This is a genomic window from Pseudomonas sp. SMN5, assembly GCF_052041925.1.
Classification (GTDB): domain Bacteria; phylum Pseudomonadota; class Gammaproteobacteria; order Pseudomonadales; family Pseudomonadaceae; genus Aquipseudomonas.
The window spans coordinates 111,039-152,764 of sequence record NZ_JBKGGX010000015.1; the positions used below are offsets into that span (position 1 = coordinate 111,039).

62 protein-coding genes and 1 pseudogene (1 of these 63 only partly in view) are annotated in these 41,726 nt (G+C 58.2%); 9 read left to right on the forward strand and 54 right to left on the reverse strand.

Going from position 1 to position 41,726, the window contains the following annotated elements; genetic code table 11:
* Positions 1-199 carry the final stretch of a hypothetical protein gene (locus ACLEJR_RS16810; RefSeq protein ID WP_440815179.1) on the forward strand. The gene continues 2,129 nt to the left of window position 1, outside the view, so only the last 199 of its 2,328 coding nucleotides appear in the window; the start codon falls outside the window, past its left edge; it ends in the stop codon at positions 197-199.
* Between the two features lie 153 nt (positions 200-352).
* On the forward strand, positions 353-529 hold the full coding sequence (locus ACLEJR_RS16815; RefSeq protein ID WP_440792727.1) for a DUF3606 domain-containing protein: 177 nt from the start codon (positions 353-355) through the stop codon (positions 527-529).
* Between the two features lie 333 nt (positions 530-862).
* Here ACLEJR_RS16815 and ACLEJR_RS16820 read toward each other — a convergent pair whose 3' ends face one another.
* Complete coding sequence (locus ACLEJR_RS16820) at positions 863-1,072, reverse strand: hypothetical protein (RefSeq protein WP_440792725.1); 210 nt, start codon at positions 1,070-1,072, stop codon at positions 863-865.
* Between the two features lie 192 nt (positions 1,073-1,264).
* Here ACLEJR_RS16820 and ACLEJR_RS16825 point away from each other — a divergent pair, with 192 nt between their 5' ends.
* Entirely contained in the window at positions 1,265-1,726 is a 462-nt protein-coding gene (locus tag ACLEJR_RS16825; RefSeq protein WP_440792723.1) for an HD domain-containing protein, read from the forward strand.
* On the opposite strand, the gene ACLEJR_RS16830 is transcribed toward ACLEJR_RS16825, so the two are convergent.
* The 6 genes and pseudogenes from ACLEJR_RS16830 to ACLEJR_RS16855 all read right to left on the reverse strand — a co-directional run bounded on the left by ACLEJR_RS16830 (position 1,696) and on the right by ACLEJR_RS16855 (position 4,019).
* A complete protein-coding gene (locus ACLEJR_RS16830; RefSeq protein ID WP_440792722.1) occupies positions 1,696-2,031 on the reverse strand; it encodes a hypothetical protein in 336 nt (111 codons plus the stop codon). The two genes, ACLEJR_RS16825 and ACLEJR_RS16830, sit on opposite strands and share 31 nt — an antisense overlap.
* 60 nt (positions 2,032-2,091) lie before the next feature.
* Positions 2,092-2,361: a YceK/YidQ family lipoprotein gene (locus ACLEJR_RS16835; protein WP_440792720.1), complete on the reverse strand. Its 270-nt coding sequence runs from the start codon at positions 2,359-2,361 to the stop codon at positions 2,092-2,094.
* A gap of 51 nt (positions 2,362-2,412) precedes the next feature.
* The gene (locus ACLEJR_RS16840; protein ID WP_440792718.1) at positions 2,413-3,156 is read right to left on the reverse strand and encodes a zeta toxin family protein; all 744 of its coding nucleotides are present in this window, start codon (positions 3,154-3,156) and stop codon (positions 2,413-2,415) included.
* Positions 3,143-3,406 (reverse strand): hypothetical protein, encoded by a 264-nt coding sequence (locus ACLEJR_RS16845; RefSeq protein ID WP_440792716.1) that lies wholly within the window; start codon positions 3,404-3,406, stop codon positions 3,143-3,145. Before ACLEJR_RS16845 ends, ACLEJR_RS16840 begins: the two co-directional genes overlap by 14 nt.
* 192 nt (positions 3,407-3,598) lie before the next feature.
* Positions 3,599-3,811: pseudogene (locus ACLEJR_RS16850) on the reverse strand (hypothetical protein).
* 7 nt (positions 3,812-3,818) lie between these two features.
* Positions 3,819-4,019, reverse strand: a complete 201-nt coding sequence (locus ACLEJR_RS16855; RefSeq protein WP_440792714.1) for a hypothetical protein — start codon at positions 4,017-4,019, stop codon at positions 3,819-3,821.
* A 634-nt stretch (positions 4,020-4,653) separates the two neighbouring features.
* On the opposite strand from ACLEJR_RS16855, the gene ACLEJR_RS16860 reads away from it, so the two are divergent.
* The 3 genes from ACLEJR_RS16860 to ACLEJR_RS16870 all read left to right on the forward strand — a co-directional run bounded on the left by ACLEJR_RS16860 (position 4,654) and on the right by ACLEJR_RS16870 (position 6,392).
* A complete protein-coding gene (locus tag ACLEJR_RS16860) occupies positions 4,654-4,863 on the forward strand; it encodes a hypothetical protein (RefSeq protein ID WP_440815182.1) in 210 nt (69 codons plus the stop codon).
* Between the two features lie 90 nt (positions 4,864-4,953).
* The gene (locus ACLEJR_RS16865; RefSeq protein ID WP_440798590.1) at positions 4,954-5,694 is read left to right on the forward strand and encodes a hypothetical protein; all 741 of its coding nucleotides are present in this window, start codon (positions 4,954-4,956) and stop codon (positions 5,692-5,694) included.
* Between the two features lie 2 nt (positions 5,695-5,696).
* The gene (locus ACLEJR_RS16870) at positions 5,697-6,392 is read left to right on the forward strand and encodes an SOS response-associated peptidase (protein WP_440815183.1); all 696 of its coding nucleotides are present in this window, start codon (positions 5,697-5,699) and stop codon (positions 6,390-6,392) included.
* Here the strand turns inward: ACLEJR_RS16870 and ACLEJR_RS16875 are convergent.
* The 9 genes from ACLEJR_RS16875 to ACLEJR_RS16915 all read right to left on the reverse strand — a co-directional run bounded on the left by ACLEJR_RS16875 (position 6,370) and on the right by ACLEJR_RS16915 (position 14,610).
* Positions 6,370-6,882: a lysis protein gene (locus ACLEJR_RS16875; RefSeq protein ID WP_440815186.1), complete on the reverse strand. Its 513-nt coding sequence runs from the start codon at positions 6,880-6,882 to the stop codon at positions 6,370-6,372. The two genes, ACLEJR_RS16870 and ACLEJR_RS16875, sit on opposite strands and share 23 nt — an antisense overlap.
* A complete protein-coding gene (locus ACLEJR_RS16880) occupies positions 6,879-7,304 on the reverse strand; it encodes a cell wall hydrolase (RefSeq protein WP_440815189.1) in 426 nt (141 codons plus the stop codon). Before ACLEJR_RS16880 ends, ACLEJR_RS16875 begins: the two co-directional genes overlap by 4 nt.
* On the reverse strand, positions 7,304-7,849 hold the full coding sequence (locus tag ACLEJR_RS16885; RefSeq protein ID WP_440815190.1) for an HNH endonuclease: 546 nt from the start codon (positions 7,847-7,849) through the stop codon (positions 7,304-7,306). Before ACLEJR_RS16885 ends, ACLEJR_RS16880 begins: the two co-directional genes overlap by 1 nt.
* A 115-nt stretch (positions 7,850-7,964) precedes the next feature.
* Positions 7,965-8,330 carry a phage tail protein gene (locus tag ACLEJR_RS16890; protein ID WP_440815191.1) on the reverse strand — a complete coding sequence of 122 codons (366 nt, stop codon included), beginning with the start codon at positions 8,328-8,330 and terminating at the stop codon, positions 7,965-7,967.
* Positions 8,320-8,661, reverse strand: coding sequence for a hypothetical protein (locus ACLEJR_RS16895; protein ID WP_440815194.1), 342 nt, complete (start codon positions 8,659-8,661; stop codon positions 8,320-8,322). The genes ACLEJR_RS16890 and ACLEJR_RS16895 overlap by 11 nt, the downstream gene beginning before the upstream one ends.
* On the reverse strand, positions 8,661-9,929 hold the full coding sequence (locus ACLEJR_RS16900; RefSeq protein ID WP_440815196.1) for a hypothetical protein: 1,269 nt from the start codon (positions 9,927-9,929) through the stop codon (positions 8,661-8,663). Before ACLEJR_RS16900 ends, ACLEJR_RS16895 begins: the two co-directional genes overlap by 1 nt.
* Before the next feature lie 14 nt (positions 9,930-9,943).
* Entirely contained in the window at positions 9,944-10,669 is a 726-nt protein-coding gene (locus ACLEJR_RS16905) for a hypothetical protein (protein ID WP_440815198.1), read from the reverse strand.
* Complete coding sequence (locus ACLEJR_RS16910) at positions 10,670-11,056, reverse strand: hypothetical protein (protein WP_440815200.1); 387 nt, start codon at positions 11,054-11,056, stop codon at positions 10,670-10,672.
* Positions 11,053-14,610: a host specificity protein J gene (locus ACLEJR_RS16915; RefSeq protein ID WP_440815201.1), complete on the reverse strand. Its 3,558-nt coding sequence runs from the start codon at positions 14,608-14,610 to the stop codon at positions 11,053-11,055. Before ACLEJR_RS16915 ends, ACLEJR_RS16910 begins: the two co-directional genes overlap by 4 nt.
* A 130-nt stretch (positions 14,611-14,740) precedes the next feature.
* On the opposite strand from ACLEJR_RS16915, the gene ACLEJR_RS16920 reads away from it, so the two are divergent.
* The gene (locus ACLEJR_RS16920; protein WP_440815204.1) at positions 14,741-14,986 is read left to right on the forward strand and encodes a hypothetical protein; all 246 of its coding nucleotides are present in this window, start codon (positions 14,741-14,743) and stop codon (positions 14,984-14,986) included.
* A gap of 219 nt (positions 14,987-15,205) precedes the next feature.
* On the opposite strand, the gene ACLEJR_RS16925 is transcribed toward ACLEJR_RS16920, so the two are convergent.
* The 7 genes from ACLEJR_RS16925 to ACLEJR_RS16955 all read right to left on the reverse strand — a co-directional run bounded on the left by ACLEJR_RS16925 (position 15,206) and on the right by ACLEJR_RS16955 (position 18,759).
* Complete coding sequence (locus ACLEJR_RS16925; RefSeq protein ID WP_440815206.1) at positions 15,206-15,793, reverse strand: tail assembly protein; 588 nt, start codon at positions 15,791-15,793, stop codon at positions 15,206-15,208.
* Between the two features lie 56 nt (positions 15,794-15,849).
* Positions 15,850-16,200 (reverse strand): hypothetical protein, encoded by a 351-nt coding sequence (locus ACLEJR_RS16930; RefSeq protein ID WP_440815209.1) that lies wholly within the window; start codon positions 16,198-16,200, stop codon positions 15,850-15,852.
* A gap of 51 nt (positions 16,201-16,251) precedes the next feature.
* On the reverse strand, positions 16,252-16,572 hold the full coding sequence (locus ACLEJR_RS16935) for a hypothetical protein (RefSeq protein ID WP_440815212.1): 321 nt from the start codon (positions 16,570-16,572) through the stop codon (positions 16,252-16,254).
* A 70-nt stretch (positions 16,573-16,642) separates the two neighbouring features.
* Positions 16,643-16,837, reverse strand: a complete 195-nt coding sequence (locus ACLEJR_RS16940; protein WP_440815214.1) for a hypothetical protein — start codon at positions 16,835-16,837, stop codon at positions 16,643-16,645.
* A gap of 23 nt (positions 16,838-16,860) precedes the next feature.
* Positions 16,861-17,598 (reverse strand): phage antirepressor N-terminal domain-containing protein, encoded by a 738-nt coding sequence (locus ACLEJR_RS16945; protein WP_440815216.1) that lies wholly within the window; start codon positions 17,596-17,598, stop codon positions 16,861-16,863.
* Positions 17,595-18,608, reverse strand: a complete 1,014-nt coding sequence (locus tag ACLEJR_RS16950) for a BRO-N domain-containing protein (protein WP_440815219.1) — start codon at positions 18,606-18,608, stop codon at positions 17,595-17,597. The genes ACLEJR_RS16945 and ACLEJR_RS16950 overlap by 4 nt, the downstream gene beginning before the upstream one ends.
* Positions 18,589-18,759 (reverse strand): Arc family DNA-binding protein, encoded by a 171-nt coding sequence (locus ACLEJR_RS16955; protein WP_440815221.1) that lies wholly within the window; start codon positions 18,757-18,759, stop codon positions 18,589-18,591. Before ACLEJR_RS16955 ends, ACLEJR_RS16950 begins: the two co-directional genes overlap by 20 nt.
* Positions 18,760-18,909: 150 nt before the next feature.
* Here ACLEJR_RS16955 and ACLEJR_RS16960 point away from each other — a divergent pair, with 150 nt between their 5' ends.
* Positions 18,910-19,590: a helix-turn-helix domain-containing protein gene (locus ACLEJR_RS16960; protein ID WP_440815224.1), complete on the forward strand. Its 681-nt coding sequence runs from the start codon at positions 18,910-18,912 to the stop codon at positions 19,588-19,590.
* A gap of 314 nt (positions 19,591-19,904) precedes the next feature.
* Positions 19,905-20,153 (forward strand): hypothetical protein, encoded by a 249-nt coding sequence (locus ACLEJR_RS16965; protein WP_440815227.1) that lies wholly within the window; start codon positions 19,905-19,907, stop codon positions 20,151-20,153.
* Between the two features lie 101 nt (positions 20,154-20,254).
* Here the strand turns inward: ACLEJR_RS16965 and ACLEJR_RS16970 are convergent, their stop codons facing one another.
* From ACLEJR_RS16970 to ACLEJR_RS17120, 31 genes are all read right to left on the reverse strand, one after another.
* Complete coding sequence (locus tag ACLEJR_RS16970) at positions 20,255-21,061, reverse strand: C40 family peptidase (RefSeq protein ID WP_440815230.1); 807 nt, start codon at positions 21,059-21,061, stop codon at positions 20,255-20,257.
* Between the two features lie 2 nt (positions 21,062-21,063).
* Positions 21,064-21,816, reverse strand: a complete 753-nt coding sequence (locus tag ACLEJR_RS16975; protein ID WP_440815232.1) for a phage minor tail protein L — start codon at positions 21,814-21,816, stop codon at positions 21,064-21,066.
* Positions 21,817-21,827: 11 nt separating this feature from the next.
* Positions 21,828-22,166 (reverse strand): phage tail protein, encoded by a 339-nt coding sequence (locus ACLEJR_RS16980; protein WP_440815234.1) that lies wholly within the window; start codon positions 22,164-22,166, stop codon positions 21,828-21,830.
* Positions 22,166-25,141 (reverse strand): phage tail tape measure protein, encoded by a 2,976-nt coding sequence (locus ACLEJR_RS16985; protein ID WP_440815237.1) that lies wholly within the window; start codon positions 25,139-25,141, stop codon positions 22,166-22,168. Before ACLEJR_RS16985 ends, ACLEJR_RS16980 begins: the two co-directional genes overlap by 1 nt.
* A gap of 10 nt (positions 25,142-25,151) precedes the next feature.
* Positions 25,152-25,400: a DUF1799 domain-containing protein gene (locus ACLEJR_RS16990; RefSeq protein WP_440798564.1), complete on the reverse strand. Its 249-nt coding sequence runs from the start codon at positions 25,398-25,400 to the stop codon at positions 25,152-25,154.
* A 62-nt stretch (positions 25,401-25,462) separates the two neighbouring features.
* Positions 25,463-25,846 (reverse strand): phage tail assembly chaperone, encoded by a 384-nt coding sequence (locus tag ACLEJR_RS16995; RefSeq protein ID WP_440815239.1) that lies wholly within the window; start codon positions 25,844-25,846, stop codon positions 25,463-25,465.
* A gap of 3 nt (positions 25,847-25,849) precedes the next feature.
* The gene (locus tag ACLEJR_RS17000) at positions 25,850-26,503 is read right to left on the reverse strand and encodes a phage tail protein (protein WP_440815241.1); all 654 of its coding nucleotides are present in this window, start codon (positions 26,501-26,503) and stop codon (positions 25,850-25,852) included.
* A 70-nt stretch (positions 26,504-26,573) separates the two neighbouring features.
* Positions 26,574-26,990 carry a DUF4128 domain-containing protein gene (locus ACLEJR_RS17005; protein ID WP_440815242.1) on the reverse strand — a complete coding sequence of 139 codons (417 nt, stop codon included), beginning with the start codon at positions 26,988-26,990 and terminating at the stop codon, positions 26,574-26,576.
* A 190-nt stretch (positions 26,991-27,180) separates the two neighbouring features.
* Positions 27,181-27,837 carry a hypothetical protein gene (locus ACLEJR_RS17010; protein WP_440815244.1) on the reverse strand — a complete coding sequence of 219 codons (657 nt, stop codon included), beginning with the start codon at positions 27,835-27,837 and terminating at the stop codon, positions 27,181-27,183.
* 1 nt (position 27,838) lies between these two features.
* A complete protein-coding gene (locus ACLEJR_RS17015) occupies positions 27,839-28,228 on the reverse strand; it encodes a hypothetical protein (RefSeq protein WP_440815245.1) in 390 nt (129 codons plus the stop codon).
* 2 nt (positions 28,229-28,230) lie between these two features.
* Positions 28,231-28,608, reverse strand: coding sequence for a hypothetical protein (locus ACLEJR_RS17020; RefSeq protein WP_440815247.1), 378 nt, complete (start codon positions 28,606-28,608; stop codon positions 28,231-28,233).
* A 10-nt stretch (positions 28,609-28,618) separates the two neighbouring features.
* Positions 28,619-29,056 (reverse strand): HeH/LEM domain-containing protein, encoded by a 438-nt coding sequence (locus tag ACLEJR_RS17025; protein ID WP_440815250.1) that lies wholly within the window; start codon positions 29,054-29,056, stop codon positions 28,619-28,621.
* Positions 29,057-29,107: 51 nt separating this feature from the next.
* The gene (locus tag ACLEJR_RS17030; RefSeq protein ID WP_440815252.1) at positions 29,108-30,085 is read right to left on the reverse strand and encodes a major capsid protein; all 978 of its coding nucleotides are present in this window, start codon (positions 30,083-30,085) and stop codon (positions 29,108-29,110) included.
* A gap of 3 nt (positions 30,086-30,088) precedes the next feature.
* A complete protein-coding gene (locus tag ACLEJR_RS17035; RefSeq protein WP_440815254.1) occupies positions 30,089-30,826 on the reverse strand; it encodes a hypothetical protein in 738 nt (245 codons plus the stop codon).
* 84 nt (positions 30,827-30,910) lie between these two features.
* A complete protein-coding gene (locus ACLEJR_RS17040) occupies positions 30,911-31,396 on the reverse strand; it encodes a DnaT-like ssDNA-binding protein (protein ID WP_440815256.1) in 486 nt (161 codons plus the stop codon).
* Positions 31,397-31,404: 8 nt separating this feature from the next.
* A complete protein-coding gene (locus ACLEJR_RS17045; RefSeq protein ID WP_440815257.1) occupies positions 31,405-32,517 on the reverse strand; it encodes a minor capsid protein in 1,113 nt (370 codons plus the stop codon).
* Positions 32,435-33,895 (reverse strand): DUF4055 domain-containing protein, encoded by a 1,461-nt coding sequence (locus tag ACLEJR_RS17050; RefSeq protein ID WP_440815260.1) that lies wholly within the window; start codon positions 33,893-33,895, stop codon positions 32,435-32,437. Before ACLEJR_RS17050 ends, ACLEJR_RS17045 begins: the two co-directional genes overlap by 83 nt.
* Complete coding sequence (locus tag ACLEJR_RS17055) at positions 33,895-35,214, reverse strand: terminase large subunit domain-containing protein (protein ID WP_440815262.1); 1,320 nt, start codon at positions 35,212-35,214, stop codon at positions 33,895-33,897. Before ACLEJR_RS17055 ends, ACLEJR_RS17050 begins: the two co-directional genes overlap by 1 nt.
* Positions 35,189-35,665: a DUF2280 domain-containing protein gene (locus ACLEJR_RS17060; protein ID WP_440815264.1), complete on the reverse strand. Its 477-nt coding sequence runs from the start codon at positions 35,663-35,665 to the stop codon at positions 35,189-35,191. Before ACLEJR_RS17060 ends, ACLEJR_RS17055 begins: the two co-directional genes overlap by 26 nt.
* 32 nt (positions 35,666-35,697) lie before the next feature.
* Positions 35,698-36,321: a putative metallopeptidase gene (locus tag ACLEJR_RS17065; protein WP_440815266.1), complete on the reverse strand. Its 624-nt coding sequence runs from the start codon at positions 36,319-36,321 to the stop codon at positions 35,698-35,700.
* Between the two features lie 59 nt (positions 36,322-36,380).
* Positions 36,381-36,845 carry a hypothetical protein gene (locus ACLEJR_RS17070; RefSeq protein WP_440815269.1) on the reverse strand — a complete coding sequence of 155 codons (465 nt, stop codon included), beginning with the start codon at positions 36,843-36,845 and terminating at the stop codon, positions 36,381-36,383.
* Between the two features lie 43 nt (positions 36,846-36,888).
* Positions 36,889-37,143 carry a hypothetical protein gene (locus ACLEJR_RS17075; RefSeq protein WP_440815271.1) on the reverse strand — a complete coding sequence of 85 codons (255 nt, stop codon included), beginning with the start codon at positions 37,141-37,143 and terminating at the stop codon, positions 36,889-36,891.
* Positions 37,140-37,328: a hypothetical protein gene (locus ACLEJR_RS17080; RefSeq protein ID WP_440815274.1), complete on the reverse strand. Its 189-nt coding sequence runs from the start codon at positions 37,326-37,328 to the stop codon at positions 37,140-37,142. Before ACLEJR_RS17080 ends, ACLEJR_RS17075 begins: the two co-directional genes overlap by 4 nt.
* Positions 37,329-37,538 carry a hypothetical protein gene (locus ACLEJR_RS17085; protein WP_440815277.1) on the reverse strand — a complete coding sequence of 70 codons (210 nt, stop codon included), beginning with the start codon at positions 37,536-37,538 and terminating at the stop codon, positions 37,329-37,331.
* A gap of 54 nt (positions 37,539-37,592) precedes the next feature.
* The gene (locus ACLEJR_RS17090; RefSeq protein ID WP_440815279.1) at positions 37,593-37,910 is read right to left on the reverse strand and encodes a hypothetical protein; all 318 of its coding nucleotides are present in this window, start codon (positions 37,908-37,910) and stop codon (positions 37,593-37,595) included.
* Positions 37,910-38,281 (reverse strand): chemotaxis protein, encoded by a 372-nt coding sequence (locus tag ACLEJR_RS17095; protein WP_072410762.1) that lies wholly within the window; start codon positions 38,279-38,281, stop codon positions 37,910-37,912. The genes ACLEJR_RS17090 and ACLEJR_RS17095 overlap by 1 nt, the downstream gene beginning before the upstream one ends.
* A 391-nt stretch (positions 38,282-38,672) precedes the next feature.
* A complete protein-coding gene (locus ACLEJR_RS17100) occupies positions 38,673-38,912 on the reverse strand; it encodes a hypothetical protein (protein ID WP_157284026.1) in 240 nt (79 codons plus the stop codon).
* A gap of 171 nt (positions 38,913-39,083) precedes the next feature.
* Positions 39,084-39,755, reverse strand: coding sequence for a hypothetical protein (locus ACLEJR_RS17105; RefSeq protein ID WP_440815282.1), 672 nt, complete (start codon positions 39,753-39,755; stop codon positions 39,084-39,086).
* Complete coding sequence (locus ACLEJR_RS17110) at positions 39,752-40,354, reverse strand: recombination protein NinG (protein WP_440815283.1); 603 nt, start codon at positions 40,352-40,354, stop codon at positions 39,752-39,754. The genes ACLEJR_RS17105 and ACLEJR_RS17110 overlap by 4 nt, the downstream gene beginning before the upstream one ends.
* Before the next feature lie 301 nt (positions 40,355-40,655).
* Positions 40,656-41,126, reverse strand: a complete 471-nt coding sequence (locus ACLEJR_RS17115) for a hypothetical protein (RefSeq protein WP_440815285.1) — start codon at positions 41,124-41,126, stop codon at positions 40,656-40,658.
* 64 nt (positions 41,127-41,190) lie between these two features.
* Positions 41,191-41,616, reverse strand: a complete 426-nt coding sequence (locus tag ACLEJR_RS17120; RefSeq protein WP_440815287.1) for a hypothetical protein — start codon at positions 41,614-41,616, stop codon at positions 41,191-41,193.
* Positions 41,617-41,726: the final 110 nt, after the last annotated feature.

Genomic DNA, 41,726 nt, shown 5'->3' on the forward strand with positions numbered 1-41,726 from the left:
AGTCAGGCTGGTCATGGGGTACACCAGTAACTCGACTGTAACCGAAGTGGAGTTGCTCATACCCGCCGTAGGGGGACGTACGGTCTTTGCCGGCTTTCATGAGGACGATGAACCAGGCCTGGGCATCCTGCATCGCATCACCGAGACCACTCTCGCCGTTTCCGGCGATGTCTGGTTCAGGTACTTGCGTCTTGGATGACAGCAAACTCGGCGCTGCCAGGCGGCGAGCGACCTGCGGACTGATCGCGATGAACCGAAGAACCTTCGGCAATGATCTGGCACAAATCGTTAAGCCCAGCGGTCTACCTTGTTGTCGCCTGGCGATCCCAGGCCTTATGCAAGGAACGAAGCAATGACTGATAACTTGAGCAACCGCGGCCCCCAGGACCGGAACCGCATCAATACTTCCGAAGAATGGGAATTGAAGTACTGGACGAAGGAGCTCGGGGTCAATGAAGACCAGTTAAAGGCTGCCGTAAAGGCGGTTGGACCGATGGTGGTAGATGTTCGCAAGCACCTGGGTCAATGAGCACCTCGAGCCCTACGCATGACGTGGGGCTCCTTGATAAACCGCTGGAATCCGCCAAATAGAAAAAATGAATTATTGCTGAAGGCCCTCGGTCAAGAATTATGAATGCAGTCAACGCAGTGACGCAGTATCTGACGAGGTAACAGCAATGACTATCGAAGCAGAAACACTCGTACAACTGACCGAGGCACTTCAGGACCGTGGGATGGTGATGGTTTGCGATGTAGCTTTCACACGAGCCCCGTACAGACAGAATCATCGCTGGGTTTGCATCGTAGAGTAGACGCCGCGCCGGTGGCCAGGATCCGGTTATCCAAAGCGCTTTGAGGGCGGCTATGAACCGTCCTCCTGAACCTCACCAATCCTGAGCTCGCGCACGCCACCTGGGGCGGCGAAACGAACCACCGCTGCCTTTCCCTGGGCCAAGGCATGGAGATGGTCGATCAGCGCTCGGTGAGTCTCGGCGCGCATGATGATCTTGTAGCCGTGCGCTTTATAGAGCGTCCACCTCCCCTCTTCGAATTCGATCCTGTAGACATCCATACCGGGTGCTCCGAACGTGTTAAAGATAGATGACCGGCCGACCGTCGCGTTCCACGTTTATGCCGGGCGGAAGAAACCAGTGTCGGAAAGTTGCACCAGCACCCCATCAAGACATTCGCTACGATGTCCCGTGAAGCGGTCACACTGAAGAGCGTGGCGCGCTGAGAAAATGAGAATTAGGCGAGACAGCTCATGAGTACGCTTGAAAAGGCCATATCCATTGCAGCACAGGCCCACGAAGGGCAAATCGATAAAGGTGGCTCACCCTATATCTTGCATCCGCTGAAAGTCATGCTGCGCCTGAGGGGTGACGAAGAGCAAATGGTGGCGGTGCTGCATGACGTGATCGAAGACACCGAGGTAACGCTCGCCGACCTGCGCAATGCAGGCTTCAGCGAAGCCGTCCTGGTCGCCATTGAATCCCTGACCAAACGCGAAGACGAGACTTACCAGGCCTTTATCCAGCGTGCGGCACATAATCCGCTGGCCCGCCGGGTGAAGTTGGCTGACCTTGCGGAGAATAGTGATTTGTCTCGGATCGAGCACCCAGGTCCGAAAGACCTGGAGCGGGTGGAAAAATATCGCAAGGCCAGCGAATACCTGGCCCGGTTGGAGCAGGCCAACTACAACGGACAAGTCCCGATAACCGAATAGTCTGGACTGGAAGATGAGATTTGCACCGCCCAACCCTTGGCGAAAACCAATTCGTTCTGCTCGACAAGTGCGCTGATTTGCGGACAGAGTTTTTGGGCGTCTTCGGCAGAGCCGTCTATGACAATGTTGACCGTCCGGCTCTTGGCCGAGAACTCCGAAGCCTGGGTCAAGGCGTCGAGGCCATCGAGTATTCTGCAGAGCGTTGATGCGCTCTCTTCAGACTCATCCACCGCGCTGCTGTAAGCAGTCTGAACAGTTAACACACTCAGCAGACATAACGCGCACGCCACTAACTTGCTTGTCACTTACGTGCTCCTTGTTCTACTCAGGAAATCGGCTCATGGATCGCCGGCATAGCTGACGGCTCAGTCCCGAGCAGGGTCACTGGCAAAAGCGGTATACGGCAGGAACAACGTATCGACGACGATGCTGAACGGCAGGTCGATCACCGCCAGCGGTACCAGGGCCCGTAGGATCCCGGCATCTTCGTCCGTCGCGGCCTTGATCAGCTCGATATCACTGGCGGATCCGCAATAGGGATGAGGCCCGCAGCGGGGGCGATCGTCGAAGGTTTCGGAGAGTGTGGAGCAGCCTGCGAGTGATACAACGGCCAGGGTGGCCAGGAAGAACTTCATGCGGTGGCTCCGAAATCGCTACGCACGGACTTACCGTCGCACAATTGATATTTAATAGTCGCCAGAGTTCGTAACCTTGTCCACGTACCCGTGCACGAACCAATCCGGTATTTCCTCTTCATGGAACTGGAGTTCCGTCCCATCGGTTACTTCAGCCAGCAGAACGGACTGCTCCCCGGAGTTATCGAAAATATAAGCACGATTCGAAGCAGCGATGGCGGCAGGAAGAAGCTCAACCGAACGGTAGTAACGTTCAATAATCTTGTCTTGCGCCACGTCGTGACCACCATCGTCGACACGGTTCGCAACCCGGTTGATATTGATTTCTGGGGACTCGGTCGCGACAAAATATAGATATGTTCTGTAGCCATTGGCCCGTGCCAGCTGCATGAACTCAACTTTGTCCTTAAAAGACATTACGGTTTCAAATGTAAAGCTGACCTTCTGGGCAAGCAGATTGTGCCTAATGAAGTCAGACATTACAGAAGCATAATAGGAGTTCATCTGGACGCCGCGAAAGTCCACGCGCTGATCGTTTAGAGTTATCAGGTCTGCATGATCTTGCTGTCCTGCTTTTTGAAGCAGTGGGTGATCCGCGAAGAACGTTTGCAAAGCTTCTAGAGTCGTTGTGATATCAAATTTTGCAAGATCAACAAAACCAGAAGCGTTGGCCTCCTTCTCTATCTCGTCAGCGTTTACATACGTGCCGATGAGATTAGCGGGGATCTGCTCTTTGATCGTGCTCTTGCCGGATCCGTTAGGGCCTGCAAATACTCGCAATCTAGGCACTGGCATTGATACAACGAACTTTGACGACTTCTCCTACAGTCACCTTGCGACGAGGCTTGGCTTCGCCAACCACCCGTACACTGCCGTCAGCCTTCGACTCAACTATCTGGTTACCTTCAACCTTGAGCACCGCATGTCCAGCCGCGAGGGCGCGGAAAAACGCCGCATGAGTGGCTCCTGCTGCCACATCAGGGATCTGAAGCTCCAGATTCCGAATAGCTTGCTCTGAAAGAGGTTTTTTTACAGTTTCAGTCATGAATTTCCCCTCCAAGATTCCATCGTACTATTGACACGAATGAGCTTTTAAAGGGCTACCGCGTTCCTCCCCTTGCTCAGAAAAAAGACCTGAGAGTATCGCCGCAACGACAGCATGATACAGGCTAACGAGACCACTGTAGTGCTTTTGCAGCTCCCTGGGAACGTGCGCCCCAGAAGCCGCCCGTTTCAGTTATTCCGCCGCCTCCGCCCGCAGCCGTCTTCCAATCACGTCACACCACGTCACACCGCCACACAGCGACGTTGTTTGTCATTTACGAAAAACGGCATCTGAACTGATATCCGAACGAAACGCGATATTTTCCAGCACCTGAGTGACGGTGCGGATGCGGTAAACGGCGATTTCGAAAACGACATCGAGGGGCGCTTCGGTGTCGATGAGCAGTCAAACATCAATGAAGAACCCTGCGGCTCTGACCTATCCTGATCCTGTCGAGCGCTCTGTTTAAAGCATCCAAGGCGCTCAGCAAGGCTTTCGCCTCCGCTTCCCGACCGTCCCCCCAGAGGCGTTCAGCCATTTTGTTGAGTGCCTGGATAGAGCGCTCAATGTCGGCAGCAGTCACCGCTGTGCTTTCCTCAAGCTTACTTGTCATTGGTTAACCCTTCTTCGAGGTCAAAAGCACAAAAGCCGAGTAATGCGTGGTCTTGCGGCGCTTCTATTGGAAGTGGATATTGTCGGTTCGACGAGCCCAGCCCTATGCTGGGCTTCTTTGCCTTTTACACCGTCCAGATTATTTTCTGCGGCGTATTCTCGTTGACACGGATGATACCAACACCCTCCTTGTCCTGGGGGCTCGGTATCCTGGTTTCGACAAGGTTGTAATCGGCACGGGTTGCTTCCGCTCGCAGAGCGTCACTCCATTCCTGCTTCAAACGAGCTCTGAAGTAGGATTTGCAAAAGTTTTGCAAATGGCAGAAAACAAAAAGGGGTTACCGTTTCCGGTAACCCCTTCTAGACCGCCCAGCAGAGCGGATTTTGTTTGGTAGGCGCGATTGGACTCGAACCAACGACCCCCACCATGTCAAGGTGACCGGTAGGCTACCGTAACCCCTTGATATGTAAGTAAAATACTTATTTTTTCGTCACGCGCAAATTCTGCATATGCCCCTATAAGAATCAATAAGTTAGCGTTGGATATTCCTACAGTAGTCCCCCCTCCTCCGGCGTCCTGCCGACCAAAAAACATTCCCCCTGCTACGCTGATTCCAATGAAGCAGGAGTCACCCATGCCGAACCTCGATTTACTACCCTCCCTGCTCACAAAAATCACTGAAAACCAGCACGCCTTAGAAGCTGCGCTCATGGAACTCGCGACCTGGGCGAAAAAAAGCGGATCGCCCGAAGTCGCTGAAAACGTCCGGGGCGCTCTGGCTACGCTCGATCTCAACGAAGAGTTCATAAAGATGAGCCTGGCCGTCATGAGTTCGCCCGACTGAAGGGCGGCAGCTCGTCGGCTCCTTCTCGCCCTGATCCGCTCGCCTCGATTACTGTATATCCAAACAGTATTCGACAAGCGAACCCGCACCATGAACTTTGAAGAAGCCAAGGCAATGAGGATTGCCGCCTGGCGATCCACGCTCGATGACCACGAATTCAGAATGAGTAACCCGGAGGCGTACAGGCTATCTCTTCACAGATGCAGCGCCAGGCTTGCCGAAGAGGGACTGATCGACAGTCTTGATCAGTACGACATGGACGAAATGGCAAATGCTGCCTACTGGCTAGAGATTGAAGAGCGTGATGCGCACCCTGTGTGGCGGAACCCTGCTTCGAACTACGACGTCATACCGGTAAGTGGCGGGCCAAAAATCGCGACAATCATGAATGCGGTTTTTCGCTTAGAAGCAAACAAGGGTGATCGAATTCGTCCGTATGACGGTTTGATCCGCCGCTCTGAGCAAGGACTGAAGCTCGAAGGTCGCTACGGCTCTTTCGGAGGCCGCATCGACGGTTTGGTCCTGACGGTGGAGGATGGCAGTCAATTCGACTTGGTCGAAACCGAGCGCAGGGTGAACGGGGTTATCTATCCCGCAATTGAAGATCCTGAGGTGTACCGGTGGATGTCCGATGTTGTCCAGGTGGCGCTGGAAAATAGGCACTTGGACCTCATGAGACAGGTTCGCCCCTTTTTCGAGCTGGCGAAGTTTGTTCGATGCGACGTCTGCGAGGATAACTTTTGCTTGCGGGAAGAGTGCGAGAACTGCGATGGCTGGGGCTTCGTGCCGAAAACGATCGAGCACCAGCGCGAGCTGAGCATGAAGGGGTAGGTATGTGCGGACGACTGTCGCAGTACACCGGAATCCACGACTTCGTAGCGGTGTTGGGTATGCACCCTGGAGCCTTTGTCGAAACCGTGGGTGGTCAGCCGTTGGAGCGATACAACGCGGCTCCCTCGCAACAGCTCGCCCTCTTCCATCAGGAAGGCGACGAGTTGCACGCCGACCTGGTGCGCTGGGGTTGGCGGCCGCACTGGGCCAAGGACCGCGCCGCCCCAATCAACGCCCGGGTCGAGAAAGTTGCCCACGGTCCCTTCTACCGTTCGATCTGGCCCAACCGCGCCATCACCCCGATCGACAACTGGTTCGAGTGGGTCGATGAAGGCGGGCCAAAGAAACAGCCCTACCTGATCCGCAGGCGCGACCGGGCGCCGATCTTCTGCGCGGCCATAGGCCAATTCCCCACGGCAGGCCGCGAGCCGAAGGAACACGACGGCTTCGTCATCATCACCGCCGACAGCCAGGGCGGCATGATCGATGTCCACGACAGGCGGCCCGTGGTGCTGAATGCCGAACTTGCCCGGGAGTGGCTTGACCCGGCGACGCCGACGGAGCGCGCCGAACAGATGGTCCTTCACCAGGGCGAGCCGGCCGAGGCTTTCGAGTGGTTCAAGGTGGACCGTGCTGTGGGCAACGTGAGGAACCAAGGCCCGGAGCTGATCAGGCCTATCGCTGATTCAATCCCCTGACATACGCCTGGCAAGCAGCCAGCGCGATCAACCCCCGGTCGCCGTCGTCGGTGATGCCGATAATTCGTTGAGCATGCGCTGGGTCAAGTTGGGCTCGCGCTCTTCCATGAACCACGCCGCCGGCGCCGGCGGTGGCAGACACTGGGCTGCAACTGGCTGGATCCTCGATGAGGACTGACAGCCGCAGATCAGCAGTGGCAAGGCGATCGCGCAGGCGATCCTGATCACGTTGGGCATCGCTCAATTTCCTGAAGTGGGTTTGTTCGCTGGCTGACAGTTGCTGTTCCAGGACGAGGCGCTTGTCCTGCTCGGCCTTGGCCTGGGTGGCGGCTGCGCTGCTGATATTGTCCAGGTCGGACTGGTGCAGGCGCGCCTGGTCAGCCAGCCGCCCACCGTAGCGCCAGTCCTGGACCCTCCAGGTGACACCGACGGCCAGCAGCACGACCGCTAGCACACCGACAGCCCAGGCCTTCAGGCCCAGCGGGTTCATGGCACGTCCTTGAAGAAGACGTGGTTGCCCAGGCGCAGGGTCTGGGTTGCTTTGGCTGCCCAGGCGGGAGGCTTCGGCATCGTGGTTGCGTAGTAGTGGGTCGCGCCCTTCGTCAGGTCCGGTTCTGCGCCGGAAATCACCAGATCGGCCGCCCGCTGGGCCTGTTCGAACTGCTTCGGCGGGATGGGCTTCGCGCCACTCAGGAATGGATAGTTCGGGTCGTTCTGGTTCCAGCAGCTGAACTGGTACGGCTTCAGGCACACGCCGGCATAGCCCTCACCCCACCAGGACTTGTCCCGGCCGTCCTCTACTCGGTTGCGGATGGTCCAGGCCACGGCGATCTGGCCGGCCAGGCCCTCGCCGCGAGCTTCTCCGTATAATGTCCGCGCCAAAATGTCGCGGTCTTTTTCGGTCGCGTTCATCAGATATGACTCCAGGATTTTCGGTTGACGATTTTGGAAATGGTTTGGAAGGCGACGCCGAACTCTCGGCCGATAGCGCTCAAGCTTGCGCCGGTCGTCCGCCGCTCCCTGATCTTCAGCACCAAGTCGTCTGTGAGCTTTGCACAACCATTCTTCGCACCCGCCGGGGCTGTGCCGTGAGATATCTTGTCGCTCTCGTTCTCGGCGTGAGTTTTCCAGGAGAGGTTCGAATAATGCGTGTTGCTCGGGTCGCCATCGCCGTGGGCTACTTCGTTTCGTTCCCCTGACGGGGCCCCAAGGAAAGCCAGTGCCACCAGTCGATGCGCTTCGAAGTGCGCATGCTTGCCGTTGATCGTGAGCTTGAATCTTGGGTAGCCGGCGTGATGCCAGCAAAAAGAAAGCATCTTTCCGGGAAAGGTGCGGCGGCCAGGGGTACGCCGGCGGACGTGGCCATATTCACTCACTTCATAATCGTCAGAAGCGTGACACCTACGCCATTCGATAGCCTCCAGGCTCACCCCAGCGGGCATCGGGATATCTCTCATGTCCACCCCCACAACGTGCGGGCCAGGATGTCTCGGTCCTTCTCGGAAACAGTCATAACTTTTCTCCAGGCAAAAAAAATCCCGCTCGGTGGCGGGTTGCGGTGGCAGCTTCGTATCAGATGGTTTCGTCGGCTCGCAGCATCGGGGCAGCGATGATCTGGGGAACGGGCGGCTCTACCGGCCACACCGGCGACTGGTACCAAGTCGGCTGGACCGTGACCTTGCCCAGGTCATACTTGTACTTCTTCCAGGCCTTCAGTGTGGTCAGTAGCGCGGCCTGCTCGGCCTCGTCCTCCTCAGTGGCCTCGCCGATGTCGATGCCGAAACCGATCGTGTCGATGCGGTCCTGAATGCGGGCGATTTGCGCAACCGCCCTGGTGTTGCGGGCCAGCAGCTCCGCCTTGGCTGCGGCGAGCTGCGCGGCCTGTTCAGCGGCGTCCTTCATGGCTTTTGTGATGAGCTGTGACCAATCAATGTTCATCTTCGCCCTCCGGCGTTGTTTCAGCATCAGGAACAGGGAGAGGCAGCGGAAACTCAACAGGGCCGTCCTGAATGTTATCCAGCGGCACTGGGAATGCCTGCTCCTGGCTGTAGTTCCAAGGAAGCGGCAATAGGATCGTGAAGACCAGCTCGCCGCCGACTCTGTCCACCTTGTCCAGAAACCACTGAGAGGAAATGGCAGAGGCCGGCAAGGTGTCACCCTCACCCATTTGCGAGAAATCAAACGACTCGCCGTTTACTGACAGGACGTCGCCGGTCTTAACTATTTCCAGCGTGTCATCACGCCGCTGTGGGGAAAGAAACATTTTCATCAGAACCACCGTCCCATAGCGAACCATTTGCGGGTGACTGAAGCCCCCGAAACCGATACGAAGTCAATGATATAGAGAGTTGCCGCACTCACAGAGGACGCCCCGCCACCCGTGGCAAAAACACCGGATGTGCGGTTGGCCTGCAACGAAACAGTTGGCGAGGCGGCGAACTGGAGAGGGAACGTCCAGGCTGCGGCTCTATAAAAGATCGAGGCGTAGCCGATGTCGATGTTCATTGTTACGACATCTGTGAAGCTCGCCAGCATCGTCCCGTCGGCGAATTTCACATACTCGCCGTTGGCATTGCTTCCACGCTCTATGATAGCCCCCGTCGGGACACCTGAGCTTTGGCTGACCGTGCCCACCATTGCGCCGGGCGCTATGCGTTGTGCGATACCTGCGTTATTGCCCGTGCCACCAAACGCCACGCTAAGGGGCGTGGTTAAGCCAGTCAGAGAGGTGATATCACTATTGGCACCGGCCTTGGCTCGAAAGTCCCAGGCTGACCATGTTCCAGCCACCTGATACCGGGTGTATTCCGGTCCGCCAGTTACCGCTCGGCAAGTCTGGTACGCATATCCGTTGCTCGGGTTGTTCCAATGGAACACGTAGCTGTTGATGTTGGCCGGAAGAATTCCAAGCCCGGCGGCTGACACGATGTTCAGCTGTGTCTGCCGAGTGCTGTTGAGGCTGGCTTCAGCGATAGAGACGCCAGTGCCGCCCCAGCCGAAAGCGCCAGGTGTTAGCAAACGACCAGCCGTCACATCGCCCGTATTCTGTTGTGGGACGAGCCCCAGGCCCGACTGCGCGGCTGCCTGGGTTGTTCCACCTGTGCCACCCTTTATTACCGGCAGCACGTCGTAGTTGCCTGTGGTCCCCAGGCCTAGCCCTGCTCGAGCGGTAGCCTGATCAGTGCCTCCGGTTCCGCCTTTGTTGACCGGCAAGATGTCGTAGTTGCCCGTCGTACCGAGTGCGGCAAGCTGCGCTCCGTAGGTATTGACCAGCGCTCGCAGTGCATCAGCCGAATCCTTGACGTAACCCTGCATCGGCGCAAGCGCGTAGCTGCCCCCAGATACAGTAGCCCCCAGGTACGGTGGATCGATTGACAGGGAAGTGTTGCTGGGTGCGTTGGTTACCTCGTACCAGCGGCCATCCGGACCACGGAATGCATCACCGACCCTACAGTTCGCGATGAAAGATGTTCCAACACCTGTTACAGCATTGGAATTCAGGACGACAGAGACCGTCCCGGTTTTATACCAGGGCATGCGCAACCCCTCAGTTAAGTGTTGAAATATCTGGACGCGGGAAACTTGCACACAGGAATGGCAAGGCAAGTGCCATTAGTTCCTTGATAGTACCAGTCAGCCGTGATTTTTTGATTGTGTATTTGAAGCGTGCGAACGCCACCCGACAACAAAGTTAAACCTGCGTACTGAGAATGACCTGTAAACCAGTTGACACCTTTATCTATTGAGGAAATAGAAACAAAATCATCTTCATCTATAACAAGACCACTGGCATAGACATCCACTATATCGCCCTGTATAAAAGTCCAGCTTTTTGTGAACTTTCCATATCTAACTACGTTATCACTTGAGGAGTAGATAACTCCACCCAGGGAATCATACAGCTCTAGTCCGTAGTTAGAAGCGCTCCTCAAATTTGAATACATGCATGAAACATATTCCATGTTATAGTTTTGTAGATTTGGGTTCCCCCTTACCGCAGAAACAACTTGGAATCCAGTCCAGGAACCAGGACCTCCGAGAATGGTGGTGAACAGACCAAGGTCAGCATGCACCCCGTTCACGACCCTGACGAAGACCTGCGGCGGCTCCTGGGTAGTGATCGGCTTTGCAAACGTAACCGCACCAAAGCCTTCAGCGTCGGTATACTGGGAAAGTATTTTAAAAGTACCCCTTTCCGAAAACACCATGATCTTGTATTCGCTGGATATCACCACTGACCCAAAGTCATTAACAGCAGACAAACCGAAATCAGCCATCTAGATCACCCTAACCACCTCGATAACACATTCAACAGTGCTTTCCACCCAGGACTCCAGCCAGCCACCGGTACCATTTGGCCGCCTGTAATTGACATAGGAATAGATCGCAATCTGCGTCCCCCCCAAGTCTTTATAGGTTGGAATTACCGACCTTCCAAATAGCGCTCCGGTGTTGTAATAGCGCGGCGTTATAGTCACAAAACAAGTTTCCGGGCTGTATCCCGCAACATCCATCAAGATATAGTCACTGCGCGGCGCGGGACGCACTATGCCACCTGAAGGATTCGCAGGCAGTATCATCACGGCCAGTTTCTGAAGAGTGAAGTCGTCCATGCCAAGAGCTAACGCGCCACTCTCATTCCAAACATTGATACCAAAACTCATGCGCTTAGATCTCCCAACTGCACGCGCTTGACTCCATTAGCATCAAAGACCTTGATGGCGCGATTGGTTATTGCCAGCCGGCCTCCGCCTGGCGCTGGGCCGTTGAACTCGAGATTTCCGGCTTTATCCAGGCGCCATCCTTGAACACCTGCAACGTAGTTGTCCGATTGCAGGTACTGGCCGATTTTCAGCATCGTGATGCTGCCGTCCTGGATGAAGGCCGAGTTCATGAACACCTGGCCGCCCTGGACCGCGAACGGCACCGAGACAGCCCCGCCCGCGATGGTGTTGACGATGGCGAACCGGTCGGCGCTCACCAGGAACTGGCTTTGCAGTCCAGCGGGCCCATTTTCAATGCCCAGCCCGAAGCCCGCGACGATGTACTGCCCGGTCCCGGAGTTGTACTGCATCTTCACCGACCAGCTCGCCGCGATCCTGCCGTCCACATCGTTGATGATCGACGCGTTCTGCTCGATAGCAGTTTGCTGGTCGCCGACCGTGGTGCTGAGCTGGGTAATTTGCTGCGCGGTCGCCTGCTGATTGGTGACCACCACCTGTTCCAGCTGGGTCACGTTGGCGGCGTTGTCGGCTACCTGCGCATCCAGCGTGGTCAGGCGCTTGGCTGAAGCCTCCGTCTCTGAAGCCCTAACCTTCTGCTCAGTTGCGATTGCCGCCGTGCTAGTCCATCCCTTGAGCGCGTCGGCAAGGTCGCCCTCCCCGTTGTCGTCCCGCCACGAAGCTTTCAGCGCGTCGAAGGAAGTTGCCGTCGCTTCAAGCTCGGTGATGTTGACGGTGTTGGTGGCCACCTGCTGCGCCAAGCCATTGGCAGCGGACACCGACTGGCCGACGTCAATCCAATAGGTCGCGTCCGGCGGCGGCGTGTTGACCGGCACCTGAATCTTCGCCTGGAAGATCCGACCGTCCTGCACCACCATCTTGTCCTTGGCGTACACCTCGCCCGGCTTGTAGGCCGACAGACCGTCAAGTGCGTCGATCTGATCTTGAAGGCCGGGAATCAGGTTGATCTTGTCGACGATGTCCTGGCCGAGCTCCGTTTCGCCGATCTGCCCTGCGATTAGGTCAAGGATCGGCCCCGCATTCGAACTGGCCTGACCCATCACTCCGTTGCCAACCGGGTGCAACGGCCCGATATTGCCGGTCCGATCCACCAGGCGCGCCCAGAAGAAGAACGTCGTGCCCGCCAGAAGGCTCTGCAACGCATAGTCGCTTTGGGGATACGCCAAGTCGGCCAGCTTCGTGGCGTTCTCCAGCACGTTCGTAGGCCCGTACCAGATCTCGGTCCGCTGAGTGTCCTCGGCGCCAGCAGGGAAACCCCACTTGAGGCCGATGCCGAACAACAGTGAAGTGGCAGTCAGGAACGACACTGCCGGCGGGAGGCCTTCCTTGCCCTTGAGTTCCGTCAGTGCCGAGTTGCGCCAGATCGACGAGATGTCGAAAGCGCTCACGGCACGCACGCGAGCCACGTAGGCGCCCGCATAGATGCCGACCACATCCACGTTGGTCGAGCCGGTGCGCTGCACCTTGATCCAGTTACCGCTGTCCTTGCGCCATTCCACGTCATAGGCCACGGCCCCAGATACAGCGGGCCAGGTGATCGTCATGGTGGCGACAGCGAGGCCCTGAGATACAGCCGATGTTGCCGACAGGGTCACGCTGGCCGGCGCCGGAACGACGGTGATCGGGATGACGCTGATTGGCCGCTCTTCCAGCCGGGCGCCTGTGTCGATGTGAGCAAATTTGCTCGGGTCGTACTGGACAGCCGATATCTCGAACACGCCAGGCTCTGGGCGGGCGACTGTGACCACCCGATACAGCGGGATAGCCAGGTCATCGGCATCAAGCGCCCACACCAGTTCAGGCTCCGGAACCACGGAATAGGCAAGTGTCACGGTGACCTGTCGACCGCTGACCAACTGCACAGTGCGCCCTTCACATTTGCCGTCTGGCAGGTTGAGGATCAGTCGATCACCAGGCTTGACCTGGGTGTCGCGGTCCAGTGTGATAACCCTGCCCGCAACAGCCGAGATCCGGCCCCCGACCGGCCTGCCTGCCAGCAGCTCGTCAGCAATTGGAATCACATAGCCGGGCAACGGAATTCTGCCGTCCAGGCCAACCTTGAAGGTGACGGCCCGGTCCTTGGAGTTGGTGAGCAACGCCCACTTGCCCCGGCGCTGCGCCTCGGACTCGCGGGTGCAACCAATGGCGCTGATCTCCAGCGGATTGTCGCCATAGCGTCTCTGGAGCTTCTGGTCGGTTACCGCCGTGACGTCGGTGTCGTAGTTGTTCAGCGGATTGTCGTAGCTGATCAGCGCACGGGTGTACCGGGTGCGCTCCGAGGCGCTGGAATAGGTGAACTTGCCGTCGATGACGTTCGCCCTGGTGTAGGCAAAGTCAAAGTCGGTTGCCCGAGGCATATCTGCCAGGGTGAACACTTGGCCCTGGGCCCAGTAGGTCATTCCCCGGTAGATCGTGGAAATGTCGCGCAGCAACGACCAGGCGTCGGCTTTACTCTGCAGGTTCAGGTTGCAGATGAAGCGAGGCTCCTGTCCACCTTTCCCATCCGGCACCAGTTGGTCGCAATACTGCGAGATGCGGTAGAGTTCCCACTTGTCCACCATCCAGGGCTTGATACGACGGCCAAGGCCGAAACGATCGTTGGTCGTGATGCCGTATGTGTGCCAGACAGGATTATCGGTCCACGCCTCTTTGAAGGTGCCGTCCCAGATACCGCTATAGCTGCGGGATACCGGGTCATAATTGCTCGGTACCTGCCACTTGCGGCCATCGCAGTCAATCGTCACCGCCGGGATGCTGCGGAACTGCTCGGCCGAAAACTCAATGTAAAGGAGTGCGGTGTTCGGGTAGCGCAGTTTGGCGTCGATCACCTCAGTGAAGCCAGCGATCTGCATCGTGTCCGATATTTTGTTGTTGTTTTGGTTGGGCGTGATTCGGGTGATGCGCATCAGCCAGCCGGACGTTGCCTTCGGCAAGTCAATGCGGCGGGTTCGCTCGTAAATGCTGGTGGTTTTCCCATCCACGGCCTCGCTCAAGACCTGCTGATAGGCACCGCCATCGGTGGCTAGCTCAACCTTGTACTCGATGCGATACCCATTGATATTGCCTTTGGCGTCCACTGACTGGAGCGCCGGCCACGCGAAACGCACACGAACGGCCGATAGCTGGGTGTTGCTGATCGCCCGAACCCACGGCGTACCACTGCGCAGCTCGGTACTGATCGTGGTCTCGTTCTCGACCGACGGGATTCCCTGGATATAGCTCTGATCAACCGAGCCGCTGCGCCATTCCCACTTCACGTTCGGGAAGTTCATGTTCCCCTGAGGATCTTGCAGCGGAGTGTTGTCGAGGTATATGTCCTTGGCAGTCGGCGTGCCTGCAAACTCACCTTCACCGACAGCAATCAGCATCTTGGCAATGGCGACAGAGCGCAGGCTATCTGGCGCCTCGGTTGGAGTCTTAGGTTTATCGGATCCGCCCTTAGCGCCATAGATGTCGTGCTTAAGTGCTGCGCCCATGCTTTCCTCCAGGCATTAAAAAACCGCCTCACTGGGCGGCCTGTGTATCTATACAGAGTGGATGAAATGCCACTATCGCCAGAACGATCCGTGGTAGTAGCGTTACGCCTTCCAAAACCAAGGAGCGGTCATGTCAATCAGAAGCCTTGCTAAAAACCTTCCGAAGGATCCAGATAACGCAGGCTGGGTATTGGGCTGGGCTGTCGTGCAAAGCTCACCGTGGCGCTTCATCGACATTTACGCCTCGAAGGATGTGGCCGAGACTGCGGCTGAAGCTCGCGGCCCCGGATATCGCGTCGTCTACGGCTCTCACCGAGTGGGCTCTGACGATTTTATGGGTGGCGGGGAGCCGCCTTTGGCTGGCTATTCAAGCTGAAAACCAGTCGGCAGTTGCCAGAGATCAGAGCGGCAGTAAGGCCTGTCTTCCCGCGGTACTTTCGTGTGTAGCCGCCTGGCGATGTGCATTTCCCGATAAAGCGCTCACGATAGATTTCGCGCCCATCGTCCAGAACAGCAACCACTGCCTCGTCGGCGCAAATCAATCCGCCTTCGAGTCGGTGGAGATCGTGGATCGTGATGCTGTAGGTGGCGTCGGTCACATCTGATCCTCCGCATAGATCGCTGCGCTGACGACTGCTCCGCCCCACCGCCGGCGGCCCGCGCACAGCGGTGCTGGGTTGCCGGATGCAGTTGTGTTTCGGGCGCTCCCGAACGCGTATCCAGGCTGGTTTTCCGGGGCTGCACTGGTTTTCAGTCCGCCAGCTTGAGGGCTGAGCATCTGGATGACGCCGCCGGCAACGAGACCGATACCGGAGGCCATCAGGCCAGGCCCGGCTGGTCCTGCAAAAAATGAGGCAACGATCAGGACAGCGCCGAGGATGGTCTGAAGAATCCCAGCCCGCTTGGAGCCCGTAATTACTGGGACTATGCGAATCACGCCTCGACCCTGGTAGCCAATCTCCGCCTCGCTAATGTTCCGCTTGCCACGGAAAACTGCGAATTCAAGACCTCGCGCTTTAGCAGAGCTAATAAATCGTTCAAGCCCAGGGATTTGGACGCACAAAGCCTTAATAGCCTCTGCTGGACTGCGAACCGCCAGCCTGTACTCTTTTCCGAATTGGCGTAGCTGCCCGCCGAGTTGAACAGTTTCTATCGGTGCATATTCAATAGCGAGTACTGCCATTGCTTTTCTCCATGTGTAAAAAAACCGCCGTTAGGCGGTTTGTCTGCATGAGCGTTTTAAAGGCAACTACGAACCGCATCCTCTATCGCGCCTCGTCCCAGCATTTTTGCCCAAGGCATACGCTGATATAGCGCGACCTTGCTTCCACTTCCAGATCTTCCGATTTCAAGGACTTCATCTGCCATCATGTCTGTCGCTACAATAAGGCGATAGCCATATTCCGTCTCGGACATGGTCGAAGCTGAGCGCTCCTCCTGCCACTTCGGAAAAACGCAAAGCGCGTATTGTTTTGGCGATTTTTTGCTGATCGAACTGATTGTTGGGGCATTTTTTTTGAGATCGCCTGGCGTCGAGCACGCCGCCAGCAACGCGGAAAAAGCGATGACCGAAGCCAATAAAATACGCATGACATCCCTCCCTGTTAAAGGAGGGAGCGTATCACTACAGGGCAAGCCTTCCTATGCGGAGAGCGCGCCTTCGACAAAGCCGAGTGCGCTCAACACATCCTTCCTGATGTTGAACGTTCTGCACATGAAGAGCATGTGATTTCCGCTCTTAGCCTCGTCGAGCATCTCGCGAACCTCTTTTGAGACCGCTCCGCGATCCACAATCATATTGATCTGCATCTCAGCACCGTCAGGGATTCTGGTGTTATCCATGTCCTCTTGCTTGGCGCCAAGCATTACGAACGCTCGCATCGTCTTTCCCATGTATTCGACTTTCAATGTCTCGTTACCTTTCACATTTCGCGGCTTTTCTCTATGGCTGACCGGGCTCATTTCTGGTGATCCTTGGGTGGTTTTGGTACGCCGAAAGCCCCGCATGGGCGGGGTTGGGTGGTTGACTGATTCAGTTTTCCTGCAACAGTTTGAAATGTGTAGCGAGCGTTCTCGAAAATCCAATCAGCCAAGCGGCGATCATGTCGTCAGTGGGGTGTGGGTTAAACCCAGCCATCCAGTCTTGAAGGTAATCCTGCATTTCGTCAGCCAACGAAGTCTCGCGCTCGCCAAAGCAAGACTGCGCCGCGCAAATGCCATCACCCATGCATTGCTCGATAATACTCCCCATTAGATCATCCCTCCGTCAGATAACAGATCGCGAAACCGGTCAATGGCAGCTTGGTTGTAGTGAAACGTTTCGACTTGCTTACTGCTGTATCGAGACTTGTCCAGCCGGAACTCGCCGTACTGGTCGGTCTTCATTCCGTGCTGGTTGGCCAACTTGCCAATACGATTTCCAGTGACGCCGAACAACTCGCCTACCTGCCCGGCCAACAAAAGGTGTTCCTCCACCTTTGGCAGAGGGATTAGCCGCTGACCATAGGCAAGCTCCGAAATATGGCTGAGCAGTGCCTGCTTGCTGGTGTCACCCAGGTTCGGCAGGTGCTCCAACGCCAGCTTGGCAAACTCGACTGCAGAGTCATTGGCCGCAGGCTGCTGAGTACGTGGGTTCACCGCATGACCATCGTTCCAGTACTGCCATAGGGCGTCGTCGCACTCGTCTTGGAACTCTTCGATCTTCTTGCGAGCTTCAAGATTCTTAACCCTGGCGGGTTCCAGCGTCCCAAGCCAGCCAGGAAGCTTTCTAAGAGGTATGCAAATCGACTCCTGCTCACCACCCGCTGAAGGGGTTGCTATGACAGCAACACCATACCGACGCTTCGAAGCGTTCAGCTTTCTGGATTGGTAGGACCAGTCAATACCCATGCCCTCCACCATAGGACGCATCGGCACATATGGCTGGCCTTCATGCTCGACCAAGTAGAGCTGAACACCGTGAAACGGAACAGCCATCAGCGCACTCATGCTGCTTCCTCCTCGCTGATTGCGTAGCGATGAGGCTCTTCTATAGCTACTCCAAGACCCTTCACGAAAGATTCAAGCTGGCGCAGCTTATTGCGGTAAGTGCGAAGCTCCCACCATGCACCATCAACGTTATAGCCTGCCTCTCGCAACGCATAGAGGACGGATTCGCACGGGGTGTTTTCGCCTTTCAAATCTCGCAGGTCATGAATTGTTACGTCGAGCCACGCTTGGTTGCCTCCACGACGCTTAACCATTTCAGGTCGACGCTTCGCAAGAGCCTGGACCGGAACGTGGATTTCCAGGGCAGGCTTGTCGCCCTGCTCCTCCTTTCTGAGGTACTCGCCCTCAATCGCATAACTCGCAACAAAGTTGGCTGCAGCATCGAACTGGGCGCTCGGGATCAGCTCAATCCTAGGAACGCCGAAGCAAGCGTGAACCGCGGACGCGAGTTTGGCGGTGGCGCTACGCTGATGCTCTGCATCCAGCTTGGCGACTCGGCACCGCATCACGTTGCTCAGCCGAAGAGCACCCGACTTGCCGAGAAGATCATCAACCATCGGCGCCATCACGCCTTTGGAGTCCTCGTAGCGACCATGCTTGCGGATCGCTGGCAGAACCTCAGCGGTGACCCACTTTTTGAAGCGCTTGGCTTCCGCCTTGCGGCTGGTGAGGATCAATGAATAGAGGCCGGACTCGTTAACCACGCTGAGATTCTGCGCGCCTCCAAGGGTGTTCATACTATGAATACCCCTTTCATCCTCATCCAACCGACTGAGCGCCCGAGCAGTGTTGACGATCGCGAGAGACTCGCAGACGTCGGTTGCTACGAACCACGGCTGATCATTAACCAGCAGCGTGCGTACCTGCTGCTTTCCGAAATTGAACGGGATGACATTCGAAACTGTTGTGCTAATATCGCTCATGACGATTTCTTCCTCGAAGTTGATCTCGTTACCCAGAACCCCATCGCCCGCCAGCGTTGGGGTTTTTTTATGCCTGCTGTTTTTCATGCTCCATCTCCTGCTCAAGCGACTTCCTCAGGCGATAAACGATCTCCCCGCTCAAGCTCCGACCGTTCTGCTCGGCCTTGCTACTCAGCGTTTCCCGCATCAGGTCAACCAGCCGAACCCCAACAACCCTCTTCTCTTTTGCTGCGCTCATGGCAATCTCCGTGCCGCTGTTTAGTTTGTGTAGTTTTGTTCCGTTTGTGTCATCTGTCAACAACAATGTTTAGTTTGTTGCGTTGAGCCAGGGTGGGACGTACGCTTTGTCCGAGGACAAAATGTCCGCGTACAAACGCTTAAGGCCGTCATGAAAGAAAATTTTGCTGAAAAACTCGCGACCCTGAGAGCCCAAAAAGGGTTCACTCAGCGAGAGCTTGGCGCCATGGCAGGCGTTGCATGGTCGATGATTTCTAAGTACGAGGCAGGTCAGTCTATGCCTCGCCTAAAGGTACTCATGCGCCTAGCTGAAGCCCTTGGCGTAACGATCGAAGAGCTTCGTGGCGGGGATCCTAAAAACGCTTCTGGCCTGAAGATTTATGAAGGCTTCTCTGCACGATTGGTGAACGAGCGACATAAAGCTAACGTCAGCAGGCAGAAACTCTCCGAGCTCACCGGAATGGCCAGGAAAGAAATTACGGATTTAGAGCTTGGAGTTTTACTGCCATCTGAGGATGACGTTCACAAAATTACCAATGCTCTCGGCATAGATGTTCTAACGTTGGCCGGCACAAAAGATGAAGAAGGGGTTGTGCGCCTCCACTTTATAGAGCCAGGAGAGGAGAAAGAGCCAAGCTCTCCTGAAGATCTTGTGGCCGTTCCTGCTGACGTCTACCGAAATTTCCTCTCTACCGCCGAGCGACTTGGTGCAACTCCAGGAGAGCTGATGATGGCTGTAATTTCCAGAGAGGCGGCGTTCATCAATGCGCCAGAGAACGAAGTCCCTTCTCTTGCTGATTTTGTCGAAAAAGTGAAGTCTGGAGCCATCTAAGATATACAAGATCCGAACCGCAGCTGTGGTGATCATCACCACAATTGAACCGAATGACCAAGCCCGGCCCCGCCCGGGCTTTTTCTTGCCTATACGAATCCCCAACCGCACCTACAAAAAATCTCATGGGGTCACTCCTGTGGTAGATGCGCCCAAGATATCACCCTTCCAGGCTGTACGAATCCTCAGTAACGCCACGCCTCGCTCCGATAGTAGCCTCTTGCCCTCACGCAACGGATTCCCCAGTCCTTCGCTTGCAAGCCCAAGGACTGGGATTGCGCCAATTTCGGCGCGGATAACGCAAGGAGAGTGCAATGAGCGAGATACCAGACAAATTTGGCCCCCAGGAAGCCATGCTTCTTGGATTGATCAAGGCCGTCCAAGCGCTGACCGCTGTCACATACCACACATCGCCAAAACGCGATGCTCTGGAAGAACAATTCAAGATATATCTTGATAAAGAGACTGGTTTCGACGGCGAGCGACTGAGAAGCTATCGAGCGCCTTTGGAAGGAATGCTAAAAATAATCAACGACATAAAAGAAGCCCAAACAAAGGGCTGAGGTCGGTTTCATTTATCTTTGAAACAACGAAGGCCAACAGTGCGTGCGCATCCTCCTGAGATTGATCCTCTGGGATGCGCACTTCACTGTAGTGCGCTATTTCAACTATCTGGCTCATAACGATCTCCCGCGGCCACGCCGCGTCTTGTTGTTGGTTTTGCATTTTTGTGTCGAAGAATCAGGCGCGTCCGGTCAAGCCATGGCCCGCCGAACACGATAATTTCGCTCGGCCGGCCGTACAGGTGGTGCAGCAGGAACGGCCCGGGGCCGAAGGTCTCGCCATCCTCGCCAGGCAATGACGGGTCGGCGCCGAGGAAGATCCCGGCATGGTTCGGGTGAACCGTCCGCCCCACTTCCATGACGATCATGTCACCGCGCTGCGGATGGTCGACGCGGTAGAAGCCCGCGGCCTCGTAGTTCGCCTCGTACAGGCTGGTGTTGTCCTTGCTTTCCCACCAGCCGTCGGCGCGCTTGAAGGCTTCGAATTCCAGCCCCCACTCGCGCTTATACCAGTCTGCGCAAACCTGCCAGCAGTCCCAGGCACCGTGGACAAAGGGCCGCTTGAGCAACGGCGTCTCGCCGGTGGGCACCACGGTCCGCAGGTCGCCCTCCGGCCAGCTCAAGATGTGCCAAGGCAGTTCGGTTGCTTCGCACATGGCCAGGTCCCGGGGCGAAGGCCGGCTCGTGGCGTCAGGGTGGGAGTGAACAATGCCGATCACCTCGCCCAGGTCCTCCGCCGCCGCGTATTCCTCGGGATTGATTCGAAACTCTTCGTTTGGCTCGGTTGCGGTGTTGGTGCACGGGAAGTACTGCTGCTTCCGCCCAACGGCCAGCAGAAGCCCGCAGCACTCGGCTGGGTAGGTTTCCGCAGCATGCGCCTGGATCGCGCTCAAGATGTGTTTGCGCATGGTCAGCTCCGGGCGATCAGGGAAACTGCAGGGAAACCGCCGAAGGACAGTTCATTGTTTTCGCCGAAGCGCAATTTGCAGGACGAGAGACAGCCCTTGCACTGGTCTAGGGCCGGATCTTCCGTTGGGTTGTCCTCGTCATCGAACATAGCCGCGCCGGTGTAGTTACAGTCAGGCCCCCTGTACCCACCGGTCATAGCCCAGTGGCAGAAGGTCGTCATCTGGCGGCCGGGAAGTCCGTGGTTGTCGATCTCGCCCGGGGAAGACAGCTCCCAAACCACAGCCTCCCCGTCCTCGCTGGTCTTTTGGTCGATGTACCAGATTTCCAGCGCTTCCTGGGTCGGGTCCGCAGTCGGGTTGCCGTCTGGGAAGTTCGCTGCATCCAAGTACTGGGCCAGCGTTTCGCGGACCGTCAGCTTGAACTTCAGCATGTCCTCAAAGGCCAGACAAAGTGCAGTGACCCGTCCGTTGATATTTCCCGCAGCGAAAGTAGGCCGAGAAGCCGAGCCGTCGCTGCTGGAGGAGATACCTTCGATTTGGACGGGCCACGCTGCGTATTCCTGGCCCTGCCAGATGATCGATTTGGCCGGAAGATCGTCTACGGAGCCCTCATAGGCAAGCAACTCCTCAGGCGTGTGCGGTATGGCGTGCCCGTGGAAGCGCAGGTAGTCAGCGCCATATTCGGTCCCGTCAATTTCGAACAGGCGAATCTCGCCGCCGGGCTCCAGTTTCTGGATGTCCGTGATCAGTGCCATGGGCAGTTATCTCAGGGGTGAAAAGTTTGTTCAAAGGTAGCGGTGATGGCATAGACCTGGCCCCCGCGGTGCGCAGACTTGTAGCCGTTGCACCTGTAGAGGCCAAGCTCGCCAAGGGGCGGCTCCCAGAGGAATCCCTTTGCCCCTTTATGCCGATCGATGAAGTCCATGATTTCCTTTATGCGCGGCTTCAGCCCAGTAAAGGTCACCGGCCAAGATTGCGACCGGTTGTTTAGGCCATCCTCAACCGACTGCTCATATCCATCGCCGAACTGCTTGGAGCGAACGCGCTGGGCAATATCGCCCTCCGCGCCTTTATCAATCGTCCATGTGAATCGTTCGATTGCCATCATCGCCCCTTGATTGCGTTGTTAATAACGCCGCCTTGGCGCATGTCTCTGGTACGCAGCTCCTGGTACTTCTGCTCCACGAACGCCGCCAGTTCCTTGCCGAACAGATCGTAGCCGGGGGCGTCTGCCGAGGAAGATGCGTTGCCGTCACCGTCTATATGCACTTCGACATTGATCTGAGTCGCACCAGCGCCGCCGCCCAGAGCCATGACGCCCAGCTTGCCGCTGGAGGTTCGGGTTAGAGGCATAATTGCCTCGGGGCCAGCCTCACCCGCCAATCCGGTCCTGCCTCCGGCCATAGCAAATGGTGTCGGCTTATTCAGAATGGAGTTGGTAAATGCGCCGCCGTTGGCAAACATCTGCACGCCGCCTGACCAGGCGCCGCCGTTGGCCTGAACGCTGCCTGGCGTAAAGCCGGAAAGGTCGCCCGAGTAGCCTGCCTGGGTAGAGCCTGCTGATGTTGTGCCACCCCCTCCGCCAAGCCAAGCGCCCAAAGCGCTACCGGCTATACCGGACAATAGCCCTGAGGCTGCTTGCCTGGTGGCGATCCGAGCCATGTCCGCAAGGATCGACTTTGTGAAGTCTGAGAAAGAGAACTTCCCGGAAATCGCGAAGTTGGCGACGGCGTCTTCCATGGAACTGAAAGCATTAGTGAACAGGGTTTTGGTCTGCCCGGCCACATCCTTGGCTGAGTCCAGATAATTCTGGAATGCAGACCTGGCGCCATTCGTCCAGTCGCCCTGGGCCTTTTCGATATCGGCATAGTTTTGCCGGATCTGCTCAGTGGCTTCCTGGTTCTGCTTGGCGAGCGCAGCAACCCGAGGGCCGAACTCCTTGTCGAGGTCGTCCTTAGAGGCACCCTGGAGCGCTGCGGCGCTACGCTGATTCGCTAGTTCTCGTGACGCATTCGCGAAACGATCATCCTGGGCGTTCAGCTCTCCCGATAAGGCGTTTTCCCTGTCGCCCCGGCCAACGCCGAGCACGGCGCGCTGCCCAGAACGGCGCAGCGCCTCAGTTTGCAGGTCCAGCGCATCGGTGTAGGTCTTGAGGCTGGCCGCTTGCTTCTTGACCCGACCCTCCTCATTTGCGGCCAGAACCCTAAGCTCGCTGTCGGCCTCTTTCTGCGCCTTGACCATGTTGGCCTTGGCGTCGGCGATCTTCTTGTCTAGCTGGATGCGCTGGGTTGCCGATGTGCTGGCCTTTCCCTTCGCGGCTTCAAGGGCATCGATCTCAGTCTTGTAGGCCGCCGTTACCTCATCCCGCTCATTGCCGATCAGCGCCTGGCGCTTGAGCAGGTAGTCTTCCTGGGTGACCAAGCCGGCCTTCTGCGCAGCCTCCAGTTCCTTCTGGGCGTTTTTGTACTCGCTCAGGATCAGTGAAAGCTGGTTTTTCGAGTCGTTGAACTCGGTCAGATTCAGTGCGCCGGCCGGGCCTGCGGCCTTTTTATTGGCATCTGCAATCTGCTTTCTGACGCCAGCTACTGCGGTCTCGTACTGCTTTTGCAGGTCAGGTGAGTATGTGTTGTTAGCGATGTTCTTCTGGCGGGCTTTGTCCAGGTCAGCGAGCTTTTTCTCAAGTTTCTGTACCTGTGTCTGCGCTGAATCTGCCTCGCGAGCGATAAGCTGCATGCCGCTGACAGCCGCTTCCTGGCGCTGCTGGTCTTGTTGCTTGGCTTGAGCACGGTTACGGCGCTCCTGCTCTTCAAGCATCAGCGAGGCGCGATCAGCCTCGATCTGGGCCACACCGCGACCACCGCCGCCTCTCGGACCGGCACCGAGGCGCGCTGCGTTCTGAGCCTGTAGCTCTAGATCGGCCAGCTTTTCCTCGTATGTCGCCTCCCGACCAACATCCAAGGCCGAATCCCACGCCCACTTGGCAGCTTTGGCGACCTTGTTCCAGGCGCCCTCGATCAAGCCAAGGCGCTGGGTGATTTGATCCCCTCGCGACTGGATTGCATCGGCGAACGCATCGGTCGCCAGCCTGACAGCGGCTGCCTGCTCGCCCTGCTTTTCCAGGGCAACGATTTGCTCGTAAACCGAGGCAGTCAGGTAGTGATACTGCTCGTTGAGCTTTATCGAGGCGGCCACAGGCTCCTTGGCGATCGAGGCGAACTGGGCAACCGTCTCCTCAACGGCTTTGCCCGTGGCCTCCTCCATGGTCAGGGCAGCCTTGGTGATCTCCTCGAAGCTGTAGGCTGCGATGTTGCCACTGCCTGCCAGTTGCGCAAGAACAGCCGCTGCTGCGCCAGTAGTGCCTACAGTTGAGCTGACCTGCTTTGCCAGCGAGGCCAGCCCATCAGCCGTGGTACCTGCATAGTTACCGGTCAGGATCAGTGATTTGTTATACGCGTCTGCTTCCTGGCTGCCCTTGTAGTAGGCCAGCCCCAACGCCGCTGCCGCAGCTGCCGCCAAAGTAAACGGATTCACCAGGCCGAGCACATAACCGCCCAGGGCCTTTGCTGCTGGACCGATGCCCCCGAACATGTCCCGTAATTGGCCGCCTTGTTGCAAAAGAACTGTCAGCGGAGCCTGTCCGCCCTGCAGCGATACGGCGATGTCAGTGAACTGCGCGGGCACTCCGCGCAGCGCAGCAGCGGTCTGCTTGGCGGTGTTGCCTGTGCGGGTCAGGGAGTCATCGAAGCGGCCCAGATTCGTCCGGGACTGGTCGATCTTCGCTTGGTATTCGCTGAAGGTCGAAGCATCCAGCGCACCGAGCTTCTTCTGCTTCGCCAGCTTGCTTTCGAGCTCATCCAGACGACCCAGGGCCTTGACGGTCGGGTCGATCTCGCCGAGCAGGTCGGCAAGCTCGTCCTTCTGCTTCTTGATCGATACCGAAGCCTTGTCAGCGCTCCGGGAAACTCCCTCGGCAGCTTTCTCGGCGCGGCCACCCGCCGCGGTCAGCTTGTCGAGGTCGGAGCTCGCTTGCGCAGCATCGGTCGAATCGACCTTGATGCCGAGTTCAGCAATAGAAGTCATGCGGGCTCCGTTATTTCGATTCGCTCATCACGAGCATGGCTTCTGCTTCCATGACGCGGATGTCGTGGAAGGCTTGGGTGAGTTCGCGCCGCTTCATGCCCAGCATGCTGGCGACCGGTGGGAGCGCGTTGTAATCCAGGCCAGAGGCCCCGCCCATGCCGGTGCGCCACTGGGTAGACATGGCCTCGAAGAGCAGGAAGGCGGACCAGTTGTCCGGCCAGACGTCGTACTCAACTGGAGGGATGTCCGCCAGAGTCATGCCGAAAGCCGCCAAATCTGCTTCGGATGGCCCCGGCTCGTACAGAACACGGGCGGCGCCGGTCAGTTTCCCAGGCGAGCCGGTTGATACGCGTTCTGGTAGGCCTCAAGCACGGCCTGGGGTGCACCGACACAGGTGGTCACCAGGGCGGTCATCGATTCATCCGACAGTTTGTCGTCGAAGGCCCAGCCCGCAACGATGTCCTTGAGCTGGCCCACCTGAATCGCAATCTCGGCGACCGTGGCTTCCTGCCAGGACAGGCCATCCTCTTGGACGCGCTTCTGGTGTTCCTCCCGGGCGGCGTTCCATTTGTCGAAGTGCGCGGCCAGGGCCAGGCGGTCCAGGTACTTGAATTCGAACTCCACGTCTTCGGGCTTGCCTCCCACGCGTGGAATGGCGACCTTCGCCTTGAAGGTCGGGTTCTGGGAGATCTTGATCTTCGCCATGGGTTACACCACCGCCGAATAACGGGTTGGGCGGCCGGCCAGCGACAGACTGATAACGCGGGTCATCAGGTTGTTGCGGGACAGAGCCGGAGTCGAGGTGATGGTGACGTAGGCGTTGTAGAGGATGCTGTCGCCGTTCGGCAGGTTCAGGCGCAGCACGCGGGTCACCTTGTCCTCGTCGGCAGCCTCAACCACTGCCACGTACGGAAGGCCAGGATCATCAGCGACCGTTACCGACATGCTGATCGGATTCTTGGTGGTTGGGATCTGGCGGTCATCGTCGTCCGCCAGGAAGCCGAAGGTCAGGAACTGCTGATCGCCGCCGCTGGTGGCGACGTCCGTGATCTGTGAGATCTCGACGAAACCGGTCACCTCACGCACCGAACCCAAGCCCGAGCCGGCCGGGTATGGCTGGAGGTTGGTGGTGTTGATGTTTTCCAGGGCGAAGGATCCGGTCAAGCTGTCCGAAACTCGTGCCGCACGGTCATTCAGGCGCGTCCAGCCAGAAGTCACGGCAATGATGTCGCCATCGGTCAAGCCGTGGGCCGCAGCAGTCGCCACGGCTGGATTGGCATTGCTCAGCGCGGTGACCGGGATCGCCGGACCGTAGGTCGAAGCGATTTGCAGGGTCGCGCCGTTGGGGAGTCGAAAGCCCATGTGTTTTTCCTCTTTGCAGAAATGACAAAACCCGCTCAATGGCGGGTTCTGGGTTTGCCCAACGGGCGAGTTAGTTGGTGTCGGCTCGGTACTGGAAGGACACCGGCAGGGTGAAGGCTGTGTCCTCAGTCTGCTCTGGCCCTGGCTCAACCGGGGTCATCACCAAAGCAGTAAAACCGTTTCGGGTCAGGCGATCATTCAGGGGATACAGCGCGGCAAGCTCATCGGCAATCGTCTCGGCGCCGGCAGGGCCATTGCCGGTCGGCGTCACAATGGTGATTTGAAACAGCCCGGTGTAGAGCCGGTGCGCGCCGGCTAAGTCATTGCTGTCGGTTCCGGCTGGCAGAAGGACCGCCCTGAGGTAGGTTTCACCGCTGTTCGGGGTGAATGGCACGTTCTGGTAGGCGATGCGCAGCGCAGGCGTCCGGGCCGCCGCCCAGGCCTTCAGGCGCGACTCCAGCAGGGAGCGGATTATCTTGTGGCTCATGACACCACCCTCAAAACGAGGGTCGGCGATAATTCCTGCAATGGTTTATCCGCGCCGCATGCTTGGCACTTATGCAAGTACCATGGCGGCAAGCTCAGCGCCACAACGGATCCATCAACGTACTCCAGGCGCCCGCCACAATCGCAAAGCGCGTATCGCTGGAAGGTCTGCACCGGAACCTCTTCGTATTTCATACCTGATTGTTCCTGATGGCCTCCAGCACAATCTGCTGGAAGCGGGCCACAGTGATACGGACCATGCCGCCCGGGGCCTGGGTCGAATGCCCGAACTCAAGCGGGATGGCGTACGGCAGGTTGTTCACGATGAACGCAGTCTGCCCCGCCTTGAATTCAAGTGCACCGCTGACCAGCCGTGCGGTGGCGGCCTCGCCCGTTGGGTCCGGTTTAATTCGAAAGCTGTTGTCCGGGGAGCCGATCGAGAAATTCCAGTTACCGCGGAACCGCCCGCCCACATAATCCTGGCCGGCAACCAGCCCGTTCACGTTGAAGTTTTGGTCCCGCTCGGTCTTTGTCAGCGGCTTGGCATACTTCACGCCGCGCTTGAGGTTGCCGGCCTTGGTGAAGTTGCTGTCGGTCAGGTTGATGACGGTGTTTCGGACAGCAACCTTGAAGTCATAGTCATCCGCTGCCCGCGTATTGGCCTGACGATAAGCTACGTTTGCCGCCCAGATTTCGGGATTGCCCACTGGCGACATGCGGATAACGCTGCTGCCGATCTCGATGATGATCTCGCGAAGGCTTGCGTCGATGGCTTCAGTAGCTTGTTGAGCAAACTCGGCGAGACTCAGGGCGAAGCTGCCGGACTGGCCCGTTCCGCGATTTGCCATATCAAAGCCTCAACTGAACGGTCCAGATTGCTCCAGCGGGATCTTGGCTTACGCTCAGAGCCCGCTTGCCACCGATGACATCGCCGATCTCTGGCGCCGCTACGGTAGCGGTCGGAACGTCCAGCAGCGTGATGAACAATTCGTTCTGCAGGATGGTGAGTTTCTCGTCGGTCGTTTGGATCAACGTGCCGTCGATTTCTTTGCCAAGGTAGCTGCCGAAAATGCCACGCCCTGCATAGTTTGTGATGACTTCAGGGGTGGTTCCGGTATCAGGGTCGTACTCACCCTGCACTTTCCGAACCCCTACTACAGGCTTCACGGCATCGGCGAGCCCATCAGGATCATCGAACGCTTCGGCCAGTTCGGCCTGGATCTCTTCGCGCATGCCCATGATCAGGTCCTTTTAAGCATCGTCACGCTGGAGCGTTTGATCCAAGGCGCCAGCAAGGCCAAGGCGAAGTTCACACCCGCCGACTGATCGGTAGAGCCTGCCACGTAGGTCTTGCTCACGGACGTGCCAGATTGAGCTGATACCGTTTTGCTCTGCACTTCCTTCTGCGTGGCCGTGTACAGCTTGCCCGCCGCCGCCTCCTTGGCGACCTGGGCGCCGGCTGTTTTGATCTCGGTCGGAACCGGATCGGGAACAACCCGCTTAATCTTGGTCGTGAGCCAGGCGTTTGCCATGGTCACAGCAAGGACCGGATCACCGGTGCCGGCCCAGTCAGGACCGAGCTGGGCGTCAACATCGGCAACGGTGATGAAGTCGGTCATGTGCTTGTCCTTATTCCTTCGGCACCAGGGCTTGGAGGTCTTCTTTCAGCGCGGAAGCCTCGAAGGCGATGCCTTTTTTGGTCAGCCACTCTTTCAGCTCAGGGACCTTCATTTTCAGAGGGTCAGTTTCGGTGTTTTCCTGCTCGGTGCGCAGCGCTTCCGCAATTTCCTGGTCAGTGCTGCGGGAAACGTAACCTTCTGGCGGGTAGTTGCTGGCCTTGTAGCCGGCAGCGATGTATTCAGCCACGGTCGGGCCGTCAGTGCGCAGGCCGTCGGCATCCGCTCCTGTGACCTTGATGCCAGCACGCTTGTACGCTTCGATGATGTTCGGATTGTCGCCCTGGACGAATACATCAGTCGCCGAGCTGATCACTCCGAAGAACTCATTGAGCAGGCGGTAGCAAACACCCGGCTCATTACCGGGCTTGTCGGTGTAGATCACTTTCATGATTTGCTCCCATGCAGCAGGAGCGTCCGGAGACGCCCTGCCTCAGTTAGATTACGGGGTGGCAGTGCCGCTGATCACGGCGGCAAACGGAACCTGCTTGCGGTCGAATACGCGCTCCCAGTTGGCGGCGTTCGCGTACTGCGCGGCAGTCGGACTGAGGTTCTGATTGTTGCTGCCTTTCCAGCTGAAGCCCGCAGGCTGCAGAATGAAGGTCTTGCGCTCCCACAGGACCTCAGCACCGCCACCGTTACCACCATCGGGCTTGCGTTGAAGCTCGACCGGAACGGCTGGCTTCCCTTCGCCGTAGCCGAATGCACCCTGACCGAAGAACACCGACAGATAGCGCCCCGCGCCATACACTAGGCTGTCGTCCATAAAGACGGGTTTGCCCAGGTAGGTTGCCAGGATGATTTTGCCTTCGGAGTCGCGCAGATACTCGATGAGATCCTGCTTGACCATCTGGTTCATCACAACAGAGTGCACACCGATCGCGGAGAACACGTCAGCAGCGTCACCGGAGGTGAATGCAGCATCTTGGAAGGCGCCAGCGCTGATAGTCGCGCCGGCGTCCACCACCATGTCGCCACTGTTGTTGGCGATGTTCGAAGCAATCACGCCACGGGCCGCGCCGAGCAGATAACGCTGCCAGCGACGGGTCCAGTAGGTACCGAAGCGGTTGCGGATGTGCTGCATCGGCTCAGAGTTAGCCAACTCGGACGTCAGGTCGGCGACGCCGTAGCCTTTGTTGAGGTAGAGAGTCCGGGCACGCATAGAGCCCTGCTCAGCCTTGCCGACTTCGCCCAGGTCATCCGGGTTGTCGTTCGAGATGTTGGGCTCTTCGTCAGCGTCCAGATCCTGCCAGTAGCTGATTTCCGAGGTGCCCTGGCCGTTCTGCGCGATGGCGTCCAGTTCAGGCGATTTGACGATGATCCCCGACTCGAAGACCGCAGTCTTTTCCGGGGAGTTGACCGGCGCGATAGTGCCGTAATAGTCGGCGACAAAGATGTCCGCCAGTTGGGTCGTTGCCATGGATTAGTTTCCTTTGGTGGCCAAGAGTTTTTGGAACGCTTCGGGGTTGTCGCGGGCCAGCGCAGCACGCTCGGACTCCGTGTACTCACCCCACTTTTTCGTGGCCTTGCCACCGTTGTCACCGGTCTGCCCGGCACCCTGAGCCCTTGGCCACAGGTGTGTTGCTGTTTCACGCAGCGATTCCGCCCATTCGAGCGGTGACAGAGGCGTTTTGCCGTCCTTGCCGTAGATGACCTCGCCATCACGGTCGGTGGCGATCGCTTCGCCGTCTTCACTGAGTTTGAAAGTGCCCCGGGCTCGCAGGATGATGTCCTCCGCAGCCTCAGGGAGCGCGCCGGCCTTGATGGCGGCAGCGCGGATGGAATCGGCTAGTACCTTGTCGCTGTACTTTGCGGCGAAGGCTTCGGCCTTGTCGGCGCGTTCTTTTTGGGCTGCCAACTGCTTGTCGTAGTCGGTGCGCAGGCGCTCGGTGCGACGGGTGATGACCTCGTCGAGCTTGCCCTCTGCGATCAGCTTGGTCTCTTCATCCTGGCCGACCTTGTTCAGCAACCCCTTTACCGCATCGATGTCCAGGCCTTCGAACTGGGTTTTGAAGCCTTCCAGCTCAGTTTTGGTCGTTTTGAGCGAGCCAAGCAGCTCGGTGTTTTTGTTCTTCAGGCCCAGAGTTGCCGCTTCCACCGCTGCTGCGATGGCCGATTTCACTGCCGGGTCTTCAAGATCAATCTGGTTTTCGTCTGCCACTTGGTGCACCCCTTGGGTTTGGTCGGCCCGCTTTGCAGGCAATAAAAAACCGCCCATTGGGCGGTTTGGTGTGAATTCCGTGTTTTATCGGACTATTGAGAGCCCGCGCATGACCAGGTAATCGGCAAATTGCGTTCTGCTCGACGCGTATGGCGGCGGGCGCATGCGAAAGCCTGGCGTATCGCGATTGAGTCTAGCTCGCCGGCCGTTCGGCTCGGTGCAGTGCGTCGGCTCTTCGATCTGAAAACCCTGCTCATCTGCGTACAACTCGACTGCCAGCCGCACTTGACCCCATTCAAGCTCAAAGGGCACGAACGTCTCGGAAAGCGTCTGGTATTCAATCTTGCAGTCACGCCGGGGCCAAGCCATTGCCTGGTTTGGATTGGCCTTGCGCCCTTTCCACTGGCGAGCATTGATGTCGGCAGCAGCGCGCAGCAGAAGCTCAACCTGCTCCACCTCCGCTTCAGGTATCCGGAACCCGTAGTAGTCGCGGTAGAAGGTCAGCTTCTCCAGTGGTACGAAGCTGTTGGCATCGGGTCTGCCCTTCCCGTCCTCAACGATGATCTGCATCGGCTATCTCAACCTGGTGGAGCGTCGAGTGTAACGCCTGCCCGGGTGAACATGTCAGGCTCTGCGGCCTTGAGTTGCGCCAGAGTCAGTGGCTTGAACGACTTGTCGAGCTGCAGCTTGGCGAACTTCTCCGGCGTCAGGCCGCCATCGCGGAACAACCTGCCTCGGACCGGGCCAAGGGCATGATCTTGGAAGCTCGCCGGCTGCGTTGCCAGCCACTCGTAATAATTCAGGCTGGCGTCCACCTGGGCCCCGCCGTTCTCGCCCACTGAGGCGCGTGTGGCGTCCTTGGCGAACAGCTCCGACAATCTGGTGGTTGGCACCGTCGTGGATCGGCATCTGATGTGCGCCGGCGGAAGCGGGCCTTTACCAAGATCGAACCGCATGCCGTCCAGGCCCTTGCATTGCTGCGAGGTCTTGCGGTCCAGCGTTGAAACCCAGCGGTAACCCATCACAACATCGCTGTTAGCCTTCAGCGTCTCCATGCGCGCCGTAGTCGCCACATGCTGGATTGCCGTCTGCACCACCGAGGCCGCGTTGCGGTTGCTCACCGCCAGGATGCCGTCCGTGAAGTTCTGCGCCGCAGTCCCGCGAATCGCCTGAATGATCTGGGCGTTCGTCTGGCCCTGGCCGAAGCCAAGCCGGATGGCGTTGGTGACACGCATCGTCTCCGTGCGCGTCCAGCCGCTAACGAAGCTTTTGAGCATCTTCCCGCCATCGATGCCTTTCACCTGCAACGGATAGGAGAATACCGCTGCGCGAATCACAGCATTGCTCGGTACCACCGCGTCAATGGACAGAGCATTGCTCAGGCTGTTGGCCTCGAAAGTCGACGCATACAGGGCGATGTCCACCAGGTCAGCTTGCACCAGGTCGTCATAGGCCTTGTAGATCTCCAACAACTTGCCGTCCACCCGGGCCAGGAACTGCTCAAGGCGGTCCCGGCTGTAGGTGGTCAGCTCCTTTCGGGTCAATTGGTCCCGCACCAACTTGTCGATCTGGCGCAAGTACTTCTCGAATTTCTTGACCTCGCCAGCCTTAAGCCGCTCGATCATCACCGAGTGACGGGTCGTCTGCTCCAGTAGCTGGCTGTCCGCCTGTTCCAGGTTTGCCGTCGGCATCGTCTTTGTCCAGGTTGATGCCGGCGGATTCGCGCTCATCGCTGATCAGCTCGGCCTCTTCTTCGTAGGGGCGCTCCGGCAACTTGCCGGTGGTCAGGTACTGCCAGTAGGTGTCGGCGCTGATCGTGCCAGCCATCACGCCCTTGAGCAGCTCGGCAAGGACCTGGGCGTCAACCACTGGCGTTACGAACTCAGGGTTAACCGTGAACTTGACTTGCTTGGGGTCGTAGCCTTTCCACTCGGCGGCATACCGAAGTCCCTGCTCCAGCGCCTCGGCAACCGTGACGACAATGCTGTGCAACGTCGCGTGCTGATCGTTCTGGCGCGTCTTGCGTGCCTCACCCGACTCTGTGCCGCTCACGTCCATGACCTTGGCGCCGGCTTCAAGAGCGGCGTTCTTCTGGTCGTCCATGGCCTTGCGCACAGCTTCAATCCCGGCGCCCTGGAACTCCAGGTAACCACACTGTCCGGTCGGCCCGAGATCCCACGCGGCCGACGGCCCGGTCACGGACAGCTCCACCGACTCATCCAGGCCAGACACCCACGGTTGCGGATGGCTGGTTTGGTGCAGAGCAGTGAAGTAGTCAGCGCTGAGCTGGTAGGACTTCAGCGCGGCCCGCGCCATGGTCAGCAGCGGCACCTCATCGACCTCAGGGGAGTTGTCCGTGGATCCACAGTAGATCACCGGTAGGTAGCCAAGACCCTTGATCAGACGATTGTCTGTGCCCGTGGTCCCCAGGGGCTTTTCATCCTCGACCAACTCCCCGCCTTCGTTTCGAACAGCGGTACGACAGACGCCGTCCTGCATGAAGAACTCGCGGAACACCGTGTCACAGTCATGGCTGTAGCGATCGCCACCTTTCTTACGGAACTCACGGAACACCGAGAGGACCAGATCCTGCCGGCCGCCTTGGTCGGCGGTGTCCCAGTTGATGGCGTTGCGCGTTGCGTAGGTCGAGAAGTACGGGTCGCCGCGGTCGTCGACGTTCACCACCAGCGGTACCCGACCATGGGAAATGGCCTGGCGCACCATGCGCAAGAACAGCTGCTTGAGCCCGAAGCCGTCCGCCGTGGCATTGTCCTCCAGCCCTTTCAGGCCGCCGGGCAGTTCGATTTCAGGTATCAGCCGGGAGACCAGCCCCATCATCGAACGCAGCGAGTCCCGAACCCAGTGCTCATACTGGGCGCGATCGGTGTAGTTCTGGTACAGGTACTTGTTACCCGCCACGTCGAGCTTTTCAGCCTCCACCATGCCGCTTGGCTTGGGCAAATTGCGCTCCTTGCGCTTCACGGCACACTCGCCTTCGAGCGCGTCGTCCATCATTTCCCACTCGGCGATGTGCGCGTCGTAGTCTGGATTTGTCGATTGCACTGGCATCAGGCCAAGCCTCCAATTCGGCGTGTTCCGCCTGTGCGTGTTTTGATCGGGTACCGTTTGGCGATGAAGTATCCGGGGGCGTCCACCAGGTGGTCATAGCCGGCCTTCTTGTCTGGCTCGCCTTTGTCGTTGTAGACCTGCCGCTCAAGGCACTGGGTGTACTTGGGGCATTGGTCAACGTTCACCCGGTACCGGCGCTCGCCGTATGTATTGGCGAACATTGCGCACATGGCGTTCACCCGGTCCTTCACTGCTGGGTTTGTCGAATCCACAATGACCGTGAACCCAGCCTTTCTGAGCAGCGATAAGTCCGACTCGCTCGCGCTCTTGCTGCTGGTGTTCTGGCCGCTGGCGTCTGGGTAGATCGCGATGCTGTGATCCGGGAAGCGGAGCTTGATCTTCTCGATCATTTCCGGTGTATCGCGCACATCGAAAAACTCACTGAGAGCCAATGGCAAATCGTCACGAATAACATGCACCACTGCCGCCATCTTCATGACGTTGAAGTCCATGCCGATGTGCAGCGCCTCACCGCGCTTGATAGTTTCGCTGGTGCGGTTCGCTTCACGATTGAACGTATAGTAAACAACGCCGGCATAGTTCTCGAAGCTGGCTTCGTACTCCTGGCGGAATGTCCGAGGGTCCATCTTGCGACGGGCCGCCTCCAATTCGTCAGCAGGGACGTTCCCTCCGTCGAGCGAGGTGTAGAGCCAACTCTTGTGGTCAGGCTCATGGCCTGGTCGGCCATCCTGGTACGTGTCGTAGCAGTGATTGAAGCCCTTGGGCGTACCGATCCGCAGCGCGTGCCCGCCCTTTCGCATCCCAACACCAGGGATCGTGTATTGGCAGGTCGAAAGCATCGGCCGCAGGACTTCCTCCCAGGCCTCCCACGGGCAGTCGGCCCATTCATCCACCAGAACAAAGAACAAACCCGAGCCACGCAAGTTGTCGTAGTTGTCGAGCCCTACCACGCGCATCACGTGCCCAGACTTCAGCGTGATCGAGCATTCCGTCTCGTTCGGGCGGTGAGCGCGCCAGGCTTCGGGGATGGCCTGCTTTAACCGACGCCAGAACACGCGCTTGGCCTGCTTGAACGTCGGCGCGCCGTACCAGATCTCATCCTCTACGCTCACGCCCCACTCGGCAGCCAGCCGGGCAGCACGGCGCATCTCAGCCTTGCCCAGAAATGTCTTGCCAAATCGTCGGCCGCAAACCGCATCACGGAACCGCGCCTCAGGCTGGAAGCCCCAGCAATAAATGTTCGCCTGCTTCGGCGTCAGCTTTACCGGCGGGTCATAGGTACGGGGTAGTCGGGACATTCTCATCAGGCTCCAGGGTGTACTCAGCAACTGCGTGCTGCTGGTCCGCCTGGGAGCCCAGGGGTTTTTCAGTTTCTAGGCGGCGATTCACGTAGACGTCGCCGACTTCTTTGGCCGCCTGCTCGTAAAGCTGCGCGGTCAAGGCCAGGTTACGCATGCTTTCGGCCTTCTCAGCCATCCTTCCCAGGCCGCGCAACCTGAATGCCCTGTTGGCGATCGGAATCTCAGCCGTGTCTTCGCGGAAGCGCTTGCGGGTATCTTCGAAGACTGTCCGCCACTTCACCCCAAGATCACGACCGGCGTACTTCGTAGGGTCGTATAGCTCGCACTGCTGGCGAGTTACGTCTAGCCCGAATGTGTCCTTGACCGCCTGCACTACCTGCGTAGGCGTATCAAAGCAGGCCAACGCCTGCACAATGAAGCGCTTCACCTCATCTTTCAGGGCTGCCATATGGGTTTATTCCGTCAAGGTCCTGTCAAGGATCAGGCCGACTTGAGCAGACAGGTTCCGCAGGCCCTCGCAATATTCAATTTTCCCACCTCGGCAGGACTGTTTGCAGCATCCACCAACGCTTGAACGTCAGGGCTCGCACCGTAGCGGCGGACAACACCGACGAACTCTTCGACGTCGTGGCCGCGCATCTCGATCTTGGGTGCGCCTTCCTTGGTGAAGGCTGGCTGACCGTATTTGTCTTTGGCGTGGGCCAGGTGATAAAGCTCGTGCTCGATCAGGGCACAGAACTCCAGATCGCTGCACTGGGCGCAGTAGTCGGCAGCCAGGGTGATGATGAAGGCCGGCACATCGCCGAACCAATCACGCATTTGCTGTTCCATCCTGGCCTTCTGCCAACCACCAGCGCGGAACGCTACCTGTTCGGCCTGGCCGACGACTGTCCGCCCCTTCTTCGTGAAGGCAGCAGACGCCCACATGACTCGCACGTCCGCATCGATCAGATGGGCATGGTCTTCGTTGTGGATGCTGCCGGTATCAGCGAGGATTTCTGCTTGGAGCCATTGCCAGACTTCCGGAGCCGGGGTCAGGCGGATCCCGAAGTTGGATATCTCCGACAGTTCGAGCAAGGACGCTGACGGATACGGCCTCATCATCCAATCCCTCGATAAAAAACCCCGCACGCGGCGGGGTCGGTCTGACCAAAACTAGGTCGTTACATTTCTTTCCCGGCCATGTAAAGAATGGAAAGCGCTATCCGAGTTATGTCGATGTCTTCCCCCGTGAAACGAAGCCGAGCATGGATAGATCCTGAGATTTCATCACCCTGGAACACTTGCCCATCAGTGTTCAAGCGTAGGGACCAAATCCGCCGCCAAAAAACCTCTCCGGTTTCGGAAACTCCCCGTTTCTCGACCACGTAGCGCCCTTGCACACCTGAGTCGTTTACAAACGGCACCAGGTCCATCCGAACAAGACCGAAAGGCGTTGAGATTTCAGCAAGCGGCCCATGGCTGGTCGAGACCAGCGACAGTCCCCATGTATCCTGAACAAATTGTCCGGAAAGCAGATTTCTCAGCCTGTCAAAAACGCTGAGTGCATGCTTTCTGATTTGCTCAATTTCTTCAGGCGCGCGCCTTACCAAGTCTGCCTGCCGATCGGTAACGGGTAGATGCTCCATGATGCCTCCTGATTAGTTGAAAAATCAGTATGGCATTGCCTCATCAGTCGTCCACGCTATCCAGCAGCACATCAATCAGCTTCTGCTCACCCAGGCGCATCGCACCCAGGCATTGCAGGTCGTCGCACTTGGGGCCAAGGCCGAATACAGTCACCTGACCTTTCGGGCCGAGCAGCGTCAAGGCGCCTACGGTGCATTCCGGATGAACACCCGCATCAAGGTCATCGGCGATCTTACGCAACGTCTTTGCGGCGTCGCGCCATCCCTCGCGCTTGAACTCAACAAGCTTCGCGGTCATGTGGTTACCTCCTGGAGCCACTCTTCAATGATGCGCCGCACTACTAGCTCGGTGAGGATGCTGGAAGGCTTCTTACCGTCGATTACTGACTGGATCAGTTCGCGCGGGATGACATAGGCGCCGTCACTCGCTACAACCATCAGGTGCGGTCGGTGGTCGGCAATGTCGTGGACTTCTGCCGTCAATTACCCCACCTCATAGCAGAAGGCCCGCTCACTATTGAGGTCGCTCATCACAACCACCGCCCGGTGAGAGTCATATTCTCCTTCGAAGGTGATTTTTCTCGCATAGGGCGAGGATGTCTTGCCTTGGAATACTTCTGAGTGCACTAACTCGCCGACCGCGTAGAACGCAATCTCGGCGCGGCCATTCAGATTGTTGATCGTGATTTCCATCCCTCCCCCCCCGTGTCGCGACACAATTTGCTTATTCGCGAAACGTGTCGCGACTTACTGACTTACCCGGTCCACTGCTTCAATAGCCTTGTCCGCTGCCTGGGTAGCGGTTGTCGCGGCCTTGGTCGCCTTCTCGGCGGCCGTGCTGGTCTTGCGGGTGAGCTCATCCAGACGCTTATCTCGCTCTACCATAGCGGTGGCGTAGGCGCTCCGGATGTCTTCGATTTGTTTGGACTGGCTCTCAGCCAGTGACCAGTAACAGGCCTGATACCCGAGCACCGCGCCACCACCAATGAGGACGATCGCAATAGCCCAGACTTCTGCTCGGCGCCACCACCGGCGGGCGATGAATTCCATCGCGCATCTATCCATCACACGACTCCTCCAAGCTTGGTGCGCAGACGGTTGATCTCGTCGCTTTGCAGGGTCACTCGCTCTGTGAGCTGGGCGACCTGACTGGTCAGCGCTTCAATTTTCCCTTCCATGCGGCCAACGGCTGCGGCCAGGTCGTTTCGCTCTTTCGCGAATTGATCGGCACGGGCTTCAGCCTCCTTACGCGCCGTGCGCTCGGAATCAAGCAGTTCGTTCAGCCGGCGGACGGTGCCGATGTCGGCGTTATCCATTGCCCGGTCAGCTGCGTCCTTCGAAAGGAATTTTCGCAGCCACAACAAGCCGCCCAGAACGACAGTGGCACTACCGCCAAGCCAGGTGGCTGTGCCTGGGCCGAGGTCGGTAGGATCCATCGCTACTCCAGAAGAAAAAATGGCCTGCGTCGGCCTGGGCATTGCCCGAAACGAAAAGGCCCCGATCAATGTCGAGGCCCTGAATAGGTGCGGATTGCGACCCTTTCAGGTCACCGTCGTGGCGCTTCCCTCCAGTCCCCACGATGACTGTTACCCCTGCACGTTTCCGCCGGGCTCGATATCCGCATAACGCGCTCGTCTTTCCGAGCTGTCTGCCAAAGACCTTCACAGCGTCGACGCCCCTATGCATCGATCTCGCCGCTCCAGTCTCGCGCCACCCCGCAAGCATGTGAGGTCAGGGTGCGCGGGCTGCCGGTGTTCTTTCGTGACGCGTGACTTCCGGCTATACCGCGTCCAGGCCGCCCCGAAGGCTGTCCTGGCTACAGGTGAATCAGAAAGCTGGCGAGATATCGAAGTAGTAGTCCTTCCCTTCTTCGAAATGCTCGGCGCGATCAGCAGCCACGTTTACGACGTATTCGCCGTAGGGTGTGTACTTGCCGTAGATCGCGTCCTCTTCCGCCGGATTGGCCGACCATACCGCGCCGAAGTGAAGGCGGGTCAGCGATTCCGTCGAGCCCTGAACAGGCCCTTTGGAGCGGAGAGTCATTTTGCAGCGAGTGATGTGGGTCATCGGTAGATCCTCGAACGTCGAATGGGCAGGAGGGTCTTTCCGGTCTTTCGCCTGCATTTGGACAATAAAAAACCCGGCTCGATGGCCGGGTTCTTGTTTGTCACTCCTACACACGCAGGAATGACAGGATGGGTGAATAATCGGCGAACCGGCAGGCCCTGTCAAGGCCCTCTATGCAGCATCTTGATCATCGAAGAAAACACCCTCCTTGGTCAGTATCTCACCAGCCTCGAGCAGCGCCTCATTGACCAGCTTGTCCAGGCCCTTGAAGATCTTTCGGCGCCAATCCCGACGCGTGCGCTCCGGCGTGCCATCAAGGTCCCAAGTGTTCATGTCGTAGTTGTGCGCCGGGAGAATGATCACTCCTTCGCACGGCGCCTCATGACGCTGTTTCAACTTGGCGCTGATTGCCTTCTGCGCCTTGGCTGTCGCTGCCTTCCTCCATTCTGGAGCATCTTCCTCAATCTCAAGCAACACCTTCCCGGCGGGCCTACGCTCGGCACCTCCAAGCTGCGGATATGCCCAGGCTGTGACCGCCTTGGTCAGGAACAGCCGCGGCGCCGGTGACGACACGTGCGACACAATTCGGCCAATGGCCCCCACCTTCGAGGCCATATGCGTCGAGTAGCAGGCGTTCAAGGCCGTCCAGTGCTTCGGTGCGAGGGAAGAATGGAGTCGTCCAAACACCCAGCAATCGGTGAGGAATGCCGCTTCCTTCCCCACAATCTCGCCCTTGAGCTTATTGGCCTGTACCTTTGGCGTGTAGTCGCAACCGCCGGCGCTGTTGATCGTCTCGGACGCCAACGCACGAATTACTGCGGAAATAACGTCTCGATAGATCATGCTGCAGCCCTCTTGAGTTCGCGGGTTTTGGCCCGGTATTCGGCGGTCATCGCCTTCAGTTGCTCGACGGTGTATTTCTTCGGTTCATGCGGGCCTTCCAGCCACTCGACGGCTTCGATTCCGATCTTCGCGATCAGCCGAGGCCGATACCCAAGCAGGTTCCCGGACTTGCCCATGTTGCAGTTGCGATTGCATTGCAAATGGACGTTCAGGGGTTCAAAGCGAAGCTCTGGAGAGGCAGCAGTCGTCCTGTAGTGCCCGGCGCAGTACTGGACGTCTGCTGTGGTGCCACAGCTGATGCAGGGCTGGCCGGCGTCACGGGCGCGAATCCAGGCGTTGAATGCGCGCTGCGTGTCCTGGAGATGATCCGCCCTGCTCTTCAGCTTCTCCTTGCGGACCTTGATCTCCCGGCGCTGGACCTGGGCCAGGGACTTGCGGGCCTTCTCCTGGTTGGCTTTGTTCGTCGCGGCGTCGGCAATTGCGCAGGCCGGGCTGCATACGGCCTGGCCCAGGCGCGCAGGGACGAAAGAGGCCCTGCATGATTCGACGCGGCATTTCTTCGGCCTGGGCGCCTTCTTCTCCTTGAGGGCTACGCGCATGGCTCGGCCTCCTTGGCTTTCTGCTGCTCGGGGGCGAAGTCGCCGCGAAGGGGCATTAGGTGTCGCTCATCTGCCAAAACCCACCCAGAGGCACCGCACCAAGATCTAAGCCCATCCCCTACAACGAGCCATGCTGGCGAGCCTGCGGAGTTCTGGAGATGGAGCCCGTCGCTTGGGTCGACCCAGCCGCTGATAGCTTCAGGCTGTAGATACTCAATCAGTTCGCAGGATTGCCCGATGTTGCTAGGAACATTGAAGGCGCCCACGATCATCGCCAGGTCGCCCGGCTTGAAGTTGTGGTTCATGCCGCCACCTCGCTCAGAAGGTCGGAGAACACCACACCCTGGCCGGTGAAGTAGGCGACGATGCGGTCGGTGTACTGGACGCCCTGGGCGCGATTGAACAGGCTGGTCACAGGGAAGCCATCCGGCCCGAAGAGCTTGCACTCGCCCATCATCGCCAGCTTCGTCTCGTATGGCAGGTGGCGCATGACCTGGTACCAGGCCGCTTGGAATCCGGAATCCTCGTTGAGCAGGATCTGGACGCCGATGTGGAGCTTGCAGTATCGCCGGGCGTCCGCCGGGTCGCCGATCTGGGTCATTTCCGAGATCCGCTTGTACATCGCGAACCACAGGGCGTTCTGGTCTAGCGTGCGGTCCTTGCCCGGGCGTAGGGACACAACCACGAACTTCTTGTCCCGGTACATGGTGCTGAGCTTGGTGATGGCCTCGGAGAGCTTGGCCTGGCAGTTGACGCTGATCTTGTCGGTCATGGCTGCCCTCCTTGAAGTATGAGCAACAGGCAGAGAACAATGAATGCGATCCCGAATACATCGCTCATGGCTGCACCGCCTTGCCCATGGCGGCGTCGATCTTGTCAGCGCTTTCGCGCAGACGAACTGCCCAGTGGGTCGCGGACTTGGTTCCAGCCTCCACTTCGCGGCAAATCCAGCTCGAGGCCTTCCTCAACTCCAGCCCTGTATCGATCGCTAACTGGCGCAACAATCCGTTCTCGGCCTTGAGCTGGTCGCGCTCGGCCAGCAAGTTGATCGCTGCCTGGGCGGTGCCGCCGTGGCACTCCAGCAGGATCAGCTGCTTGCATTCTGCGTTCAGCCGGTCGTTCTCGGCGATCAGGGCCAGTACAACATCCGGGCGCGCCGCGTCGATGAACCGCTCACACTCAGGCCGCTCAAAAATCTTGCTGTCTGGCCAGTTGCGCAATGCAGCCTCAGCCAGCCGCTTCAGCTCGGTGTAATCAGTCATAGGCACCCCGCAAAATCTTCCAGCAGCCCTTGCTTGTCCTCGGCCAGCTTGTCGCGCTCTTTGCGCAAGTCTTCGTTCTCGGCCAGCAGCTCCAGCGCCACCTCCTCGAT

What these genes read in the sequence shown, in the direction of transcription:
- ACLEJR_RS16815 (WP_440792727.1), top strand. Translation starts at nt 353, where the DNA reads ATGACTGATAACTTGAGCAACCGCGGCCCCCAGGACCGGAACCGCATC.
- ACLEJR_RS16820 (WP_440792725.1), bottom strand. Translation starts at nt 1,072, where the DNA reads ATGGATGTCTACAGGATCGAATTCGAAGAGGGGAGGTGGACGCTCTAT.
- ACLEJR_RS16825 (WP_440792723.1), top strand. Translation starts at nt 1,265, where the DNA reads ATGAGTACGCTTGAAAAGGCCATATCCATTGCAGCACAGGCCCACGAA.
- ACLEJR_RS16835 (WP_440792720.1), bottom strand. Translation starts at nt 2,361, where the DNA reads ATGAAGTTCTTCCTGGCCACCCTGGCCGTTGTATCACTCGCAGGCTGC.
- ACLEJR_RS16840 (WP_440792718.1), bottom strand. Translation starts at nt 3,156, where the DNA reads ATGCCAGTGCCTAGATTGCGAGTATTTGCAGGCCCTAACGGATCCGGC.
- ACLEJR_RS16845 (WP_440792716.1), bottom strand. Translation starts at nt 3,406, where the DNA reads ATGACTGAAACTGTAAAAAAACCTCTTTCAGAGCAAGCTATTCGGAAT.
- ACLEJR_RS16855 (WP_440792714.1), bottom strand. Translation starts at nt 4,019, where the DNA reads ATGACAAGTAAGCTTGAGGAAAGCACAGCGGTGACTGCTGCCGACATT.
- ACLEJR_RS16860 (WP_440815182.1), top strand. Translation starts at nt 4,654, where the DNA reads ATGCCGAACCTCGATTTACTACCCTCCCTGCTCACAAAAATCACTGAA.
- ACLEJR_RS16865 (WP_440798590.1), top strand. Translation starts at nt 4,954, where the DNA reads ATGAACTTTGAAGAAGCCAAGGCAATGAGGATTGCCGCCTGGCGATCC.
- ACLEJR_RS16870 (WP_440815183.1), top strand. Translation starts at nt 5,697, where the DNA reads ATGTGCGGACGACTGTCGCAGTACACCGGAATCCACGACTTCGTAGCG.
- ACLEJR_RS16875 (WP_440815186.1), bottom strand. Translation starts at nt 6,882, where the DNA reads ATGAACCCGCTGGGCCTGAAGGCCTGGGCTGTCGGTGTGCTAGCGGTC.
- ACLEJR_RS16880 (WP_440815189.1), bottom strand. Translation starts at nt 7,304, where the DNA reads ATGAACGCGACCGAAAAAGACCGCGACATTTTGGCGCGGACATTATAC.
- ACLEJR_RS16885 (WP_440815190.1), bottom strand. Translation starts at nt 7,849, where the DNA reads ATGAGAGATATCCCGATGCCCGCTGGGGTGAGCCTGGAGGCTATCGAA.
- ACLEJR_RS16890 (WP_440815191.1), bottom strand. Translation starts at nt 8,330, where the DNA reads ATGAACATTGATTGGTCACAGCTCATCACAAAAGCCATGAAGGACGCC.
- ACLEJR_RS16895 (WP_440815194.1), bottom strand. Translation starts at nt 8,661, where the DNA reads ATGAAAATGTTTCTTTCCCCACAGCGGCGTGATGACACGCTGGAAATA.
- ACLEJR_RS16900 (WP_440815196.1), bottom strand. Translation starts at nt 9,929, where the DNA reads ATGCCCTGGTATAAAACCGGGACGGTCTCTGTCGTCCTGAATTCCAAT.
- ACLEJR_RS16905 (WP_440815198.1), bottom strand. Translation starts at nt 10,669, where the DNA reads ATGGCTGATTTCGGTTTGTCTGCTGTTAATGACTTTGGGTCAGTGGTG.
- ACLEJR_RS16910 (WP_440815200.1), bottom strand. Translation starts at nt 11,056, where the DNA reads ATGAGTTTTGGTATCAATGTTTGGAATGAGAGTGGCGCGTTAGCTCTT.
- ACLEJR_RS16915 (WP_440815201.1), bottom strand. Translation starts at nt 14,610, where the DNA reads ATGGGCGCAGCACTTAAGCACGACATCTATGGCGCTAAGGGCGGATCC.
- ACLEJR_RS16920 (WP_440815204.1), top strand. Translation starts at nt 14,741, where the DNA reads ATGTCAATCAGAAGCCTTGCTAAAAACCTTCCGAAGGATCCAGATAAC.
- ACLEJR_RS16925 (WP_440815206.1), bottom strand. Translation starts at nt 15,793, where the DNA reads ATGGCAGTACTCGCTATTGAATATGCACCGATAGAAACTGTTCAACTC.
- ACLEJR_RS16930 (WP_440815209.1), bottom strand. Translation starts at nt 16,200, where the DNA reads ATGCGTATTTTATTGGCTTCGGTCATCGCTTTTTCCGCGTTGCTGGCG.
- ACLEJR_RS16935 (WP_440815212.1), bottom strand. Translation starts at nt 16,572, where the DNA reads ATGAGCCCGGTCAGCCATAGAGAAAAGCCGCGAAATGTGAAAGGTAAC.
- ACLEJR_RS16940 (WP_440815214.1), bottom strand. Translation starts at nt 16,837, where the DNA reads ATGGGTGATGGCATTTGCGCGGCGCAGTCTTGCTTTGGCGAGCGCGAG.
- ACLEJR_RS16945 (WP_440815216.1), bottom strand. Translation starts at nt 17,598, where the DNA reads ATGAGTGCGCTGATGGCTGTTCCGTTTCACGGTGTTCAGCTCTACTTG.
- ACLEJR_RS16950 (WP_440815219.1), bottom strand. Translation starts at nt 18,608, where the DNA reads ATGAAAAACAGCAGGCATAAAAAAACCCCAACGCTGGCGGGCGATGGG.
- ACLEJR_RS16955 (WP_440815221.1), bottom strand. Translation starts at nt 18,759, where the DNA reads ATGAGCGCAGCAAAAGAGAAGAGGGTTGTTGGGGTTCGGCTGGTTGAC.
- ACLEJR_RS16960 (WP_440815224.1), top strand. Translation starts at nt 18,910, where the DNA reads ATGAAAGAAAATTTTGCTGAAAAACTCGCGACCCTGAGAGCCCAAAAA.
- ACLEJR_RS16965 (WP_440815227.1), top strand. Translation starts at nt 19,905, where the DNA reads ATGAGCGAGATACCAGACAAATTTGGCCCCCAGGAAGCCATGCTTCTT.
- ACLEJR_RS16970 (WP_440815230.1), bottom strand. Translation starts at nt 21,061, where the DNA reads ATGCGCAAACACATCTTGAGCGCGATCCAGGCGCATGCTGCGGAAACC.
- ACLEJR_RS16975 (WP_440815232.1), bottom strand. Translation starts at nt 21,816, where the DNA reads ATGGCACTGATCACGGACATCCAGAAACTGGAGCCCGGCGGCGAGATT.
- ACLEJR_RS16980 (WP_440815234.1), bottom strand. Translation starts at nt 22,166, where the DNA reads ATGGCAATCGAACGATTCACATGGACGATTGATAAAGGCGCGGAGGGC.
- ACLEJR_RS16985 (WP_440815237.1), bottom strand. Translation starts at nt 25,141, where the DNA reads ATGACTTCTATTGCTGAACTCGGCATCAAGGTCGATTCGACCGATGCT.
- ACLEJR_RS16990 (WP_440798564.1), bottom strand. Translation starts at nt 25,400, where the DNA reads ATGACTCTGGCGGACATCCCTCCAGTTGAGTACGACGTCTGGCCGGAC.
- ACLEJR_RS16995 (WP_440815239.1), bottom strand. Translation starts at nt 25,846, where the DNA reads ATGGCGAAGATCAAGATCTCCCAGAACCCGACCTTCAAGGCGAAGGTC.
- ACLEJR_RS17000 (WP_440815241.1), bottom strand. Translation starts at nt 26,503, where the DNA reads ATGGGCTTTCGACTCCCCAACGGCGCGACCCTGCAAATCGCTTCGACC.
- ACLEJR_RS17005 (WP_440815242.1), bottom strand. Translation starts at nt 26,990, where the DNA reads ATGAGCCACAAGATAATCCGCTCCCTGCTGGAGTCGCGCCTGAAGGCC.
- ACLEJR_RS17010 (WP_440815244.1), bottom strand. Translation starts at nt 27,837, where the DNA reads ATGGCAAATCGCGGAACGGGCCAGTCCGGCAGCTTCGCCCTGAGTCTC.
- ACLEJR_RS17015 (WP_440815245.1), bottom strand. Translation starts at nt 28,228, where the DNA reads ATGGGCATGCGCGAAGAGATCCAGGCCGAACTGGCCGAAGCGTTCGAT.
- ACLEJR_RS17020 (WP_440815247.1), bottom strand. Translation starts at nt 28,608, where the DNA reads ATGACCGACTTCATCACCGTTGCCGATGTTGACGCCCAGCTCGGTCCT.
- ACLEJR_RS17025 (WP_440815250.1), bottom strand. Translation starts at nt 29,056, where the DNA reads ATGAAAGTGATCTACACCGACAAGCCCGGTAATGAGCCGGGTGTTTGC.
- ACLEJR_RS17030 (WP_440815252.1), bottom strand. Translation starts at nt 30,085, where the DNA reads ATGGCAACGACCCAACTGGCGGACATCTTTGTCGCCGACTATTACGGC.
- ACLEJR_RS17040 (WP_440815256.1), bottom strand. Translation starts at nt 31,396, where the DNA reads ATGCAGATCATCGTTGAGGACGGGAAGGGCAGACCCGATGCCAACAGC.
- ACLEJR_RS17045 (WP_440815257.1), bottom strand. Translation starts at nt 32,517, where the DNA reads ATGCCGACGGCAAACCTGGAACAGGCGGACAGCCAGCTACTGGAGCAG.
- ACLEJR_RS17050 (WP_440815260.1), bottom strand. Translation starts at nt 33,895, where the DNA reads ATGCCAGTGCAATCGACAAATCCAGACTACGACGCGCACATCGCCGAG.
- ACLEJR_RS17055 (WP_440815262.1), bottom strand. Translation starts at nt 35,214, where the DNA reads ATGTCCCGACTACCCCGTACCTATGACCCGCCGGTAAAGCTGACGCCG.
- ACLEJR_RS17060 (WP_440815264.1), bottom strand. Translation starts at nt 35,665, where the DNA reads ATGGCAGCCCTGAAAGATGAGGTGAAGCGCTTCATTGTGCAGGCGTTG.
- ACLEJR_RS17065 (WP_440815266.1), bottom strand. Translation starts at nt 36,321, where the DNA reads ATGATGAGGCCGTATCCGTCAGCGTCCTTGCTCGAACTGTCGGAGATA.
- ACLEJR_RS17070 (WP_440815269.1), bottom strand. Translation starts at nt 36,845, where the DNA reads ATGGAGCATCTACCCGTTACCGATCGGCAGGCAGACTTGGTAAGGCGC.
- ACLEJR_RS17075 (WP_440815271.1), bottom strand. Translation starts at nt 37,143, where the DNA reads ATGACCGCGAAGCTTGTTGAGTTCAAGCGCGAGGGATGGCGCGACGCC.
- ACLEJR_RS17085 (WP_440815277.1), bottom strand. Translation starts at nt 37,538, where the DNA reads ATGGAAATCACGATCAACAATCTGAATGGCCGCGCCGAGATTGCGTTC.
- ACLEJR_RS17090 (WP_440815279.1), bottom strand. Translation starts at nt 37,910, where the DNA reads ATGGATAGATGCGCGATGGAATTCATCGCCCGCCGGTGGTGGCGCCGA.
- ACLEJR_RS17095 (WP_072410762.1), bottom strand. Translation starts at nt 38,281, where the DNA reads ATGGATCCTACCGACCTCGGCCCAGGCACAGCCACCTGGCTTGGCGGT.
- ACLEJR_RS17100 (WP_157284026.1), bottom strand. Translation starts at nt 38,912, where the DNA reads ATGACCCACATCACTCGCTGCAAAATGACTCTCCGCTCCAAAGGGCCT.
- ACLEJR_RS17105 (WP_440815282.1), bottom strand. Translation starts at nt 39,755, where the DNA reads ATGATCTATCGAGACGTTATTTCCGCAGTAATTCGTGCGTTGGCGTCC.
- ACLEJR_RS17110 (WP_440815283.1), bottom strand. Translation starts at nt 40,354, where the DNA reads ATGCGCGTAGCCCTCAAGGAGAAGAAGGCGCCCAGGCCGAAGAAATGC.
- ACLEJR_RS17115 (WP_440815285.1), bottom strand. Translation starts at nt 41,126, where the DNA reads ATGACCGACAAGATCAGCGTCAACTGCCAGGCCAAGCTCTCCGAGGCC.
- ACLEJR_RS17120 (WP_440815287.1), bottom strand. Translation starts at nt 41,616, where the DNA reads ATGACTGATTACACCGAGCTGAAGCGGCTGGCTGAGGCTGCATTGCGC.